The 55,928-nt window shown below is 69.4% G+C and carries 54 protein-coding genes, 1 pseudogene and 2 riboswitches (1 of these 57 running past the window's edge); of the genes and pseudogenes, 31 read left to right on the plus strand and 24 right to left on the minus strand.

Annotation, left to right across the window (positions count from 1 at the left end; translation table 11 throughout):
• Positions 1-995 (plus strand): annotated as a pseudogene (locus tag HMPREF1529_RS16320) (primosomal protein); the annotation flags it as partial.
• Positions 995-2,032 carry an HAD-IIA family hydrolase gene (locus HMPREF1529_RS09855; RefSeq protein WP_005053765.1) on the plus strand — a complete coding sequence of 346 codons (1,038 nt, stop codon included), beginning with the start codon at positions 995-997 and terminating at the stop codon, positions 2,030-2,032. The pseudogene HMPREF1529_RS16320 and the gene HMPREF1529_RS09855, both read left to right, overlap by 1 nt.
• Positions 2,033-2,146: 114 nt before the next feature.
• Here HMPREF1529_RS09855 and HMPREF1529_RS09860 read toward each other — a convergent pair whose 3' ends face one another.
• Positions 2,147-2,503, minus strand: coding sequence for a hypothetical protein (locus tag HMPREF1529_RS09860; protein ID WP_232212107.1), 357 nt, complete (start codon positions 2,501-2,503; stop codon positions 2,147-2,149).
• A 73-nt stretch (positions 2,504-2,576) separates the two neighbouring features.
• On the opposite strand from HMPREF1529_RS09860, the gene HMPREF1529_RS09865 reads away from it, so the two are divergent.
• Positions 2,577-3,263: an alpha/beta fold hydrolase gene (locus tag HMPREF1529_RS09865; RefSeq protein ID WP_016464699.1), complete on the plus strand. Its 687-nt coding sequence runs from the start codon at positions 2,577-2,579 to the stop codon at positions 3,261-3,263.
• Between the two features lie 199 nt (positions 3,264-3,462).
• Complete coding sequence (locus tag HMPREF1529_RS15865; RefSeq protein WP_157533899.1) at positions 3,463-3,606, plus strand: hypothetical protein; 144 nt, start codon at positions 3,463-3,465, stop codon at positions 3,604-3,606.
• Positions 3,607-3,655: 49 nt separating this feature from the next.
• Here the strand turns inward: HMPREF1529_RS15865 and HMPREF1529_RS09870 are convergent, their stop codons facing one another.
• Entirely contained in the window at positions 3,656-5,134 is a 1,479-nt protein-coding gene (locus HMPREF1529_RS09870) for a DHA2 family efflux MFS transporter permease subunit (RefSeq protein WP_016464700.1), read from the minus strand.
• Positions 5,135-5,241: 107 nt separating this feature from the next.
• On the opposite strand from HMPREF1529_RS09870, the gene HMPREF1529_RS09875 reads away from it, so the two are divergent.
• Both HMPREF1529_RS09875 and HMPREF1529_RS09880 read left to right on the plus strand, forming a co-directional pair.
• Positions 5,242-5,895 carry a DUF1345 domain-containing protein gene (locus tag HMPREF1529_RS09875; protein WP_005053753.1) on the plus strand — a complete coding sequence of 218 codons (654 nt, stop codon included), beginning with the start codon at positions 5,242-5,244 and terminating at the stop codon, positions 5,893-5,895.
• A gap of 49 nt (positions 5,896-5,944) precedes the next feature.
• Complete coding sequence (locus HMPREF1529_RS09880; RefSeq protein WP_016464701.1) at positions 5,945-7,849, plus strand: ABC transporter ATP-binding protein; 1,905 nt, start codon at positions 5,945-5,947, stop codon at positions 7,847-7,849.
• Between the two features lie 6 nt (positions 7,850-7,855).
• On the opposite strand, the gene HMPREF1529_RS09885 is transcribed toward HMPREF1529_RS09880, so the two are convergent.
• From HMPREF1529_RS09885 to HMPREF1529_RS09915, 7 genes are read right to left on the minus strand one after another with little or no spacing between them, the layout of a single operon-like run.
• A complete protein-coding gene (locus HMPREF1529_RS09885) occupies positions 7,856-8,056 on the minus strand; it encodes a hypothetical protein (RefSeq protein ID WP_016464702.1) in 201 nt (66 codons plus the stop codon).
• A gap of 25 nt (positions 8,057-8,081) precedes the next feature.
• Positions 8,082-9,044 (minus strand): glycosyltransferase family 2 protein, encoded by a 963-nt coding sequence (locus HMPREF1529_RS09890; protein WP_016464703.1) that lies wholly within the window; start codon positions 9,042-9,044, stop codon positions 8,082-8,084.
• On the minus strand, positions 9,041-10,219 hold the full coding sequence (locus tag HMPREF1529_RS09895; protein WP_016464704.1) for a cysteine desulfurase family protein: 1,179 nt from the start codon (positions 10,217-10,219) through the stop codon (positions 9,041-9,043). Before HMPREF1529_RS09895 ends, HMPREF1529_RS09890 begins: the two co-directional genes overlap by 4 nt.
• A gap of 14 nt (positions 10,220-10,233) precedes the next feature.
• On the minus strand, positions 10,234-11,118 hold the full coding sequence (gene nadC / locus HMPREF1529_RS09900) for a carboxylating nicotinate-nucleotide diphosphorylase (protein ID WP_016464705.1): 885 nt from the start codon (positions 11,116-11,118) through the stop codon (positions 10,234-10,236).
• Positions 11,112-12,701: an L-aspartate oxidase gene (gene nadB / locus HMPREF1529_RS09905; protein WP_016464706.1), complete on the minus strand. Its 1,590-nt coding sequence runs from the start codon at positions 12,699-12,701 to the stop codon at positions 11,112-11,114. Before nadB ends, nadC begins: the two co-directional genes overlap by 7 nt.
• An 8-nt stretch (positions 12,702-12,709) precedes the next feature.
• On the minus strand, positions 12,710-14,032 hold the full coding sequence (gene nadA / locus HMPREF1529_RS09910) for a quinolinate synthase NadA (protein WP_016464707.1): 1,323 nt from the start codon (positions 14,030-14,032) through the stop codon (positions 12,710-12,712).
• Positions 14,029-14,763, minus strand: a complete 735-nt coding sequence (locus HMPREF1529_RS09915) for an NUDIX hydrolase (protein ID WP_016464708.1) — start codon at positions 14,761-14,763, stop codon at positions 14,029-14,031. Before HMPREF1529_RS09915 ends, nadA begins: the two co-directional genes overlap by 4 nt.
• 150 nt (positions 14,764-14,913) lie before the next feature.
• Between HMPREF1529_RS09915 and HMPREF1529_RS09920 the strand changes: the two genes are divergently transcribed.
• From HMPREF1529_RS09920 to gcvP, 4 genes are all read left to right on the plus strand, one after another.
• Positions 14,914-16,098 (plus strand): MarP family serine protease, encoded by a 1,185-nt coding sequence (locus HMPREF1529_RS09920; RefSeq protein ID WP_016464709.1) that lies wholly within the window; start codon positions 14,914-14,916, stop codon positions 16,096-16,098.
• A 57-nt stretch (positions 16,099-16,155) separates the two neighbouring features.
• Positions 16,156-16,262, plus strand: a riboswitch (glycine riboswitch).
• Between the two features lies 1 nt (position 16,263).
• Positions 16,264-16,365: riboswitch (glycine riboswitch) on the plus strand.
• Positions 16,366-16,418: 53 nt separating this feature from the next.
• Positions 16,419-17,528: a glycine cleavage system aminomethyltransferase GcvT gene (gene gcvT / locus HMPREF1529_RS09925; protein ID WP_016464710.1), complete on the plus strand. Its 1,110-nt coding sequence runs from the start codon at positions 16,419-16,421 to the stop codon at positions 17,526-17,528.
• Complete coding sequence (gene gcvH / locus HMPREF1529_RS09930) at positions 17,525-17,908, plus strand: glycine cleavage system protein GcvH (protein WP_005053723.1); 384 nt, start codon at positions 17,525-17,527, stop codon at positions 17,906-17,908. The genes gcvT and gcvH overlap by 4 nt, the downstream gene beginning before the upstream one ends.
• Before the next feature lie 56 nt (positions 17,909-17,964).
• Complete coding sequence (gene gcvP, locus HMPREF1529_RS09935; RefSeq protein ID WP_232212140.1) at positions 17,965-20,778, plus strand: aminomethyl-transferring glycine dehydrogenase; 2,814 nt, start codon at positions 17,965-17,967, stop codon at positions 20,776-20,778.
• Positions 20,779-20,938: 160 nt separating this feature from the next.
• Here gcvP and HMPREF1529_RS09940 read toward each other — a convergent pair whose 3' ends face one another.
• Positions 20,939-21,919, minus strand: coding sequence for a hypothetical protein (locus HMPREF1529_RS09940; protein ID WP_232212108.1), 981 nt, complete (start codon positions 21,917-21,919; stop codon positions 20,939-20,941).
• A gap of 237 nt (positions 21,920-22,156) precedes the next feature.
• Entirely contained in the window at positions 22,157-22,945 is a 789-nt protein-coding gene (locus tag HMPREF1529_RS09945; protein ID WP_036283253.1) for a CPBP family intramembrane glutamic endopeptidase, read from the minus strand.
• A gap of 155 nt (positions 22,946-23,100) precedes the next feature.
• Here HMPREF1529_RS09945 and HMPREF1529_RS09950 point away from each other — a divergent pair, with 155 nt between their 5' ends.
• The 3 genes from HMPREF1529_RS09950 to HMPREF1529_RS09960 all read left to right on the plus strand — a co-directional run bounded on the left by HMPREF1529_RS09950 (position 23,101) and on the right by HMPREF1529_RS09960 (position 27,609).
• Complete coding sequence (locus tag HMPREF1529_RS09950) at positions 23,101-24,888, plus strand: ABC transporter family substrate-binding protein (protein ID WP_016464714.1); 1,788 nt, start codon at positions 23,101-23,103, stop codon at positions 24,886-24,888.
• A gap of 157 nt (positions 24,889-25,045) precedes the next feature.
• Positions 25,046-26,551 carry an ABC transporter permease gene (locus tag HMPREF1529_RS09955; protein WP_016464715.1) on the plus strand — a complete coding sequence of 502 codons (1,506 nt, stop codon included), beginning with the start codon at positions 25,046-25,048 and terminating at the stop codon, positions 26,549-26,551.
• Positions 26,551-27,609, plus strand: coding sequence for an ABC transporter permease (locus HMPREF1529_RS09960; protein WP_016464716.1), 1,059 nt, complete (start codon positions 26,551-26,553; stop codon positions 27,607-27,609). The genes HMPREF1529_RS09955 and HMPREF1529_RS09960 overlap by 1 nt, the downstream gene beginning before the upstream one ends.
• Before the next feature lie 12 nt (positions 27,610-27,621).
• Here the strand turns inward: HMPREF1529_RS09960 and HMPREF1529_RS09965 are convergent, their stop codons facing one another.
• Positions 27,622-28,230, minus strand: coding sequence for a PH domain-containing protein (locus HMPREF1529_RS09965; protein WP_016464717.1), 609 nt, complete (start codon positions 28,228-28,230; stop codon positions 27,622-27,624).
• A 62-nt stretch (positions 28,231-28,292) separates the two neighbouring features.
• On the opposite strand from HMPREF1529_RS09965, the gene HMPREF1529_RS09970 reads away from it, so the two are divergent.
• Together HMPREF1529_RS09970 and typA are read left to right on the plus strand one after the other, a co-directional pair.
• Positions 28,293-30,035: an ABC transporter ATP-binding protein gene (locus HMPREF1529_RS09970; protein ID WP_016464718.1), complete on the plus strand. Its 1,743-nt coding sequence runs from the start codon at positions 28,293-28,295 to the stop codon at positions 30,033-30,035.
• A 99-nt stretch (positions 30,036-30,134) separates the two neighbouring features.
• Entirely contained in the window at positions 30,135-32,045 is a 1,911-nt protein-coding gene (gene typA / locus HMPREF1529_RS09975; RefSeq protein WP_005053703.1) for a translational GTPase TypA, read from the plus strand.
• Between the two features lie 120 nt (positions 32,046-32,165).
• Here the strand turns inward: typA and HMPREF1529_RS09980 are convergent, their stop codons facing one another.
• Complete coding sequence (locus HMPREF1529_RS09980) at positions 32,166-32,714, minus strand: helix-turn-helix domain-containing protein (protein ID WP_016464719.1); 549 nt, start codon at positions 32,712-32,714, stop codon at positions 32,166-32,168.
• Between the two features lie 66 nt (positions 32,715-32,780).
• On the opposite strand from HMPREF1529_RS09980, the gene HMPREF1529_RS09985 reads away from it, so the two are divergent.
• The 7 genes from HMPREF1529_RS09985 to ddaH all read left to right on the plus strand — a co-directional run bounded on the left by HMPREF1529_RS09985 (position 32,781) and on the right by ddaH (position 37,873).
• Positions 32,781-33,479: an AzlC family ABC transporter permease gene (locus tag HMPREF1529_RS09985; protein WP_005053699.1), complete on the plus strand. Its 699-nt coding sequence runs from the start codon at positions 32,781-32,783 to the stop codon at positions 33,477-33,479.
• Positions 33,476-33,790 carry an AzlD domain-containing protein gene (locus HMPREF1529_RS09990; protein WP_016464720.1) on the plus strand — a complete coding sequence of 105 codons (315 nt, stop codon included), beginning with the start codon at positions 33,476-33,478 and terminating at the stop codon, positions 33,788-33,790. Before HMPREF1529_RS09985 ends, HMPREF1529_RS09990 begins: the two co-directional genes overlap by 4 nt.
• A 9-nt stretch (positions 33,791-33,799) precedes the next feature.
• On the plus strand, positions 33,800-34,216 hold the full coding sequence (locus HMPREF1529_RS09995) for a hypothetical protein (protein ID WP_005053695.1): 417 nt from the start codon (positions 33,800-33,802) through the stop codon (positions 34,214-34,216).
• Positions 34,217-34,225: 9 nt separating this feature from the next.
• Positions 34,226-34,546 (plus strand): ferredoxin, encoded by a 321-nt coding sequence (gene fdxA / locus HMPREF1529_RS10000; RefSeq protein ID WP_005053693.1) that lies wholly within the window; start codon positions 34,226-34,228, stop codon positions 34,544-34,546.
• Positions 34,546-35,655, plus strand: a complete 1,110-nt coding sequence (gene dapC, locus HMPREF1529_RS10005; protein WP_016464721.1) for a succinyldiaminopimelate transaminase — start codon at positions 34,546-34,548, stop codon at positions 35,653-35,655. The genes fdxA and dapC overlap by 1 nt, the downstream gene beginning before the upstream one ends.
• Before the next feature lie 98 nt (positions 35,656-35,753).
• On the plus strand, positions 35,754-37,049 hold the full coding sequence (locus HMPREF1529_RS10010; RefSeq protein WP_005053689.1) for a citrate synthase: 1,296 nt from the start codon (positions 35,754-35,756) through the stop codon (positions 37,047-37,049).
• Positions 37,050-37,111: 62 nt separating this feature from the next.
• On the plus strand, positions 37,112-37,873 hold the full coding sequence (ddaH, locus tag HMPREF1529_RS10015) for a dimethylargininase (RefSeq protein ID WP_016464722.1): 762 nt from the start codon (positions 37,112-37,114) through the stop codon (positions 37,871-37,873).
• A gap of 114 nt (positions 37,874-37,987) precedes the next feature.
• Here the strand turns inward: ddaH and ppk2 are convergent, their stop codons facing one another.
• Together ppk2 and dapD are read right to left on the minus strand one after the other, a co-directional pair.
• On the minus strand, positions 37,988-38,773 hold the full coding sequence (ppk2, locus tag HMPREF1529_RS10020) for a polyphosphate kinase 2 (RefSeq protein WP_005053685.1): 786 nt from the start codon (positions 38,771-38,773) through the stop codon (positions 37,988-37,990).
• 46 nt (positions 38,774-38,819) lie between these two features.
• On the minus strand, positions 38,820-39,773 hold the full coding sequence (dapD, locus tag HMPREF1529_RS10025; protein ID WP_016464723.1) for a 2,3,4,5-tetrahydropyridine-2,6-dicarboxylate N-succinyltransferase: 954 nt from the start codon (positions 39,771-39,773) through the stop codon (positions 38,820-38,822).
• A 44-nt stretch (positions 39,774-39,817) separates the two neighbouring features.
• Here dapD and dapE point away from each other — a divergent pair, with 44 nt between their 5' ends.
• From dapE to HMPREF1529_RS15655, 3 genes are all read left to right on the plus strand, one after another.
• Positions 39,818-40,894, plus strand: coding sequence for a succinyl-diaminopimelate desuccinylase (dapE, locus tag HMPREF1529_RS10030; RefSeq protein WP_005053680.1), 1,077 nt, complete (start codon positions 39,818-39,820; stop codon positions 40,892-40,894).
• Positions 40,876-42,120: a hypothetical protein gene (locus HMPREF1529_RS10035; RefSeq protein ID WP_016464724.1), complete on the plus strand. Its 1,245-nt coding sequence runs from the start codon at positions 40,876-40,878 to the stop codon at positions 42,118-42,120. Before dapE ends, HMPREF1529_RS10035 begins: the two co-directional genes overlap by 19 nt.
• A gap of 88 nt (positions 42,121-42,208) precedes the next feature.
• Complete coding sequence (locus tag HMPREF1529_RS15655) at positions 42,209-42,382, plus strand: DUF3117 domain-containing protein (protein WP_005053677.1); 174 nt, start codon at positions 42,209-42,211, stop codon at positions 42,380-42,382.
• An 85-nt stretch (positions 42,383-42,467) separates the two neighbouring features.
• On the opposite strand, the gene HMPREF1529_RS10040 is transcribed toward HMPREF1529_RS15655, so the two are convergent.
• Positions 42,468-43,109 carry an O-methyltransferase gene (locus tag HMPREF1529_RS10040; protein ID WP_016464725.1) on the minus strand — a complete coding sequence of 214 codons (642 nt, stop codon included), beginning with the start codon at positions 43,107-43,109 and terminating at the stop codon, positions 42,468-42,470.
• Between the two features lie 74 nt (positions 43,110-43,183).
• On the opposite strand from HMPREF1529_RS10040, the gene HMPREF1529_RS10045 reads away from it, so the two are divergent.
• A complete protein-coding gene (locus tag HMPREF1529_RS10045) occupies positions 43,184-43,561 on the plus strand; it encodes a hypothetical protein (protein ID WP_016464726.1) in 378 nt (125 codons plus the stop codon).
• 10 nt (positions 43,562-43,571) lie between these two features.
• Here the strand turns inward: HMPREF1529_RS10045 and HMPREF1529_RS10050 are convergent, their stop codons facing one another.
• The 3 genes from HMPREF1529_RS10050 to HMPREF1529_RS10060 are packed head-to-tail and all read right to left on the minus strand — an operon-like array spanning position 43,572 to position 46,587.
• Positions 43,572-44,762 carry a P-loop NTPase gene (locus HMPREF1529_RS10050; protein ID WP_005053669.1) on the minus strand — a complete coding sequence of 397 codons (1,191 nt, stop codon included), beginning with the start codon at positions 44,760-44,762 and terminating at the stop codon, positions 43,572-43,574.
• Positions 44,759-45,298 (minus strand): DUF1003 domain-containing protein, encoded by a 540-nt coding sequence (locus HMPREF1529_RS10055; protein WP_016464727.1) that lies wholly within the window; start codon positions 45,296-45,298, stop codon positions 44,759-44,761. The genes HMPREF1529_RS10050 and HMPREF1529_RS10055 overlap by 4 nt, the downstream gene beginning before the upstream one ends.
• Positions 45,298-46,587 carry a magnesium transporter MgtE N-terminal domain-containing protein gene (locus HMPREF1529_RS10060; RefSeq protein ID WP_036283619.1) on the minus strand — a complete coding sequence of 430 codons (1,290 nt, stop codon included), beginning with the start codon at positions 46,585-46,587 and terminating at the stop codon, positions 45,298-45,300. Before HMPREF1529_RS10060 ends, HMPREF1529_RS10055 begins: the two co-directional genes overlap by 1 nt.
• A gap of 98 nt (positions 46,588-46,685) precedes the next feature.
• On the opposite strand from HMPREF1529_RS10060, the gene HMPREF1529_RS10065 reads away from it, so the two are divergent.
• Positions 46,686-47,357, plus strand: a complete 672-nt coding sequence (locus HMPREF1529_RS10065; RefSeq protein ID WP_005053663.1) for a general stress protein — start codon at positions 46,686-46,688, stop codon at positions 47,355-47,357.
• Positions 47,357-48,010 carry an alpha/beta hydrolase family protein gene (locus HMPREF1529_RS10070; RefSeq protein ID WP_016464729.1) on the plus strand — a complete coding sequence of 218 codons (654 nt, stop codon included), beginning with the start codon at positions 47,357-47,359 and terminating at the stop codon, positions 48,008-48,010. Before HMPREF1529_RS10065 ends, HMPREF1529_RS10070 begins: the two co-directional genes overlap by 1 nt.
• Before the next feature lie 6 nt (positions 48,011-48,016).
• Here HMPREF1529_RS10070 and HMPREF1529_RS10075 read toward each other — a convergent pair whose 3' ends face one another.
• Positions 48,017-49,447, minus strand: a complete 1,431-nt coding sequence (locus HMPREF1529_RS10075) for an aminopeptidase P family protein (RefSeq protein WP_016464730.1) — start codon at positions 49,445-49,447, stop codon at positions 48,017-48,019.
• A 55-nt stretch (positions 49,448-49,502) separates the two neighbouring features.
• Positions 49,503-50,534: an endonuclease/exonuclease/phosphatase family protein gene (locus HMPREF1529_RS10080; protein WP_016464731.1), complete on the minus strand. Its 1,032-nt coding sequence runs from the start codon at positions 50,532-50,534 to the stop codon at positions 49,503-49,505.
• Positions 50,535-50,625: 91 nt separating this feature from the next.
• Here HMPREF1529_RS10080 and HMPREF1529_RS10085 point away from each other — a divergent pair, with 91 nt between their 5' ends.
• Positions 50,626-51,507: a PHP domain-containing protein gene (locus HMPREF1529_RS10085; protein WP_016464732.1), complete on the plus strand. Its 882-nt coding sequence runs from the start codon at positions 50,626-50,628 to the stop codon at positions 51,505-51,507.
• Positions 51,508-51,692: 185 nt separating this feature from the next.
• Here HMPREF1529_RS10085 and HMPREF1529_RS10090 read toward each other — a convergent pair whose 3' ends face one another.
• A complete protein-coding gene (locus tag HMPREF1529_RS10090; protein ID WP_016464733.1) occupies positions 51,693-53,216 on the minus strand; it encodes a DEAD/DEAH box helicase in 1,524 nt (507 codons plus the stop codon).
• Between the two features lie 161 nt (positions 53,217-53,377).
• Here HMPREF1529_RS10090 and HMPREF1529_RS10095 point away from each other — a divergent pair, with 161 nt between their 5' ends.
• Positions 53,378-54,094, plus strand: a complete 717-nt coding sequence (locus tag HMPREF1529_RS10095) for a ferritin-like fold-containing protein (protein WP_005053650.1) — start codon at positions 53,378-53,380, stop codon at positions 54,092-54,094.
• 30 nt (positions 54,095-54,124) lie between these two features.
• On the opposite strand, the gene HMPREF1529_RS10100 is transcribed toward HMPREF1529_RS10095, so the two are convergent.
• Both HMPREF1529_RS10100 and HMPREF1529_RS10105 read right to left on the minus strand, forming a co-directional pair.
• On the minus strand, positions 54,125-54,415 hold the full coding sequence (locus HMPREF1529_RS10100) for a GlsB/YeaQ/YmgE family stress response membrane protein (RefSeq protein ID WP_016464734.1): 291 nt from the start codon (positions 54,413-54,415) through the stop codon (positions 54,125-54,127).
• A 16-nt stretch (positions 54,416-54,431) separates the two neighbouring features.
• Positions 54,432-54,680, minus strand: coding sequence for a DUF3107 domain-containing protein (locus HMPREF1529_RS10105; protein ID WP_005053645.1), 249 nt, complete (start codon positions 54,678-54,680; stop codon positions 54,432-54,434).
• A 152-nt stretch (positions 54,681-54,832) separates the two neighbouring features.
• On the opposite strand from HMPREF1529_RS10105, the gene HMPREF1529_RS10110 reads away from it, so the two are divergent.
• Positions 54,833-55,928, plus strand: the start of a protein-coding gene (locus tag HMPREF1529_RS10110) for an ATP-dependent DNA helicase (protein WP_232212109.1). 2,090 nt of this gene lie beyond the right edge of the window; 1,096 of the gene's 3,186 nt are visible here — the first part of the coding sequence; it begins with the start codon at positions 54,833-54,835; the stop codon falls past the right edge of the window.

Genomic DNA, 55,928 nt, shown 5'->3' on the forward strand with positions numbered 1-55,928 from the left:
CTCGCGATGCTGAGCGTAAGCCCTACACGAAGCGTGACGGTGAGCGTAAGCCGTACGCTCCTCGCGATGGCGAGCGTAAGCCGTACGTGAAGCGCGATGGTGAGCGGAAGCCGTATGCTCCTCGTGATGGCGAGCGCAAGCCTTACGCACAGCGCGATGGGGATCGAACCTCCCGTGTGCCCGGTCGCAGTTCCCGGCCGCCGCAGGGCTCGGAGCGTCGCACGGGCCCCACGGGGCCGCAGCTGCCCGACGATGTCACTCCTCAGGACCTGCCGGCATCCGCGCGCAACGAGCTGAAGACGCTGTCGAAGGAGAACGCCGAACAGGTCGCGCGTCATCTCGCCATGGCAGCACGTCTCATCGACGAGGACGCCGTCCGTGCGCACGAGCATGCCCTCGCCGCGTCCCGCAGCGCTGGGCGCATCGCTATCGTGCGTGAGACCGTCGCCATCACCGCGTACGCGTTGGGCGACTTCGCCCTGGCGGTGCGTGAGTTGCGGACGTACCGGCGCATCTCCGGCCGTGATGACCAGATCGCCCTTCTCGTCGACAGCGAACGCGGCGTGGGCCGCGCTGATCGTGCACTCGAAGTGGGACGCGCGGTGGATCGTTCGACGTTGACCACCGAAGTGCGCGTGGAGCTGGCGATTGCCATGTCGGGGGCTCGACTCGACCTCGGTGAGACGGAGCGCGCACTCAGCGAACTGGACATCCCCGAGTTGGACCCCGATCGTGCCTTCTCGTGGAGCCCCGGGCTGTTCGCGGCGCGGGCTGCGGTGCTCGAGGAGCTTGGCCGCGTCGATGAGGCGCAGCAGTGGCAGCGACGCGCCGAGGTGGCCGCGGAGGCGCTCGGGGCCGTCGATGCGGATCTCGAGGTGATCGAGATCGACGAGATCGAGGAGATCGCGCTGCCGGCGGAGGAGGACATCGCCCCCACGGTCGAGAGCGACGGTTCCGGCGACGACGAGTCGGATGCAGAGGAAGCGGAGCGCTGATGGGCCTCTTCTCGAAGCGCGCGCCTCGCACTCCCCTCGACGGTGTCGACGCGGTGCTCGCGGACCTGGATGGGGTCGTCTACGCCGGCCCGGGGGCCCTCCCGTATGCCGTCGACAGCCTGAATGCGGCGGCTGTGTCGCGGCGCCTCGGGTACATCACCAACAACGCGTCCCGACGTGATGCCGTCGTGGCGGAACACTTGCGCGAGCTGGGGCTGGCCTCCACACGCGCCGAAGACGTCGTGACCAGTCCGCAGGCCGCGATGCGGTTGCTGCGCGATCGCGTCGCACCGGGATCCACGATCCTCGTCGTCGGTGGCGACGGCCTCGTCTTCGAAGTCGAGAAGGCCGGCTACGTCGTGACCCGCAGCGCCGAGGACGCCCCCGCGGCCGTCGTCCAGGGATTTGCTCCCCAGGTGGGCTGGGAGCAGCTGGCCGAAGCCGCGTACGCTCTGGCGACGCCGGAGGATGCCGGCGGCATCCCGTGGATCGCCACGAACACCGACTGGACGATTCCGCAGGCACGTGGCATCGCACCGGGAAACGGAACACTCGTGTCTGCCGTGCATACGGCCGTCGGTCGGCTCGCCGTCGTCGCGGGCAAGCCGGAGCGGCCGATCTTCGATGAGGCCGTCGCGCGTTTCGCGGCACACAAGGCGCTCTTCATCGGCGACCGGCTCGACACCGACATCGCGGGCGCCCAGGCTGCGGGGCTCGACTCGGTGCTGGTGCTGACCGGCATCGACCGACCCAAGCACGTGCTTGCCGCTCCGCCGACGGCGCGGCCCACCTTCATCCTCGGCGATCTGCGCGAGTTGCACGAGGAGTACCCGGAGACGGTCGTCCAGGGAGAGGTGACCTCCGTCCGTGATGCGGCCGTGCGGATCGACGGCGCCGACATCCACGTCGTGTCGGAGGGGTCCCGGCCGATCGATCTCGTACGCGCGGGCGCCGCAGCCATCTGGGCCACCGGGCGCGCCATCTACGGGTTCCGCGTGCCCGAGCGGCTGTACGCGGATCCCTTCCACCGCCCGTGAACTTCTGTTCTCACTGACCGCGCCGAGAAGGCCCGTGCACGCTCGCGGAAAGTCGTCGACAAGGCGGCCAAGAAGGCGGCGAAGAAGCTCGGCGTCTGAGACGCGGTGCCCGCCTCACTCCCAGCCGAAGGTGTTGAACCACTCGGCGCGAGCGGCGGATTCGGCGACATCCTCGGTGCCGCGAAATCGGTCATGGGCGCCCAGGCGGCCGTCGACCAACGGCACGAAGGCATCGCACCCGAGGCCCCGCGCCCGTCCATCGGGAAAGCCGGCGGCGGGGGAAGTGTCTGCCAGGCGTGGCGCGCTGATGGCCTCGGCACCGGAGGCCGGGCACGTCGGCGGGTCGGCGTCGACGTCCGACCACATCTGCGACGTGCCGACGCGGTTGTGCAGTCCCGCATGCCCGGACGCTCGCGTGCACAGGGCGCCCCCTCGCCGGCTGCGGCACCACCGTGTCGTGGGATACGTCACCATCCCAGCTTAGGCATCGCCGCGGGGACGGAGATGCTCCCTGCACACTCGCCGCCGCCTAGGATGGAGGATCGTGACCGAGAACCTTCGACAGATCTTCGATGCCGACGTTCGCGACATCAGCTACCTCGATGAGGGCACCGGCCCCGCCATCGTTCTGCTGCCTGAGGCGGGACTGGACTTCGCCTACTTCGGCGCGCTGGCCAGCATCCTCGTCGAAGAGGACTTCCGCGTGGTGCGCATCGCCACACGACGCTCCACGGCGCCGACGTTGCACGAACTCGCCCAGGACGTGGTGGACGTCCTCGACCACCTGCAGATCTCGGAAGCCTGGATCGGTGGACACGGATTCGGCGGTGCGGTCGCTCGAACCGTCGCGATCGACCATCACGACCATGTGAGCGGGGTGCTGTTGCTGGGCGTCGCCCGCCAAGCTCCGTACGGTGGTGACTTCGACGCGGAGGTGCGCGCAGTCTTCGGCGACTCGTTCTCGCCGCAGACCGATGTGCGTCAGATGCAAGCGGATGCGCTCGCGGCGACGGACGGCGCGGCCTGGCAGCCTGTCGCGGATGCCACGCCCGTGCTCATCGTCCAGGGATCCGCGGACCGCGTCACGCCGGTCGAGGCCGGAGAGTCGCTGCGCAAGGCCGCGCCGGGGCTGGTCAGCGTGAAAGCGGTCGACGGCGCCGGCCACTTCTTTCCCCTGACCCACCCCGGCGAGACGTCGTGGTTCATCGAGGACTACCTCGACTGGGACTGAGAGCCGTCCCGCTCAGGCTGTCGGGCCGTCGTGCTGCCCATCGCCGATCTCCTCGACGAGCTTTCCCGTGAAGGCGGCGAGGTCGTCCGGCGGGGGAGATCATCACCGCCGTGACCCGGCATCCGTCACCGCCTGCCAGGGTGCGGTCAGTTCGCCGTCCTCGAGGCCGCTCGTCGCGACAGCGACGTATGATCGACGGATGACCACCTCTCACCAGCCCCAGGTCGCTGTCGACGACGACGCTTCGAGCGCTCAGGGTGCCATCACGCTTCTCCCGCTCGTGGACGCGAGCGTCGACGCATCCGCATCGTGCTGCGGTGGCGGGTCCTGCAGTATCGGCTGAGCGTCCCGAGTTCTGCCGTCCGATTCGCGCAGGGTCGGCGCGCGTCAGCTCAGTGCGCGGGTGGCCCGTCCGGTACGTCATCCGGCTTTCTGATGAGGAAAGCACTGATCAACAGCGGCGTGCCGATGATCGCCGCGAGCAGGAACGCCGCCCGTGCGCCTGCAGCTCCGGCGGGCGCCTCGGCCACTCCGCTCCGAGCCGCACCCGCAGCCACTGACGACATCACCGAGATCAGGAGGGCGATGCCGGCTGCCCCCGCGACCTGCTGGATCGTCGAGACCATCGCGCTGCCGTACGAGTAGAACCGCGGCTCGAGCGAGCCCAAAGAGGCCGTGAACAACGGCGTGAAGGACATCGCCAGCCCGATCGACAGCAACGTCTGGGTTCCGATGAGGATCCACACCGGGGTCGACTCGGTGAGCATCGTGAAGCTCCACAGGATCGTCAGCACGATGATCGTCCCGGGAAGCAGCAGCACGCGGGTGCCCCAGCGATCGTAGACGCGTCCGATGACCGGGCCGAGTAGGCCCATCGCCAGCGCTCCCGGCAGCACGACGAGGCCGGAGGCGCTCGCCGACAGCCCCAGGGTGTTCTGCAGATACAGCGGGAGCGCAGTCAGCGTTCCGAAGAACGCCAGCGACATCACCGCGAAGTGCGCGACCGACAGGGAGAAGTTGCTCGAGCGGAAGATGCGCAGATCGAGGAGCGCCTCATCCCGCTTCTGCAGGATCACCTGACGCCAGACGAACAGTCCGAGGGCCACCAGTCCGATGCCCAGCGCGACGACGAGAGTCGTGGTCGCCGCCTCCGCGGCGGCGACATCCGTCCCGTGCCCACCGATCTGGCTGAGCCCGAAGACCACCCCGCCGAACCCGACGGCGGACAGGAGCACGGAGAGGATGTCGATCGGCGTGTGCGTGCTCTCTCCCAGGTTGTGGATCCAGCGCACCCCCACGACCAGGGCCACCAGCGCGATCGGAAGGACGATCGCGAAGATCCACCGCCACGTCAGATTGTCGAGCACGATGCCCGCCATCGTCGGTCCGATGGCGGGGGCCAGCGAGATCACCACGCTGACACGGCCCATCATCCGCCCCCGCAGGTGCGGCGGGACGACAGTCATGAGCGTCGTCATGAGCAGGGGCATCATGATGGCCGTGCCCGACGCCTGGACGACACGGGCCGCGACGAGCACTTCGAAGCCCGGGGCGATCAGCGCGATCAGCGTGCCCGCGGAGAACAGACCCATCGCCGTCGCGAACATCGCCCGCGTCGTGAATCGCCGCAGCAGAAAACCCGTGGTGGGGATCACGACCGCCATCGTCAGCATGAACGCGGTGGTCAGCCACTGCGCGGCCACCGCGGTGATGCCGAGGTCGCCGATCAGGTGCGGAATCGCGACGCCCATCGTCGTCTCGTTCAGGATGGCCACGAACGCGGCGGCCAGCAGCAACCAGATGACGCGGTTCTCCTTGGCTCCGACCTGCGTGGGCGCATCAGGCGTGGTGGCGGTGTCGGGAGAGGTCATCGGGCTCCTGGGTGTCGTCGGGACGCGTTCCCGGCGGGCGGGGCGACTGTCCACTGTAACGGGAGGGTCGGACACGGCATTCCCGGTCGCGGTGGGAGCATCGAGGCATGAGCTTTCGTCGTCATCCGTCGCGGGTGGCCGTCCGCGGCCCCCTCTCCCTCTCCGTCGGGGCCGTGGTCGCCGTCGTCGCGTCGGTCGGTGCCGGGCTCTCCGTCGGTCTTCTCGCCGGATGGGCCGTCGTGGCCGCGACCAACGTGGTGTGGCTGCTGAGCGTGGTCTGGCCGATGGATGCCGAGCAGACGCGCTCGCACACGACGAGCGTCGACCCGGGCCGGCCGGTCGCGCGCCTGATCGCACTCGCGGGCAGCGTCGCGAGCCTCGGCGGCGTGGTCGCGGTGCTGATCGGGAGTGGGAGCAGCGGGCACGCCCGCGCGTTCCTCGTCGCGGGGGTGGCGATCGCGGCCGTGGTGAGCTCGTGGGCGCTCATCCAGGTCGACTACATGCTGCGCTATGCGCGCGTCTACTACGGACGCGTCGCCGCGGGGATGGCGGGTGGCATCGACTTCAATCAGGACGATGCGCCGACGTACTCCGACTTCGGCTACTTCTCGGTCGGCCTGGGGATGACCTACCAGGTGTCCGACACGAATGTGTCCGCGAATGAGATCCGGCGCATCATCGTCGCGCAGACGCTGCTGGCCTACCTGTTCGGGGCCGTCATCCTGGCATCGGTGATCAATCTCGTCGCCGGCCTCGGCTGAGCCGCCGCCCCTTCCGGCACGGGGTTAGAGTGACCCGGTGAGTATGGGCATGGGGGGAATGGGGCCGGGTGGACGTCCGGCGGCCTTCCGCGGCGTTGACGAAGGCGCGCAACGGCGACTGAACGCACAGGCCCCGGCGATCCCGAACCTGGGTGCTCGGGTCGTGGGCCTGTTCCGCCCCTACCGCCTGCGCATCCTCGTGACCGCGGTGATGGTCGTCGTCGGCGCGGCGATCGGTGTCGTCCCGCCCCTCATCGTGCAGCGCATCTTCGACGACGCGCTGTTTCCCACGGACGGTGCGCCTCCCGATCTCGCGCTCCTGCTGCGGTTGGTGCTCACCATGATCGGGCTGTTCCTGTTCTCCGCGGTGCTCGGTGTCACCCAGACCTGGCTCACTTCGACGGTCGGCAATCGTGTGACGGGAGACCTCCGGGTCCGCCTGTTCGATCACCTGCAGGCGATGGAGCTGGGCTTCTTCACCCGGACGAAGACCGGGGTCATCCAGTCGCGGCTGCAGAACGACGTCGGCGGCGTCTCGGACGTCTTGACCAACACCATCACCAGCATCCTCGGCAACACGGTTACCGTGATCTCCGCCCTCGTCGCCATGATCCTGATCGACTGGCGGCTGACCATCATCGCCGTGATCATGATGCCCGCGCTCGTGCTCGTGCAGAGGCGGGTGGGGCAGGTGCGGGCCCGTATCGCGGGGCAGACGCAGGAGTCGCTGAGCGAACTGACCAGCATCACCCAGGAGACGCTGTCGGTCAGCGGCATCCTTCTGTCCAAGGCCTTCAACCGCCAACGGGCGGAGTCGGAGCGCTACCGCGCAGAGAACCTCAACCAGGTCCGTCTCCAGGTGCGCCGGGCCATGAGCGGACAGGGCTTCTTCGCCGTCGTGCAGGTCATCATGGCCTCGGTGCCCGCCGTCATCTATCTGGTGTCGGGCTACCTCATCGCGGGCGGTACCGGCGCGATCACGGCCGGCACCGTCGTCGCCTTCACCACGGTGCAGGCGCGCCTGCTCCAACCGCTCATGGGGCTGATGCGTGTGGCGCTGGATCTGCAGACCTCCCGGGCACTGTTCGCGCGCATCTTCGAGTACCTCGACTTGACGCCGGCCATCGTCGACGCTCCCGACGCGATCGACGTCGCGCGCGCTCCCGGGCCGATCGGACGCGTCGAGTTCCGCGACGTCGTCTTCCGCTATCCGGATGCCGCGGGCGACACCCGCCCGACGCTCGACGGAGTGTCCTTCGTCGCCGAGCCCGGCCAGCACATCGCTTTCGTGGGGCCGTCCGGCGCGGGCAAGACCACCATCGTCTACCTTGCTCCGCGTCTGTACGAAGCATCCGAGGGCGCCGTCGTCTTCGCCGGGCGGGATGTACGGGAGCTCACCCAGGACTCGATCGTGGAGAACGTCGGCATCGTCTCCCAGGAGACCTACCTGTTCCACGCCACCATCGCCGATAACCTCCGCTACGCGAAGCCCGATGCCACCGACGAGGAGCTCGTGGCGGCGTGCACGGCGGCGAACATCCACCACGCCATCGCGAGCTTCGAGCACGGCTACGACACCGTCGTCGGCGAGCGCGGCTATCGGCTCTCGGGCGGCGAGAAGCAGCGGATCGCGATCGCGCGCGTCCTGCTGAAGGATCCACCGGTGCTGCTGCTGGACGAGGCCACGTCGGCTTTGGACACGGTCTCGGAACGGGTCGTGCAGGAAGCGCTGGACAATGTGGCGCGCGGGCGCACCACCATCTCGATCGCGCACCGGCTGTCGACCGTCGTCGGCGCCGACGTCATCCACGTCGTCGAGGCGGGGCGCATCGTCGAGTCCGGGACCCACAGCGAACTTCTGGCCCAGGGTGGGCTCTACGCCGAGCTGGCGCTCGAGCAGATGGCGGCCGCGACGATCGCGGGCATGGAGGCGCAGGCGCGCGAACAGGCCTGAGGCCGCTCAGGCCGGCTTGCTCCAGTCCACGGACCCGATCGCGTCCGTGGGGTACGGGACCGGCTCGTTCTCGGCGATCGCCTTCGGCTTCGGGTTGACGAACTCCTCCGTGGAGAGGGCTGCGAGCTCGTCGATCTCGGCACGGATCGGGGCGAGATCGGGACCCGTAGGACGATCGGGGAGGTGAGCGGCGTCGGAATCGGTCATCCGCTCAGAATATCTCCGGCTCGTCTCACCACAGTTCAGCCGCGCTGCGCAACCGGGCCGCGGCGTCATCGAGACCGATGGACTCGGCATCCGCACGGTCGTGGAGGGCGCGGATGAACGTGCCGAGCGTGCGTCGGTAGGCCTCGTCGGGGCTGTCTTGCGCGATGCGAACGAGCGGAGGGACGTCCATCTCCAGAATGAGACGCACGCGGGCGCGGGCGGCGGCGCGCTGACCGGCGCCGTCGAGCACGGCGATACCGCCGCTGAGGGCGTCGAGGTAGTCCTCGAGCACGGGGAGCAGATTCTTGTTCTGCGTGATGGAGGAGCCATCGGCGCGCTCTCGCCAGTGCACGACGACGTCGGGGATGACATCGATGGCGCGCGCGGCGGTGTAGAGACGCTGCGCCACCAGCTGATCCTCGTAGAGCTTGCCCTCGGGAAAGCGCAGCCCCGTCCGCCGCCAGAGCTCCACCCGGCTGAGCTTCGACCAGGCCACGATGTTTCCGGAGACCTCGGGATGCGCGGCCAGCGTCGTCGCGAGCCGCGGCGGATCGGTGGCGGCGCGAACCCACGGTTGCACGGGACCGGGACGGTAGGTGCCTGCCTCATCGGCGCGCAGTCGCACGTAGGCGCCCACGACGACATCGCTGCCGGAGCGCGTGAGCGTGTCGACGAAGCGCTCCAGTGCGCGCGGGGTGAGCACGTCGTCGGCATCCAGGAATCCGACGAACGGTGTCTCGACGAGCTCCAGCCCGGTGTTGCGGGCAGCCGACAGCCCGCGCGCGACGGGATGGGTGACGACATGGAAACGTTCGTCGGATGCCGCCGCCGTCGCAAAGACCTCTCCGGTCGCATCGAGGGATCCGTCGTCGACCAAGATGGCGCGCCAGCTCGTGAGCGTTTGGGCGCGGAGGGAGTCCACGGCCTCTTGCGCGTAGGCGGCGACGTCGCGTCCGGGGACGATGACGGTGACGACGGGTGTGCTCACGGCCCCGATCGTACCGCCGTCACCGATGCGGCGACCGCGTCCGCGGCAGCATCCAGCAGCGCTGCGGCCCGCTGCTCGTCGCCGGCCCCGAAGTCATGGCCGAAACTGAAGCGCACGGCGGTCTGGGCGAGCTCCGGGGTGATGCCCAGCGCGAGCAGCACATGGGATGGTTCGTCGCTTCCGGCGGCGCACGCGGAGCCGCTGGAAGAGACGACGCCACGGCGTTCGAGCTCGAGCAGCACCGACTCGCCGCTGGTTCCCGCGAAGGTGAAACTGGCCAAGGAGGGCAGCCGACGCACGGGATGGCCGGTGAGCCGCGAGGAGGGGACGAGGGCCAGCACGCGGGCGATGAAGCGGTCGCGCAGCGCGCCGACGCGTGCCGCTGCGGCGAGGCGCTCGCGCTCCGCGATCTCCAGGGCGGTTGCAATCGCGACCGCGCCGGCGACGTTCTCGGTGCCGCTGCGCCGCTCGCGCTCCTGGCCGCCGCCGTGGAGCAACGGTTCCAGAGGCACGCGGCCTCGGATCGCGAGCACGCCGATGCCCGGGGGAGCCCCGATCTTGTGTCCGGCGACCGAGATCGCATCGGCTCCGGTGTCGGCCAGCGGCAGCCAACCCGCCGCCTGTACGGCGTCGACGTGCAGCGCGACGCCGGTCGCGCGCGTCACCGCGGCGATCGCGCCCAGATCCTGAACCGTGCCGACCTCGTTGTTCGCGTAGCCGATCGACACGAGCGCGGTCTCGGGGCGAAGCGCCGCGGCGATGTCCGCGGGCGCGACGAGGCCCGTCGCGTCCACGGGCAGCCGGGTGATGCTCGCGCCGTGCACACGCTCCAGGTACCCGCAGGAGGCGAGGACGGCTTCATGCTCGATGGGCGTGGTGATCACGTGCATCGGAGCGCTTCGTCCGCCGCCGCGATGCAGCGCCGTGCCGATCGTGATGCCCTTCACCGCCAGGTTGTCCGCTTCGGTGCCACCCGAGGTGAAGACGATGTCGGCGGGGCGCATGCCGAACACGGCGGCGACGCGCCGTCGCGCATCCGAGAGGACGGATGCCGCGGCCTCACCGACCGTGTGGTGGCTGGACGGATTACCGAACCGATCGCCGAGGTAGGGCAGCATCGCCTGGACCACGTCGGGACGTACCGGGGTGGTGGCAGCGTGATCGAGATAGAACATCGCTTCCTCGCGGGTCAGGCACCGCCGACGTTGCTCGCGACGCGGGCGTCCAGGCCCAGATCGAGGGCACGGGCGGAATGCGTCAGGGCTCCGACGGAGATCACGTCGACGCCCGTAGCCGCGATCTCGGACACGGTGTCCAGGCTCACTCCGCCCGACGCTTCGACCGTGGCGCGTCCGGCGATGAGTGCGACCCCGGCGCGCAGGTCGTCGAGCGCGAAGTTGTCGAGCATGATCGTGCCGATGCGCGCGGCGCCGCCGCCGGCGGCGAGGACGGGTTCGATCTGCTCCAGCCGGTCGACCTCCACCTCGACGTGGGTCGTGTGGGGCAGGGCGGACAATGCACGACGCAGTGCGGTCGTCAGATCGCCGCCGTCGGCGGTCAGCACTGCGAGGTGATTGTCCTTGGCCATCACGGCGTCCGACAGCGAGTAGCGGTGGTTGTGACCGCCGCCGCTGCGGACAGCGTGGCGTTCGAGCGCCCGCAGCCCCGGAGTCGTCTTGCGGGTATCGGCGATCCGCGCGCCGGTGCCGGCGACCGCGTCGACGTAGCGCGCGGTGAGGGTGGAGATGCCGCTCATGCGCTGCACGAGGTTGAGACCCACCCGTTCGGCAGTCAGGACGCCGCGTGCCGGCCCACTGACGGTCGCGAGCACATCTCCTGCGCCGAAGGCCGCGCCATCGGCAGTCGCCACGGTGACGGCGATGGCGGGGTCGGTGAGGGCGAACGCCGCCGCGAAGACGTCGCCGCCGCTGAACACGCCGGCCTCTCGTGCGACCAGGTCTGCCGTCGCGACGGCATCGGCCGGGATCAGATAGTCGCTGGTGACGTCACCCCACGGCGCGTCCTCCTCGAGAGCGGCGATGACGACGCGCTCGATCTGGCGTGCGGTCAGCATGCCGACCCCTGAAGCTCGCGTCGCGCCGGGGCGGATGGCGCGGACGCATCCTCGTCGCGGCGCGTGTGCGCGCCCACCGATGCGGTGCGGGCGAGCGCGGCATCCACCAGGCAGGCGGCCACCAGGAGCAGGTTGGCATCTTCGAACTCCGCCTCCGTCCGTGGCGTGCGCTGCCCGACCCGCCAGCTGCCGATCACGGCGGCGGCGTGGCGCAGACCCACCGCATCACGGACGAGCCCCGCGTGCGCCCACATCAGCTCCTGCAGCGCAGCTCGATGCCACGGCGCCGCCGCCGCTGCGGCGAAATCTCCCGCCGGGGCGGTCGCCGCAGCGGACGGCGCGGTGACGGGCCACGCACCGGACGCGGTGTCGCCGACGATCGCGTCACCGGCACGTGCGCCGAACACGGCTCCCTCCAGCAGCGAGTTCGAGGCGAGCCGGTTCGCGCCGTGCACGCCGGTGCGCGCGACCTCGCCCACCGCATACAGTCCCGCGACGCTCGTGCGCCCCTGGAGGTCGGTGACCACGCCCCCCATCAGATAGTGCGCGGCCGGCGTCACCGGAATCGGCTCCTGCGACCAGTCCAGCCCGCGCTCTCGCACGGCGGCGTCGATCGTGGGGAACCGGCGCCGAAGGAAGGCGCCGGCCCTCTTGCGCGCCGATCCTGTCGCGGCGGTGTCCAGGCCCAGGCCGGTCGCGTCGAGGAGCACCGGCTCGCCGCCCTGGCCCTCCATCACCGCGGCGATCGCGCGGGCGACCACGTCGCGGGGTGCGAGCTCGGCGTCGGGGTGGAGGTCGAGCATGAAACGCCGCCCCTCCTGGTCGCGCAGGACCGCCCCTTCGCCGCGCACGGCTTCCGAGACGAGGAAGGGTTCCGTGCCCTCGACGGACAGGACGGTGGGATGGAACTGCACGAACTCCAGGTCGCAGACGCTCGCGCCGGCACGCACGGCCGCGGCGATGCCGTCGCCGGTGGCGACGGCGGGGTTGGTGGTGTGGGCGTAGAGCTGACCGACACCCCCGGTCGCCAGCACGACGGCATCCGCCGGGATCCGATCGCGCCGCGTGTCGCCGACCAGGAGGTCGACGCCGCACGCGCGACCGTCGCTGTCGAGGATCAGATCGACGAGGAAGGCGTGCTCGATGACGCGGGCCCCGCTGGCGCGCACGCGTGCAACGAGAGCCTTCTCGATCACGCTCCCGGTCGCGTCGCCCCCTGCGTGGAGCACCCGCGGGTAGGAGTGCGCGGCCTCCAGTCCCTTCACGAGAGCGCCATCGCTGCCGCGGTCGAACGCGACGCCGAGCTCGATGAGTTCACGGATGCGCTCGGGCCCTTCGCTCACCAGGACGCGCACGGCGGCGGGATCACTGAGCCCGGCCCCCGCGACGAGAGTGTCGTGCTCGTGCGCGGCGGCACTGTCGTCGTCGAACATGACGCCGGCGATGCCGCCTTGGGCGTAGCGCGTGTTGGCGTGTTCGAGCACGTCCTTCGTGACGAGGGTCACCCGGCATCCGGATGCCGCGGCGTGCAGCGCCGCGGTGAGCCCCGCGATCCCCGAGCCGACCACGACGACGTCAGGCACGTCGACGCTCACGGCTTGGCCACCAGCATCCGCTCGAGGGCGACGCGTGCGGGGTCGGCGACGTCGGCGGGCACCGTGATGCGGTTCACGACGTCGCCGGCGACGAGGCGCTCGAGCACCCAGGCGAGGTAGCCGGGGTGGATGCGGTACATCGTGGAGCAGGGGCACACCACCGGGTCGAGGCAGAAGATCTCGTGCTGGGGGAACTGCGCCGCGAGACGCTGCACGAGGTTGATCTCGGTGCCGATCGCGAACGTCGTCGGCTCGGTGGCGGCGGCGATGGCCTTGCGGATGTAGTCGGTCGATCCCGCCTCGTCGGCCGCGTCGACGACGGCCATGGGGCACTCCGGGTGGACGATCACGCGCACGCCGGGGTGCTCGGCGCGGGCCTTGTCGATCTGGTCGACCGTGAACCGGCGGTGCACCGAGCAGAACCCGTGCCAGAGGATCACCCGGGCGCTGTCCAGCTCGTCGGCGCTCGAGCCGCCGAGAGGCTTGCGGGGATTCCACATGGGCATCTGCGCCAGGGGCACGCCCATCGCCTTCGCCGTGTTGCGACCGAGGTGCTGATCGGGGAAGAACAGCACCCGGCGCCCGCGGGCGAACGCCCATTCCAGCACGGTGCGCGCGTTCGACGAGGTGCAGACGATGCCGCCGTGCCGCCCGACGAAGCCCTTGATCGCCGCCGAGGAGTTCATGTATGTGACCGGGATCACCGGGACACGCCCGTCGGCATCAGCGGCGGTCAGATCGCCGTAGACGTCTTCGAGCTGCTCCCAGCACTCCTCGACCTCGTCGATGGAGGCCATATCGGCCATCGAGCAGCCGGCGGCGAGGTTGGGGAGGATCACGGCCTGCTCGGGGCGGGAGAGCAGATCCGCCGTCTCAGCCATGAAGTGCACGCCGCAGAACACGATGGCGTCCGCGTCGGGGTGCTCCAGCGCCGCGTTCGCGAGCTGGAACGAGTCCCCGACATAGTCGGCGTGCGTGACCACCTCCTCGCGCTGATAGAAGTGGCCGAGCACGACGACGCGTTCGCCGAGGGTCGCCTTCGCGGCGCGGATACGGGCGTGCAGCTCGTCTTCGGATGCCGTGCGGTACTCCGCCGGAAGTTCGCCCTGACGGGGCGCCCCGGTGGGGATCACGTCGCCCATCGACGAGCCGGGTCCGTATCCGGGGCGCGCGTCGAAGGCCCACGGTCCCGCCGCGAGATCGGTGTTGCAGGTCTCGGCCGTCGACGCGCCGGCGACGATGGCCTGGACGGCGTGGTCGACGCTGGGGTCGACCTCGCCGTCGGGGCGCGGTTGGAGGGTGAGGAAGGTGGCGCTCATATCGTGACCTCTTCGGGAAGGACGGATGGTGCGGCGTCGGCGACCGCGCCGGGTGGCAGGGGCCCGCGTTCGGCGAGCTCCACGTCGTGGTTGTAGCGGTAGAGACGCGCCGGCCGGTGGCTGCCGGTGCGAAACGCGTCGGTGGGGATCAGCGTCCCCGAGTTCTCCACCTGCCGGCGGAAGTTCGCGGGGTCCAGGTCGCGTTCGAGGATCGCCTCGTACACCTCGCGCAGATCAGACAGGGTGAACAGTTCGGGCAGCAGCCCGTGGGCGATGCGGCTGTAGCCGACTTTGTTGCGCAGACGCCACAGCGCGTAGTCGACGATGTGGTTGTGGTCGAAGGCCAGGGCCGGCAGATGCGCCGCGTCGAACCACCTCACGTTGTGGGCGTCCGCGGGAAGCTGGGCGCCTTCGCGCAGCAGCGCCCAGTAGACGATGGACACGACGCGACCCGGGGCGCGGCCGACGTCGCCGAACGCGTAGAGCTGTTCGAGGTAGCTCGGGGCGAGGCCGGTCGTCTCGGCCAGGGTTCGTGAGGCCGCAGCTTCGAGGTTCTCGGCGGCATCCAGCCAGCCTCCCGGAAGGGCCCAGAGTCCCTCGTGCGGATCGCGCGTGCGACGAACCAGCGGCAGCACGACGGCGAGGCGTCCCGACTGGTCGCTGCGCAGGCTGAAGATGACCGTCGAGACGGCGACACGGATCGTGTCGGTCGGGGCGCTTGTTCTTGTCATGATGACCATAACCTCGCAGACGATCTTAGAGTCATCTGGACTTGAAGGGCAAACCCGCGCCGCCGCCGAAAACCCCGATCGCGCTCGACCGGCAGCATTCGTGCAGGAATCGCGGAGCCGTACGCGTTACGGTGTGCGCGGAGGTTCCCCGTGCTGATCGTCGACATCATCGCCGTCGTGGCGCTGCTCCTCGCCCTCGCGTCGGGTCTGGCGCGCGGATTCTTCGCCAGCCTCGGCAGCGTCATCGGGATGATCGCCGGCGCCGCCGCGGCTCTGTGGATGTTGCCGCTGGTGACGCCGTGGCTGTCCACGGTCGTCCCTTCCGGGGGTTGGCGCACCGCGGCGCTCGCCGTCGCCGCGATCGTGCTCGTCGTCGTCGGTACCGCGTCCGGTACCGCGATCGGGATGGCGATTCGTCGCGGCGTCGACCGTGCGCGGCTGCGTGGACTGGAGCGCTTCCTCGGCGGCGTGCTGACCACGGTGGCCACCGCGTTGGTTCTCGTGCTCGTCTCCTCGGGGCTTGCGACCGCGGGCATTCCGTACGTGTCCTCGGCGGTCGCCTCCTCGCGCGTCATCGGTGCGCTCCAGGCGATCACGCCGCCGCCGGTCCAGGACGCGCTGACCCAGGCGCGCGGCGCTCTGCTCTCGGACGGGCTGCCACGGCTGGAGGCGGCGATCGGTGCGGTGGTCACGCCCACCGACCCGCCGATCACGCTCGACGATCCCGCACTGCAGAACGCCGCCGCCTCCGTCGCCCGCGTGAGCGGCACGGCCTATGCCTGCGGGGTCTCGATGACCGGGTCGGGTTTCGTGGCAGCGCCAGGACTTGTCGTGACGAACGCTCATGTCGTCGCAGGGGTGGACACGCCCGTGGTGGAACTGCCCGGCGGTCGCGCAGGGGAGGGGCGCATCGTGTTGTTCGACCCGGTGACCGACCTCGCGGTGATCTCCATCGGCGGCCTGCCGGCGACGCCCCTCACCGTCGCCGATCCGGCCCCGGCCGGAACGCAGGCCGCCGTGCAGGGCTACCCGCACGGCGGTCCGTTCACGAACGTGTCGGCGGGGATTCTGTCGGTGTCGTCGGTACCCGTGCCCGATATCTACGACTCGTCGGTGAGTCCGAGGGAGATCTACGCCTTGCAGGCGGACGTGCAGCCGGGCAACTCCGGTGGCCCGCTGCTGGATGCCGCTGGCGACGTCGTCGGCGTGGTCTTCGCCCGCGGCGCCGACGGCGAGGGGCGTGGCTACGCGACCACGACGAACGTGCTGCGCCCGGAGCTCGAACGGGTCACGACCGACTCGCCGACCGTCGCGTCGGGGCGCTGCACCCGATAGTCGCTCGTGCCCGTCGAGCCAGGCGCTATGCTGACAGGGCAACTGAAGACAGGCCGCATGACGTGTGCGGGAGAGCCCCGGCATCCAGTGTTTTTCGAGGATCCGGGCACCGAAGGAGCAAGCCTCCCCGCCAATCTCTCAGGTCCGCGTACCGCTCGCGTCCGGCCGCTCTGGAAAGTGATCCCGCAGTGGGGGATCCGCCGACGGTGAAAGCCGGTTCCGCGCATGCGGGTCCGGCGAAACTCTCAGGCCGATGACAGAGGGGGAGTTCCCGGCTGCCGGTCCCGGCATCCGCCCGCCCGATGTCCCGGGGAGAACTCATGCCAGATCTTCGCACCACCGCCCTCGCCGATCGCCATGCTGCCCTCGGCGCCTCGTTCACCGACTTCGGCGGCTGGAACATGCCGGTGCGCTACACCTCGGATCTCGCCGAGCATCACGCTGTGCGCACCACCGCCGGCCTGTTCGACATCTCGCACATGGCGGAGTTTCTTGTGACGGGTTCGGGAGCCGCGGCCTTCCTCGACTATGCGCTCGCCGGACGGATCTCGACCATGAAGATCGGCAAGGCGAAGTACTCGCTGCTGCTGGATGAGAAGGGCGGGGTGATCGACGACGTCATCGTCTACCGCACCGGCGACGATGACTTCCTGGTGATCTCCAACGCCGGCAACCGTGCGCTCGTCGCGGAGGCGTTCGTTGCCCGGACCGCACACATTTCCGCTGTCGTCGAGGACATCTCCGACCAGATGTCCCTCATCGCCGTGCAGGGTCCGCGCGCGCGAGAGATCGTGGAGGCGACGGTCGATGTCACGGACGTGGCGCCCGCCCTCGCCGACCTCGGCTACTACGCCTGGTCGCAGGGCCGGTTCCAAGGCGAGAAGCTCTTCATCGCCCGCACCGGGTACACGGGTGAGGACGGCTTCGAACTGATGGTGCCGAACGCGCTCGCCCCCGCACTCTGGGATGCTCTGCTCGCGGCGGGGGAGCCGCTCGGGCTCGTCCCCGCGGGACTCGCCGCCCGCGACACGCTCCGGTTGGAGGCGGGCATGCCGCTGCACGGCCACGAACTGTCGACCGCGATCCGACCCGCTCAGGCGGGGCTCGGACGCGTCGTCTCCGCCGACAAGGGCGAGTTCGTTGGCAAGGAGGCCGTCGTCACGGCATCCACCGACCTGCCCGTGCTCGTCGGTCTCGTCGCCGAGGGGCGTCGCGCCGGCCGCGCGGGGTACGCCGTCGTGGATGCCGACGGCACCTCGGTCGGTGAGATCACGAGCGGGGCACTGAGCCCGACGCTCGGACACCCCATCGCCATGGCCTTTGTCCCGCCGGCTCTCGCCGAGCCCGGCACCTCGCTCTTCATCGACGTGCGGGGCACTCTCATCCCCGCGACAGTGACCGCCCTGCCTTTCTACCGGAGGACCGCATGACCGACCTGACCGCCCTCAAGTACACCGAAGAACACGAGTGGGTCGCCCTCGCGGGCGACGTCGCCACCGTCGGGATCACGGACTACGCCGCCGAAAAGCTCGGCGACGTCGTCTATGTCGACCTGCCCGCGGTGGGCTCCACCGTCACCGCGAACACGGTGTGCGGCGAGATCGAGTCCACGAAGTCGGTCGGTGAGCTCTACGCGCCGCTGTCCGGCGAGATCGTCGCCGTCAACGACGCCGTCGTGGACGACCCGTCTCTCGTCAACAGCGGCGCGTTCGAGGGAGGATGGCTCGTGAAGATCCAGGTCGACCCGGCCGATGTCGACGGCCTCCTGGATCGGACCGCCTACGTCGCACTCACGGGCGGCGAGGAGTGAACACGGCCCCCTTCCGCGATCGGCACATCGGCACGGACGCCTCCGCTCAGGCGCAGATGCTCAACGTGCTCGGCTACGAGAGCGTGAATGCCCTCGTCGAGCGGGCGGTCCCGGCATCCATCCACGCCGCGCCCGTCGCCGACAGCGCGATCCCGCTCGCCGCCACCGAGGCCGAGGCGCTCGCCGAGCTGCGTGAGCTTGCGTCGCAGAACCGCCCGGCGCGCGCCATGATCGGGCTCGGCTACTACGACACGCTCACCCCGTCCGTCATCGCGCGCAACGTCTTCGAGAACCCCTCCTGGTACACGGCCTACACCCCCTACCAGCCGGAGATTTCGCAGGGCCGGCTCGAGGCCCTCATCAACTTCCAGACGATGGTCGCCGACCTCACCGGTCTCGCCACGGCCAACGCCTCGATGCTCGACGAGGCGACCGCCGTCGTCGAGGGGATGCTCGTCGCCCGTCGGGCCTCGAAGTCGCAGAGCCCCGTGTTCCTCGTGGATGCCGACGCCTTGCCCCAGACGAAGGCCCTGCTCGTTCATCGTGCGGCGGCGCTCGGCATCGAGATCGTCGAGGCCGACCTTGCCGCCGATGGTGTGCCCCTCGACGCGGCGGGCGTGTTCGGCGCCTTCGTGCAGTACCCCGGAGCCTCAGGACGCGTGTGGGACCCGTCCGCCGTGATCGCCGCCGTGCAGGAGCAGGGCGGCCTGGTCGTCGTCGCGGCCGATCTGCTGGCGCTGACGCTGCTGCGCTCGCCGGGCTCGCTCGGCGCCGACATCGCCGTGGGCACGACGCAGCGCTTCGGCGTGCCGATGGGCTTCGGCGGCCCGCACGCCGGGTACATGGCGGTCCGCTCCGGACTCGAACGCCAGCTGCCGGGCCGCCTCGTCGGCGTCTCGGTGGATGCCGAGGGCCGCCCGGCCTACCGCCTCTCGCTGCAGACGCGCGAACAGCACATCCGTCGCGAGAAGGCGACCTCCAACATCTGCACGGCGCAGGTGCTGCTGGCTGTCATGGCCTCGATGTACGCCGTCTATCACGGTCCGCACGGACTGCGTCGCATCGCCGACGAGGTCACCGGCAAGGCGCACCTGCTGCGCGACTGGCTCGTGGAGGCCGGCAACGAGGTGCTGCACGAGGACTTCTTCGACACGCTCGTGGTGGCGGTTCCGGGCCGGGCCGGTGAGGTCGTGGGTGCGGCGCGCGAGCGCGGGTTCCAGCTGTGGTTCCGCGACAGCGACACGGTCGGCATCTCGGTCGACGAGGCCACAACGGTCAGCGAGCTCCATGCGCTGGCCCAGGTCTTCGGAGGACGCGCACAGCGCGTCTTCGGGTGGGCCACCGGCGGCGGTGCCGCGTCGCTGCCGGGGTCGCTGCGGCGCACCGACGAGTTCCTGACGCATCCCGTCTTCCACGCTCACCACTCCGAGACCGCCATGATGCGCTACCTCAAGCAGCTGGCCGACCGGGACTATGCGCTCGATCGCGGCATGATCCCGCTGGGGTCCTGCACGATGAAGCTCAACGCGGCGACCGAGATGGCGGCGGTGTCATGGCCCGAGTTCTCCCGTGTGCACCCGTTCGCTCCCACCGACGATGTCGCGGGATACCTGGTGCTCATCGAGCAGCTGGAGTCGTGGCTGGCCGAGATCACCGGGTACGACGCGGTGTCGCTGCAGCCCAACGCGGGTTCGCAGGGCGAGCTGGCGGGACTGCTCGCGATCCGCGGCTATCACCACTCCCGCGGTGACGAGCAGCGCGATGTGTGCCTCATCCCGTCGTCGGCCCACGGCACCAACGCGGCCTCCGCCGTGCTCGCCGGCATGCGGGTCGTCGTCGTCGCGTGCGACGAGGCCGGCAACGTCGACCTCGCCGACCTGCGGGCCAAGATCGACGCGCACGCCGACGCGCTCGCCGCACTGATGATCACCTACCCGTCGACGCACGGCGTGTACGAGCAGGACGTCGTCGACATCACCGCCGCCGTGCACGACGCCGGCGGTCAGGTGTACGTCGACGGTGCCAACATGAACGCGCTGGTCGGCTTCGCCCGGTTCGGCGACCTGGGCGGAGACGTCTCTCACCTGAACCTGCACAAGACGTTCGCGATCCCGCACGGCGGCGGCGGACCCGGCATCGGCCCGGTGGCCGCGAAGGCGCATCTCGCACCGTTCCTGCCGTCGCACCCGCTGGCGCAGCGCGCCGAGCACGCGGGCGGATTCGTCTTCGACGGCGGGCCGATCTCGGCGGCGCCGTATGGCTCGGCATCCATCCTGCCGATCTCGTGGGCGTACATCCGCATGATGGGCGCCGAGGGGCTGCGGGAGGCGACCGGGGCGGCGGTGCTCGCTGCGAACTACATCGCCGTGCGCCTGCGCGACCACTACCCGGTGCTGTACGCGGGGGAGGGCGGGCTCGTCGCGCACGAGTGCATCCTCGATCTGCGGCCGCTGAAGGAAGCGACCGGTGTGAGCGTGGACGACGTCGCGAAGCGCTTGATCGACTACGGCTTCCATGCGCCGACGATGTCGTTCCCGGTGGCGGGAACGCTGATGGTCGAGCCGACCGAATCCGAGGACATCGGAGAGCTCGAGCGGTTCATCGAGGCCATGATCGCCATCCGGGCCGAGGCCGCCCGGGTCGAGGCCGGCGAGTGGCCGGCATCCGACAACCCGCTCGCGAACGCGCCCCACACGGCCGAGGCCGCGGTAGCGTCGGAGTGGCCGCACCCGTACCCGCGCGAGCTGGCCGTGTACCCGGTGCACAGCCTGGTGCGCACGAAGTACTGGCCGCCCGTCCGTCGCATCGACAACGCCTACGGCGACCGCAACCTCGTCTGCGCCTGCCCGCCCGTGGAGTCCTTCGCCTGACGCCGTCCGCCGCGCCGCGCCGCCGTCATGACCGCGAGACACGCGCTGCGCACCGAGACACTGTACGTACCCCGGTGTCTCGGTGCGCAGGCGGTGTCTCGCGGCGGCAGGAGGGGCAGGCGGCGGCCGGAGGCTACGGCGGTGGCCGGGGGAGGCGGGCTCAGTGCAGCCCACGCAGTGCGCCGCCGAGCGAACCGAGAAGTGGCAGATTCGGCTGACGGAGGATCTGCACGCCCGCGGAGAGCAAGATGGCGCGGAGCCGGCTCGGTTCGGCCACATCTGCCCATGCCCAGTGATGGACCGTGTGAACGCCGCGTCGCATCAGCCGCGCGTCGCGCGCATGTCGTTCACGCAGCGCCGCGCGGGCGTCACCCAGCGTCCCGCTGTACTTGATGTCACCGTCGGCCTCGCCCCCGATGAGGCGCCCTTCCCGCGACCAGGCGAAGTCGACGCGATCGTCTTCTCCCGGCTCCGGACCGCGGACCCAAAGCTGCATCTCGGGCAGAGGGAACCCGAGCGCTTCGATCACGGTCGCACTGACAGACTCGAGCGGCGACTCCGGTACCGCCGATGCGCGGTCGAAGACATCGCGCGCGCGACGGCGGCCCCGCGAGGAGGGGTGGGTCTCGCTCAGCGCCCGCATGTGCCCGGTGGTGAGACGGGGGTCTGCGCGAAGGGCCGCGTCCGCCACGGCGCGAGCGACGGCGGGATGCCGCAGGCGTGCGGCATCCACGGCGATCTCGAGCCCCGTCGCCACGAGCATGCCGTCGAGGTTCTCGAACTGCGGGGGACGCTCCGCCGCGTGAAGTCGGATCGCGCCCACGGCGTGCGTTGCGGAGGAGCCCAGCGCAACCGCATGGACGTGCGGCGGCTCGCCGAACACCGGCAGACCGCGCAGCGCCGCGGCGGACTCCCGCACGAAAACCGCGTCGGGATAGCAGCGTGCGGCTGCATGGACGCGCGTGAGGTAGCGGTCCCACGGCTTCAGCTCACGCCATAGAGCCTCGGGCGCGTAGACCCCGCGCATGACACGGACGAGATGCCCGCTGCGGACTGCGCGGTCGATATGCGGTTCGGCGGCGCGCGAGATGAGCGGCACCGGGCACTGTCGCACATCGGCGAAGGTCTTCAACGGCGGCATGTTCTCAGTGCACAGCGCGCCGCGCCGCGGCATCCCTCCCGAGCCGCCATCTGTGGACATCTGCGTCGCAGCGGCACCGGGGGAGGAGTGAGCGCCGCCTCCGCGAGACACGGCGCGGGCACCGAAACACCGGTACACGGCGCGTGCGTCGGTGCGCAGCGCGTGTCTCGCGGACAGGGGAGGGGGAGGAGGTGAGGGAGGGTGGGGGATGCAGGGAGGTGGTGAAGGTCGGCCGGGTCAGGCGAAGACGCCGGGCCACCAGGCGGCGGCCAGGGGATAGCCCACGAAGGCGATGACATCGATGAGGGTGTGGGCGATCACCAGGGGCATGACGCGTCCCCAACGCTGGTAGACCCAGCCGAACACGACGCCCATCGCGATGTTGCCGGCAATGGGTCCCCAGCCTTGATAGGCGTGATAGGCGCCTCGCAGCGCCGCCGTCGACAGGATGATCGTCCACGTCCCCCATCCGAGCCGCCGCAGACGGTCGAACAGGTAGCCGATGAAGATGACCTCTTCGGTCAGGCCGGCACGCACGGCTGCCAGCAGCAGGAGCGGAATCGTCCACCACGAGGAGTCGAGCGGCGCGGCATCGACCTGCACGGTGATCCCCAGTGCACGCCCGGCGACGTAGAGGCCGAGCCCCGGGATGCCGATGACGGCGACGAGCAGTGCGCCTGCACCGAGGTCCCGTCCGAAGAGGCGAAAGTCCAAGCCGATCCGACGGAACGCCGAGAGGCCGGGCTCCCAGAGCAGGTAGATCGCCAGGGCGACGGGGGCGAACGCGAAGAACTGGGCCAGGAACTGGTTGAGGACGTCCCAGAACTGGGCCGCGTTCGCGCCCGGGTTCAGGGAGGTCGACTGGTCTGCCAGGGCCTGGTCGCGCGTCAGCGCCTGGACGAGTGCGAGCACCGAGGAGACCGCCGAGCGCCCCACCGAAAGAGCGAGCACAATGCTGATCTCCCACCACAACCGGGCGCGCGTGCCCCTCAGCCTTGGCAGTTCGGCGGCCCCGGAATCACTCACCTTGTCAGATTGCCATATCCGCCCTGAACTGAGTTAAGGGTCTGTAACGTTTTCCCTAACGGTTTTGATCAACGCTGATCAGAACTTATGGTTTCGGTATCCGCGCCGTGGGTGTTTCACCCGCCTGCGCATCCATCCCTTACCCAGGAGGAAAATTGAAGAAGTCACGCTGGGGAGCACTTGCCGCGGTCACCGCGGCCGGCGCCCTCGCCCTGACGGGCTGCACGGCCAGCGGCGGCGGCAACGCCACCAACGCTGCGCCGACCGGTGGCACCGTCACGATGGCCATCGTGAACGACCTGACGTCGCTGAACAGCAACACGCCGCAGGGCAACCTGGACACCAACGGTCAGTACGTCTACCTGACCACGGGCGGGTTCTTCTACCCGGACAACAGCTTCAACCTCGTCAAGGACGAGTCGTTCGGCACGTACGAGAAGACCTCGGACGACCCGCTGACCGTGAAGTACACGCTCAAGAAGGACCTCAAGTGGTCCGACGGCGAGCCGATCACGGCTGACGACATGGTGCTCGCGTGGGCGATCGCCTCGGGTCACTACGATGACGCGACCACCGACGCCGACGGCAACGTCACGGGCGGCACGCAGTACTTCCAGATCGCGGGTTCGACGGCGGGTATCAACTCGACCGACTTCCCCGAGGTGGGCGACGACAACACGTCGATCACGCTGAAGTACTCCCAGCCGTACGTGGACTGGGACATCTTCAACCCGATCGCGCAGCCTGCGCACGTCGTCGCGAAGAAGGCGGGCCTCTCGACGGCCGCCGACCTGACGAAGCTCCTCCAGGGCCTGCCCAAGGGTGACCCGAAGGCGCCCGTCGCCCCCAACGACACCCTGAAGAAGGCCGCGGACTTCGTCAACACGGGCTACGACATCACGTCGTTCCCGACCGACAAGGACCTCCTGGTCACCTCGGGTCCGTGGGTGCTCTCGGCGTGGACGCCGGGTCAGTCGCTGACGTTCGAGCACAACCCGAACTACAAGGGCAACCTCGCCCCGAAGATCGACAAGCTCGTCATGCGCATCATCGGCGACGCCGCCGCGCAGGTCACCGCTCTGCAGAACGGCGAGGTCGACCTCGTCTACCCGCAGGCATCCGCCGACACGAAGAAGTCGCTCGAGGCCGTCTCCGGCGCCCAGGTCATGACCGGTGACCAGGTCTCCTACGACCACCTCGACCTGAACTTCGGCTCCCAGGTCTTCAGCGACCCGACGGTTCGCGAGGCCTTCCTCCTGACCGTCCCGCGCCAGCAGATCCTCGACGCGATCGTCACGCCGGTCAACCCCGACGCCAAGGTCCTCGACTCGCAGCTGTGGCTGCCGAGCCAGTCGGAGTACGCGACGACCGTCGCCCAGAACGGCTCGGACAAGTACGACCCGTCCAAGCTCGACGCGAACATCGCCAAGGCCAAGGAGCTCCTCGCCGGCAAGACGCCGACCGTGAAGATCCTCTACAACACCAAGAACCCGAACCGCGTGGACGAGTTCCAGGCGATCCAGTCCTCGGCGGCCAAGGCCGGCTTCCAGGTCGTCGACGGCGGAGACCCCAAGTGGTCGACGCTCCTCGCCGGCGGCAACTACGACGCATCGCTGTTCGGCTGGATCTCGGCCGGCATCGGCACGGCGCAGATCCCGCAGCTGTTCGCTTCGGACGGTGGCGGTAACTACAACCGCTTCACCGCTGCCAACGACGACGCCGTGGCCACGCAGACCACCGTCGACAAGGACAAGCTGACCCAGCTCATGCTGAACATCGACAAGACCGCCTTCACCGAGGGCTACGGTCTGCCGCTGTTCCAGGCACCCGGTATCTACGGCGTCTCCAGCAAGCTGGACGGCGTGAAGTACATGGGCAACCAGACCGGTCCGATCTGGAACAACTGGGAGTGGTCCGTCAAGCAGAGCACCAACACCAAGTAGTACCCACGCCAGGGTGGCGTCTACGGTAGATCCCGAAGGCGCCACCCTGGCCCCTGTCTGTCAACCGATGAAACAGACGATCGCAACCCGATGCCGTCGTTTTGTCGCACGTCGAAGTGAGTGACCTTTGGTCGGTTTCATTCTCCGTAGGGTCGGTGTGTCGATCCTCATCCTTCTCGCGGCATCGTTCGTGATGTTCAACCTCGTCGCGATATCCACGGACCCGCTCGAGGATCTGCGCGCCTCGAACAATCCGAACAAGCAGCAGCTGATCGAAGCGCGTATCCAGCTCGCCAACCTCGACGTCGCACCGCCGCTGCGCTGGGCGATGTGGGTCGGGGGAGCCGCCAAGTGTCTCATCCCCTTCGCGAACGCGTGTGACCTCGGCACCACCTTCCAGGGTGCGCCGGTCACCGATGTGTTGCCCATCGCCATGGTGTCGACGGTCCAGATGGTCACCGCGGCACTGCTGCTGGCCATCCTCTTCGGTATCTCCACCGGAATCCTGTCGGCTTTGCGCGAGAACAGCGGCTTCGACGTGTCGTTCACCGTCCTCAGCCTGTTCCTCTACTCGCTGCCCTCGTTCCTCGCCGCCGCGCTCCTCAAGAACTTCGTCGCCATCGGCTTCAACGACTTCCTGCAAGACCCGGTGATCCCGATCGTCGTCGCGGTGATCGTCGGTATCGTCGTGGCATTGATCGTGCAGGCGGTCGTCGGCGGCGATGCCCGCCGTCGCATCACCTCCGGCGGGACGAGCTTCGTGCTCACCACGGGTCTTCTGCTCTACATGAGCGTCACCGGCTGGTTCCTGACGCCCGGGTTCGGCCCCGTCGGGATCATCGTGCTGAGCGCCGGCGCTGCTCTGGGCGTCACCGTGCTGATCGCCGGCATCCATCAGCGCCGTGCGCTGCTGACCGCCGGCATCGTTGCCGTCGCCGGCATCATCAGCTACTTCGCGCTGCAGGGCCTGTTCGACGTCTCGACGTTCGCCACCATCGGCATCCTCTTCGTCGTGGCACTGGCCGTCGGCTTCGCGGCCGGCTTCTTCGTCGGCGGCGACGACCGCGCGCAGAACATGCGCATCGGCGTGCTCGTCGCTGTCATCATCAGCGTCATCATCCTCATCGACCGGTTCATGCAGTCCTTCCCCGGCTACATGGAGGACATGAACGGACGCCCGATCGCCACGGTCGGCTCCTCGACGCCGGGATACGCTCCCGACAACATGTGGCGCGTCGGTCTGGACGTCTTCTTCCACCTGCTGCTTCCGACGATCTCGCTGCTGACGATCTCCTTCGCGGGGTACACGCGCTACGCCCGCGCCGGCATGATCGAGGTGCTCAGCCAGGACTACGTCCGCACCGCCCGCGCCAAGGGCATGCCCGAGCGCGTCGTCGTCGTGCGCCACGCCTTCCGCAACGTCCTCATCCCGATCACGACGCTCGTCGCGACCGACCTCGGTGGCCTGCTGGGTGGAGCGATCATCACGGAGTTCATCTTCGCGATCCCCGGCATGGGTGCCCTCTTCCAGCGCTCGCTCGGTCCCGGTGACCTGTACCCGGTGATGGGCTACTTCATCGTCATCGCCTTCATGGCCATTCTGTTCAACTTCCTTGCCGATCTCGCGTACGCGGCACTCGACCCGAGAGTGAGGGTCCGCTGATGTCCAGCACCATCTCCGAAACCCCCGGCGACGTCGAAGAGCGCTCGATCAGCCAGAGCCGGATCATCTGGCGCCGTTTCCTCTCGCAGAAGGTCGGCCTGATCGCGGCCATCGTCCTTCTGGCAGTCGTTGCTTTCGCCACCAGTGCGGTCGGACTCGGCCCGATCCCCGGTTGGTGGAAGTACAACTGGTACGACCTGTCGAACAGCGTGAACGGCGGAGAGCCGACCCTGAGTCTGTTCCCGTTCTCCCTCGGCGATCACCCCTTCGGTCAGGACCGCATCGGGCGCGACTACTTCGCGATGACCATGCGCGGCATCCAGAACTCGTTCGTCGCGATGGTGCTGATCACCGGCATCGCGCTGATCGTCGGCGTCACCGTCGGCGCGATCGCAGGTTACTTCCGCGGATGGGTCGACGCCGTGCTCATGCGTCTGACCGACGTGTTCATCGTGATCCCCGCCATCGTCATCGCCGCTGTCGTCGGTAACTGGGCCGGCGCGGTCGGGGTGTGGGTTCTGGGCTCGATGCTCGGTTTCTTCAGCTGGATGGTGATCGCGCGTCTCGTCCGCGGTGAGTTCCTCTCGCTGCGCGAACGCGAGTTCGTGGAGGCGGCACGCGTGGCCGGTGCCTCGGATGCCCGCATCATCTTCCGGCACATCCTGCCGAACGCGACCGGTGTCATCATCGTGTCGGGATCGCTTCTGGCCGCCGGCGCCATCCTGCTCGAGGCTGCGATCTCGCTGCTCGGCTACGGCATCCGCTCTCCTGACGTGTCGCTGGGTCTGCTCATCGGTGTCAACCAGTCGGCGTTCACGGTGCGCCCGTGGCTGTTCTGGTGGCCTGCGCTGTTCATCGTCACGCTGGCGCTCTCGGCGAACATCTTCGGCGATGCCCTTCGCGAGGCGTTCGACCCGCGCAGTCGCCGGTTCTCGCGTCGGCGCACCAAGGAGCGTGCCGACGGCGTGGAGCCCGATGTCGCGGCTCCGACGACGCTGATGGATGCCGCGGCGCAGAACCCGCGCACCGGCACACCGACTCTGCAGGATCCGGAGTAAGACCGGATGCTGTCAGAGGTTCAGCAGCGCCGGAAAGGTCGCCGCGGCCAGCAGCAGGCTCAGCGCCAGGGCGGCGACGTGCACGCGGACGCGTGCACGGTCGCTGCCGGCACGGCCGAGCGGGATGCGTTCGCTCTCCACGAGCTGGTGCCATACGCCGCGGATGATGTACGCCGCGTCACCGGAATCGGTGCCGAGCGCGTCGGACTTCCGCAGGATCCCACCCTTCTGGTCGGGTCCGAGGCTGTCGCGCCCCCCGCGCGGCATGGTGAGTGCGCCCGCCGCGGGAGCCGCGGACGATCGGTACCGGCGCGAGGGCGTCACCACGGTCAGCGCGAAGCGGGTGTCGATGTCCACGACCATCGTCCACGGGACGGTCGTGGTCGCATAGGGGTTCACGAGCGTGATGGCTTGCTCGTCCCAGACGATTCGCGGACGCCAGAACAGCTCGCCCACCAGCAGTGCGATCAGCGCCAGCGGCAGCAGAGCCCACAGCTGGTGCGTCGACCGGGCCTCGCCGAGCAGAACCACCAGCGTCGCGCCGACCGCCACGGCCACCCACGCGCCGATCGCGATCACGGTGTTCGTGGTCGATCGGTACAGGCCCACGTCATCTGTCATTACCCCATCGTCGCATTCCGGACCACGAGTCCGTTCGCACGCACAACAGAAGGAAACCGCCGATGAGAACCTCCCGCGGCATGCTGCCCACGACCGAGGCGCACCAGCCGGACAGTGGTCCGGTGCTCGAGGTCACCGACCTCAACGTCGACTTCGGCGTCGACGGCTACTGGGTGCCCGCCGCCCGGCACGTCTCGTATTCGATCGCCGCGGGCGAGGTGCTCGCCATCGTGGGTGAGTCCGGGTCGGGCAAGAGTGTCTCGTCGATGTCGCTGCTGGGCCTGCTCCCCAAGAACTCGCGGGTGAGCGGTAGCGCGAAGCTGGCGGGCCGCGAGCTCATCGGGATGAAGCCGCGCGAGATGCAGGAGATCCGCGGCAACCAGATCTCGATGATCTTCCAGGAGCCGATGACGGCGCTGAACCCCGTGCTCACCGTGGGGTTCCAGATCGTGGAGACGCTGCGCCAGCACTTCGGCGTCTCGCCGGCGGAGGCCAAGGCCCGGGCCGTCGAGCTGCTGACACTGGTCGAGCTTCCCGACCCGCAGAAGGCGTTCGACTCCTACCCGCACCAGCTGTCCGGTGGTCAGCGCCAGCGTGCGATGATCGCGCAGTCGCTGTCGTGTGACCCTCTGCTGCTCGTCGCGGACGAGCCGACCACCGCGCTGGACGTGACCGTTCAGGCCGAGATCCTCGAGCTCATGCGCAAGCTGCAGGACCGGCTGGGCTCAGCAATTCTGCTGATCACCCACGACATGGGCGTCGTTGCAGACATGGCCGATCGCATCGTCGTGATGCGCCAGGGCGACATCGTCGAGACCGGCACCGTCGCGGGCGTGTTCGCCGACCCGCAGCATCCCTACACGAAGGCGCTGCTGTCGGCCGTGCCGCGGATCACGACGGAGGACCTGCAGGCGCCCGATGCGGCGACGCCGTCGACTCCCGTCGTGGTCTCGTTCGACGACGTCGCGATCGAGTACCCGAAGCGCGGCCGCGTGCCGGCGTTCCGCGCCGCCGACCACATCGACCTGAAGATCTACCAGGGCGAGGTGCTGGGTCTCGTGGGCGAGTCCGGCTCGGGCAAGACGACGATCGGACGTGCCACGATCGGTCTGCTGCCGATCCACTCCGGCGGGCTGACCGTGGCGGGCATGGACATCTCCCACGCGAACCGCGAGCAGCTGCACGCCCTCCACCATGAGGTCGGCATCGTGTTCCAGGACCCGTCCAGCTCGTTGAACCCGCGCATGACCATCGGCGACTCGATCGCCGAGCCGATCAAGCTGTCGGAGAAGATCAAGGGCGCGCCCCTCGACAAGCGCGTGCGGGCGCTGCTGGACTCGGTGCGTCTGCCGCGCGAGTATGCGTCGCGTTACCCGCACGAGCTGTCGGGCGGGCAGAAGCAGCGGGTCGGCATCGCCCGCGCGCTCGCGCTGAACCCGAAGGTGCTCGTCGCCGATGAGCCCACGAGCGCGCTCGACGTCTCCGTGCAGGCGACGGTGCTGGAGCTTCTGAAGGACCTGCAGCGCGAGCGCGGGTTCGCGTGCCTGTTCATCAGCCACGACCTCGCGGTCATCGACGAACTCGCCGATCGGATCGCGGTCATGCGCCACGGGGCCCTCGTCGAGGTCGGCAGTCGCGATCAGATCATGCGTCGCCCGCAACAGGCCTACACCAAGCGCCTGCTGGCGGCGGTGCCGGTGCCCGATCCTGACATCCAGCGTGAGCGTCGCGACAAGCGTCTGGCCGATCTCGCCGCCGGCGTGGACGCCGATGAGACGCCGGGGGATGCCGCCGCGCACGCCTGAGAGAGGTGCGCGGAGCGCGGAGGAGGACGCCGCGGCATCCGGCTTGTAGAATGGGAGGCGCTCTGCTCGGAGCGTCTCCCTTTCTCGTTAGGTCATTTCATGGCGCACGCCCTCCGTCCGGATCTCCGTAACGTCGCGATCGTCGCGCACGTCGACCACGGCAAGACCACGCTCGTGGACGCGATGCTCCGTCAGACCGGCTCCTTCGGCTCCCACGAGCACATGGAGGAGCGGGCGATGGACTCGAACGATCTTGAGCGCGAGAAGGGCATCACGATCCTCGCGAAGAACACGGCGATCACCTACAACGGCCTGCACACCGAGGTGCCGGTCACGATCAACGTCATCGACACCCCCGGTCACGCCGACTTCGGCGGCGAGGTCGAGCGCGGGCTTTCGATGGTCGACGGCGTCGTCCTGCTGGTGGATGCCTCGGAGGGCCCCCTGCCGCAGACGCGCTTCGTGCTCCGCAAGGCGCTCGAGGCGAAGCTTCCGGTCATCCTGCTGGTCAACAAGACCGACCGCCCCGACGCGCGCATCGCGGAGGTCGAGGAGGAGGCCCACGACCTGCTGCTGGGGCTCGCTGGCGACCTCGTTGACGACGTGCCCGACCTCGACATCGATGCGCTGCTGGACGTCCCGGTCGTGTACGCGTCCGGTCGTGCCGGCGCCGCCTCGCGCAACCGGCCCGCGAACGGCGAGCTGCCGGACAACGACGACCTCGAGCCGCTGTTCGAGGCCATCCTCGAGCACGTCCCGGCTCCGGCCTACGACGACGACGCGCCCTTGCAGGCGTGGGTCACCAACCTCGACTCGAGCCCCTTCCTGGGACGTCTCGCGCTCCTGCGCGTGTTCAACGGGACGCTGAAGAAGGGTCAGACCGTCGCCTGGGTGCGCTCCGACGGCACCACCAGCAACGCCCGGGTCACCGAGCTGCTGAAGACCCGCGCGCTGGAGCGCTACCCCGCCGAGGACGCCGGTCCCGGAGACATCGTGGCAATCGCCGGCTTCCCCGACATCACGATTGGGGAGACGATCGCCGATCCCGAGGATGTGCGTCCACTGCCGGCCATCACCGTCGACGACCCGGCCATCTCGATGACGATCGGCACGAACACGTCGCCGCTGATGGGCAAGGTCAAGGGTCACAAGCTGACCGCGCGCATGGTCAAGGATCGCCTCGACCGCGAGCTCATCGGCAATGTCTCGCTCAAGGTCGTCGACATCGGTCGCCCCGATGCGTGGGAGGTGCAGGGTCGCGGTGAGCTGGCTCTCGCGATCCTCGTCGAGAACATGCGCCGTGAGGGCTTCGAGCTGACCGTCGGCAAGCCCCAGGTCGTCACCAAGCGCGGTGAGGACGGCAAGCTGAAGGAGCCCTTCGAGCACCTCACGATCGACGCCCCGGAGGAGCACCTCGGCGCGATCACGCAGCTCATGGCGGCGCGCAAGGGCCGCATGGACAACATGACGAACCACGGCACCGGTTGGGTGCGCATGGAGTTCGTGGTGCCCTCGCGCGGCCTGATCGGCTTCCGCAGCGAGTTCCTCACGATCACCCGCGGCACCGGCATCGCCAACGCGATCTCGCACGGCTACGACGACTGGGCGGGCCAGATCACGACGCGCCAGAACGGCTCGATCGTCGCCGACCGGATGGGTGTCGTGACCCCGTTCGCGATGATCGCGCTCCAGGAGCGCATGAGCTTCTTCGTGCAGCCGACCGAAGAGGTCTACGAGGGCATGGTCATCGGCGAGAACTCGCGCGCCGATGACATGGACGTGAACATCACGAAGGAGAAGAAGCTCACGAACATGCGTTCGTCGACCTCCGACTCCTTCGAATCGATGACGCCGCCGCGCGTGCTCACGCTCGAGGAGTCGCTGGAGTTCGCCCGCGACGACGAATGCGTCGAGGTCACGCCCGAGAAGGTGCGCATCCGCAAGGTGGTGCTCGACGCGACCGAGCGCGGCCGCGCGGCGTCCCGGGCAAAGCGCCAGGACGGCAACTGACCGACACGCTCCCACGGTTCGTCGAGCCGCCACGCTTAGCCCAAGCCGCATCCGCGCGCAGGGCGGGGCCGTGGCGGTTCGTCGTCTGCGGGCTCGGGTTCGAGATAGTGGTAGGCGCGATCAGCGCACCTCGGAGACGAGGACGGCGCGAGTGCCGGCGCTGAGCGCGGCGAAGACGTGCGGCGCGTCCCCGCGGTACCGCAGGTAGTCGCCCGGCGCCAGCTCGATCGGCGCATCGGCGGGCCCCACCAGCGCCGACCCACTGATCAGTACGACGTGCTCGACCGTGCCCACCGTGTGCGGCAGCGAGGATCGGGGCTCATCCGGCTCGACGCGCAGGATGTAGAGGTCGCTGCGTGCGTGCGGAGCTCCGGCGGCGAGGAGCACCGCCTCGTAGGTCGCATCGGCCGCACGGATGCCGTCGGCAGCTCCGCTGCGGATCAGCGTTGGCGTGTCGTCGGGCTCGTCGACGAAGACGGAGAACGGCACGCCGAGCGCCGTCGCAACGGCCCACAGCGTTTCGACGCTGGGATTGGCCGTGCCCGACTCGAGCTGTGACACCGTCGCCTTGCTCACGCCCGCCCGCCGCGCGAGCTCAGCGGCGGTGAGTCCGGCGCGTTCACGCTCACGGCGCAGCACGCGGGAAATGCGTCGTCCCAGTTCGTCCATGGCGTTCAGTATGACAAACGTTCGTTCGGTTTGACGAACAGGTGGACGGTCGGGAGGATGGTGAGCATGGATGCCGCCGCTGAGCCCGCTGACGCGGTGCGTCGCGCGCGGCGCGAGGCTGTGGGCGTCGCCGTCGCGACGAGCGCCTACGGTGTCTCGTTCGGCGCTCTGGCCGTCGCCTCCGGTCTTGACGTGTGGCAGACGTGCGTGCTGAGCCTGCTGATGTTCACCGGGGGATCGCAGTTCGCGTTCGCGGGCGTTCTCGGCGCGGGAGGGCTCGCCGCCGCGCCCGCGGCGATCGCTTCGGCCGCGCTGCTCGGCGTGCGCAACGTCGCCTATGGACTGCGCATGGCCCCGGTGGTCGGGCACGGCTGGCGCCGCCTCGTGGCGCCCCAGGTCACGATCGACGAGTCCACGGCGGTCGCTCTGGCTCACGGAGACCCCGCGGCGCGCCGAACGGGCTTCTGGATCACGGGCGTCGGCATCTACGTCGGGTGGAACATCTCGACACTCGGCGGTGCGCTGCTCGGCGACGTCCTCGGTGATCCTCGCACCTACGGGCTGGACGCGGCTGCGGCTGCGGCCTTCCTGGCGCTGCTGTGGCCACGTCTGCGTCGCCGCCAAGCGGTCGCGGTCGGCGTCGCCGCAGCGGTTGTGGCCACCGCGCTCACACCCGTGCTCATGCCCGGCCTTCCCGTGCTGGTCGCCGCCGTGGTCGCCATCGCCGTCGGCTGGACCAATGCGTTCGCGGGTCGCGCATCATGACGACGTGGACGGCAGTGCTCGCGGCATCCTTCGCCTGCCTGGCGCTGAAGGTGTTGGGGTACGCGATTCCTGCGCGATGGTTCGGCTCGGCCCGCGCCGAGCGTTCGATCGACCTGCTGACGGTGGCGCTGCTGGCTGCGCTCGTCGCCGTGCAGACCCTGGGGGCCGGCCCGCAGATCGTCGCTGATGCGCGGGTGCCGGCGATCGTCGTCGCCGCGGGGCTGCTCATGCTGCGCGCCCCCTTCCTGATCGTCGTCATCGCGGCGGCGCTCGTGGCTGCGGTGCTCCGGGCGCTGGGGTGGGCCACGTAGAATCGCGGCGTGAGAATCGCACGGATCGGGAGCTGGGCCGTCGCCGCGGTGATCGGCCTCTTCTACGGGGCCGCCGGGACCATCGGTCAGTCCGCGCTGTGGGGCCCGGTGCCTCTGGGGCTCATCGTCGCCGTGATCGGCACCGGCGCACTGCTGCTGGCGGTCCGGGTGCTGACCGGTGACCGCTGGGCGGCATTGGCAACTGGTCTGGGCGTCATGCTGACGACGCTCGTGCTGTCCGGGCGCGGCCCGGGCGGATCGGTCGTGGTTCCGGCGCCCGCCGACGGCGAACTCTCCACGGGAGTGATCTGGACCGTGGCCGTGCCCGTGATGGTGGCCGTCGTCGTGGCCTGGCCGCGCCTGTCCCCCCGCGCAACGACCCCGTCGGGGCCGGCTCTTCACGACCACGGTGCGAGCACGAACTAGACTCGACACGTGACATATGTGATCGCGTTGCCCTGCGTGGATGTGAAGGATCGTGCCTGCATCGACGAATGCCCCGTCGACTGCATCTACGAGGGCGAGCGCTCGCTCTACATCCACCCGGACGAGTGCGTGGACTGCGGCGCGTGTGAGCCGGTGTGCCCCGTCGAGGCGATCTACTACGAAGACGACCTGCCGGCCGAGTGGCAGGACTACTACACGGCCAACGTCGAGTTCTTCGACGACATCGGCTCGCCCGGCGGTGCCGCCAAAGTCGGTGTGATCGCCAAGGATCACCCGGTCATCTCGGCCCTCCCGCCGCAGACGCACTGATGGCCGTCCGCGACCTCGACGATTACCCCTGGGATGCCGTCGCTCCCTTCGCCGCGCGGGCGCGCGTGCACCCGGGCGGCATCGTGGATCTTTCCATCGGTTCTCCCGTCGACCCCACGCCGGAGGTCGTCGCGGCGGCGTTGCGTGATGCCACGGACGCCCACGCCTATCCGCAGACCGTCGGCACCGCGGCCCTGCGCTCCGCCATCACGGCCTGGTATGGCCGGCGGCGCGCCGTGCCTGGCCTCAGCGTCGACGAGGTCCTCCCGACGGTCGGCTCGAAGGAACTCGTCGCGCTTCTGCCGTTGCTGATGGACCTCGGCCCCGGCGACATCGTCGTCCACCCCCGCGCCGCGTACCCCACCTACGAGGTCGGGGCGAAGCTGGTGGGGGCGACGCCCCTCGCCGCCGACGATCCCGCACAGTGGCCCGCGGGCACGCGCCTGGTGTGGCTCAACACCCCCGGAAATCCGGACGGACGTGTGCTCGGCGTCGACGAGTTGCGTGCCGCCGTCACGCGTGCGCGGGATCTGGGCGCCGTCATCGTCAGTGACGAGTGCTACGCGGAGCTCGGGTGGGACGGGCCCTGGGCAGACGCTCCGATCCCCAGCATCCTCGATCCGCGCGTCGTCGGACAAGACCGACGCGACGTGCTGTCGGTGTACTCGCTCAGCAAGCAGTCCAATCTCGCCGGATACCGTGCCGCCTTCCTCGCCGGCGACGCCGACCTCGTGTCGCGGCTGCTGACAGCACGCAAACACCTCGGTCTCATGCTCCCCGGGCCCGTTCAGAGCGCGATGACGGCTGCGCTGGCCGACGACACCCACGTGGCCGCGCAGCGCGAGCGCTATCGCGCGCGTCGGGAAGTGCTCCGCCCGGCTCTCGTGGCGGCGGGATTCCGCATCGATCATTCCGAGGGCGGCCTGTATCTCTGGGCCACCGAGGGCGTCGACGCATGGAAGACCATGGACCGCCTCGCCGATCTCGGCATCCTGGCCGGGCCGGGCCACTTCTACGGCGCACATTTCCCCGAGCACGTCCGCTTCTCGCTGACGGCGACCGACGAGCGGATCCGGGCAGCGGCGCAACGGCTGGCGCCGACGTCGTAGGTTTCCTCCTACGAACTGGCTGTTCCTTTGCGTGCGATCTGCGTTGGAGCGCGCGCCCAGTAGGCTGTAAAAGACCCCACCCACCGCAAGGAGGCTTCGTGAGCGACGCGGGACACCCCCAGAAGGCCACCGTCACCGTCGGTGACCGCACCGCCGAACTGCCGATTCTCTCCGGCACCGCCGGCGCACCCAGTGTCGACTTCTCGACCTTCACGAAGCAGACCGGCTACACGAGCTTGGACTATGGCTTCGTGAACACGGCGGCCACCAAGTCGGCGATCACGTTCATCGACGGCGACCAGGGCATCCTGCGATATCGCGGCTACCCGATCGAGCAGCTCGCGAAGAACAGCACGTACCTCGAGGTCGCCTGGCTGCTGCTGTACGGCGAGCTTCCGACGGCGGATGAGCTGGGGGAGTGGGACGACAAGATCCGTCACCACACGCTGCTGCACGAGGACCTCAAGCGCTTCTTCTCCTCCCTCCCGCACACCGCCCACCCGATGTCGGTGCTATCGGCGGCGACGGCGGCGCTGTCCACCTACTACGAGGGCCAGTCCGACCCCAACAATCCCGAGCACGTCGAGCTCAACACCATCCGCTTGCTGGCGAAGCTGCCGGTCATCGCGGCGTACGCCCACAAGAAGAGCATCGGTCAGGCGTTCCTCTACCCGGACAACTCACTGAGCTTCGTCGACAACTTCCTGCGGCTGAACTTCGGCAACCTCGCGGAGACGTACCAGGTGAACCCGGTGACCTCCCGGGCGCTCGAGCGTCTGCTGATCCTGCACGAGGACCACGAGCAGAACGCGTCGACCTCGACGGTGCGTTTGGTCGGATCGACCGGCGCCAACCAGTTCTCCTCGATCTCCGCGGGCATCAACGCTCTCTACGGCCCGTTGCACGGTGGCGCGAACGAAGCCGTGCTCGACATGCTCGCGCGCATTCAGGACTCCGGCGAAAGCGTCCAGCGCTTCGTCGAGCGCGTGAAGAACAAGGAGGACGGGGTCAAGCTGATGGGCTTCGGTCACCGCGTCTACAAGAACTACGACCCGCGCGCGAAGCTCGTCAAGGAGTCCGCCGACGAGATCCTCGCCGAGCTGGGCGTTCACGATCCGCTGCTGGATCTCGCCCAGGAGCTGGAGCAGGTCGCCCTCGAGGACGACTACTTCAAGGAGCGTCGCCTCTACCCCAATGTCGACTTCTACACGGGGGTCATCTACAAGGCGATGGGCTTTCCCACGCGCATGTTCACGCCGCTGTTCGCGATTGGTCGCCTGCCCGGCTGGCTGGCCCACTGGCGTGAGATGCAGTACGACCCGCAGACGAAGATCGGGCGTCCCCAGCAGCTCTACGTGGGCGCGGGCGAACGCAACTATCCCGGGGCTGTCTGACCGACGCGGCATCCGCGCGCCACGTGCGAAGCGTGCACCGGGCGATCCGCTAGGGTCGAGCCATGTCGCGTCTGCTCGTTCGTCGTCCGTCTCCGCGCCTCGCCGACGGCGAGGTGACGCATATCGGGCGGACCTCGGTCGACCCCGCGTTGGCGCAGCGCCAATGGGAGGCGTACGTCGACGTCTTCCGCTCGCGCGGATGGGAAGTCATCGAGATCGACCCGGCCGATGAGCAGCCCGACGGGGTGTTCGTCGAGGATGCCGTCGTCGTCTTCGGTGATCTCATCGTCCTCTGCCGCGCCGGCGCCGAGTCGCGGCGCGGCGAGGCCCCCACGGTGCGCGATGCCGTGGCCGCCACCGGACTGGAGACGGCGGAGATCGTCGCGCCCGGCACCCTCGACGGCGGTGACGTCCTGAAGATCGGCTCGACCGTGTACGTCGGTGCATCTTCGCGCACCAACGCCGACGGCATCGCGCAGCTGACCGCGCTGCTGGCGCCGCGGGGATGGCAGATCGTCGCCGTTCCCGTCGAACGGGTCCTCCACCTCAAGAGCGGCGTGACCGCGCTGCCCGACGGGACCGTGGTCGGCTTCGAGCCCCTCGTCGACGACCCGGCCGCCTTCGCGACGTTCGAAGCCGTGCCCGAGGAGCACGGTACGGCTGTCGTCGTCCTCGGCCCCGACGAGGTGCTGATGTCCTCCGATGCTCCCGAGACCGCGGCCCGCTACGAGGCGCGTGGACTGCTGGTCGTTGCGACACCCATCACCGAGTTCGAGAAGCTCGAGGGCTGCGTCACGTGCCTGTCGGTGCGTATCCGCGACTGAGCGGCGCGTCCGGCTCTCGGGCCGTCGCAGTGGCTTCGGATCTGCGCAACAGAATCGGATCGCGCGGGGCGCGGCATCCGATTCTGTCGCCGATCTCCGATTCTGTGCGCGTGATCAGCCGATGAGCGTCGCGGCGTAATCGGGGACGTAGTTCTGCAGCTCGCGCGGAGGGCGTTCGTATCCGCCGGATGCCGGGCGAGCCGGGATCGCGATCGGCGCGCGCTCGACCTCCTCGTAGGGGATCTGCGACAGCAGGTGATGGATCATGTTGATGCGGCCGCGACGCTTGTCCTCGTTGTCGACCTCGAACCACGGCGACTCCGGGATGTCGGTGTGCACGAACATGGTGTCCTTCGCGCGCGAATAGTCCTCCCACTTGGTGATCGACAGGACATCGTTGGGGGAGAGCTTCCAGCGTCTCATCGGGTCGTCGTTGCGGGAGCGGAATCGCTTCTCCTGTTCGACGTCCGAGACGCTGAACCAGTACTTCTTCAGCAGGATGCCGTCTTCCACAAGCATCCGCTCGAAGATCGGCACCTGGTGCAGAAACCGGTGGTACTCCGCGTTCGTGCAGTACCCCATCACGTGCTCGACACCGGCGCGGTTGTACCAGGACCGGTCCATCAGCACGATCTCGCCGGCCGCGGGGAGGTGGGCGATGTAGCGCTGAAAGTACCACTCGCTCTTCTCACGCTCGGTCGGCGTCGGAAGCGCCACGACGCGCGTGACCCGAGGATTGAGGTACTGCGAGACCCGGCTGATCGTCGATCCTTTGCCGGCGGCGTCGCGTCCTTCGAAGATCACCACGATGCGTGCTCCGGTGCTCTGCACCCACGCCTGCATGTCGACCAGCTGCGCCTGCAGTCGTTTCAGTTCGCGTTCATACGTCGCCTTCGGCATCCGGTCGCTCATGACCAGATGCTATCCGTCCCCGCCGCCGGCGTCCTCAGGCGTGCAGAGCCTCGTTCAGCGTCACGCCGACGCCCTCGCGGCGGACGGCCTCGACCGCACCCGTGAGCGAGTTGCGGCGGAAGAGCAGGCTGTTCTGGCCCGACAGCTGAGCGCCCTTGACGATCGGGCGCGATCCATCGTGCAGCGGGGGTTCGTTGGGGAGCACGATCTTGGATCCGGCGGTGACATAGAGTCCGGCCTCGACGATGCAGTCGTCGCCGAGCGAGATGCCGATGCCCGCGTTCGCGCCGAGGAGCGTGCGGGCGCCGATCGATACGCGGTGCGTGCCGCCGCCCGACAGCGTGCCCATGATCGACGCGCCGCCGCCGATGTCCGAGCCGTCGCCGACGACGACGCCCTGGGAGATGCGCCCTTCGACCATCGAGGAGCCCAGCGTGCCGGCGTTGAAGTTCACGAAGCCCTCGTGCATGACCGTCGTGCCGGGGGACAGGTAGGCGCCCAGCCGCACCCGCGAGGCGTCGGCGATGCGCACGCCCGGAGGGGTCACGAAATCGAGCAGGCGGGGAAACTTGTCGAGGCTGTGCACCTGGATGCCGGCGCGCTGCAGTGCCGGGCGGAGGCGTTCGGCGTCGTCGGGGTGCATCGCGCCCGCCGTGGTCCACGCGACGATGGGAAGGTGCGCGAAGATGCCGTCGAGGTTCACGTCGTTGGGGCGGACGACGCGGTGCGACAGCGCGTGCAGACGGAGATAGGCGTCGGGAGTGGACGCCGGTGCGGCGTCGAGGTCGATCGAGACCGTGACGATCTCGACACGCGCCGCGCGACGCGCGTCGGGTCCCGCATACTCGGCCCATGCCGCCGTGGCGGACGCCGTGTCGGCGTCGTCGCCGGTGCCGGTGTGGACCTCCGGGAACCAGGTGTCCAGGATCGTGCCGTTCTCGCTCGTCGTCGCGAGGCCGATGCCCCATACCGTCCGCTGTTCGCTCATGCCCTCCAGGCTATCGAAGCCGAACCCCTCGATAGACTCGCCCCATGCCCGTGCTCGACCTCACCGCCTCCTCCGTCGACCTGACCCGAGCGATCTGCGACATTCCGAGCGTGTCGGGCGACGAGGCGACCCTCGCCGACGCGATCTTCGCTGTGATCTCGCCGCTGGAACACCTCGACGTCTATCGCGACGGCGACACGATCGTCGCGCGCACCCACCTCGGGCGCGCGCAGCGCGTGGCGATCGCGGGCCACATCGACACGGTGCCGATCAACGCGAACCTGCCCACGCGCGACATCGAGATCGACGGCGAGCCCTATCTCTGGGGTCGCGGGACCGTGGACATGAAGGGGGGCACGGCGGTGCAGTTGAAGCTCGCCGCCGAGCTCGTCGATCCCCGGGTCGACATCACCTGGCTCTGGTACGACAACGAGGAGGTCGCCTCGGACCTCAACGGTCTCACGCGTCTGGCGCGCACGCGCCCCGACCTGTTCGCCGCCGACTTCGCGATTCTGGGGGAGCCGTCCAACGGGCAGGTGGAGGGCGGGTGCAACGGCACCCTGCGCGCCGTCGCCCGCACCCGTGGCGTCCGCGCCCACAGTGCGCGCTCGTGGATGGGGGAGAACGCCATCCACGGAGCGGCGCCGATCCTGGCACGCCTGGCCGAGTATCGCCCGCGCGAGATCGACGTCGACGGGCTCGTCTATCGCGAAGGGCTGAACGCCGTGCGCATCTCGGGCGGCGTCGCGGGCAACGTCATCCCCGACCTGTGCGAGGTGGAGGTCAACTTCCGCTTCGCGCCCAGCCGCAGCGTCGCGGACGCCGAGGCTCACGTGCGCCGCGTGCTGGACGGGTTCGATGTCGAGATCGTGGATGCCGCGGCGGGCGCACGCCCGGGACTGGACGCACCGCTCGCACAGGAGTTCCTCGCCGCCGTGGGGGCTGAGGCGCGCCCGAAGTACGGCTGGACGGACGTCGCGCGGTTCTCCGCTCTGGGGGTGCCCGCAGTCAACTACGGACCTGGCGACCCGCTCTTGGCCCACCATGACGAAGAGCGGGTGCCGTTCGCCCAGATCGAGGGCGTCGAGCGGAGCCTGCGGGCATGGCTGAACGGGCGCTGACGGCCGAGGCGGCGCCCCTCGGAGGTGCCGGATCGCTCGGCCGGCTCCTCGCCCTGCGCCCCGCCGTCGCGGTCGCCATCGTCTACACCGCAGCTCGCCTGATCACCACGGCGTTCCTGCTCATCGCGGCCGAACTGTCCGGCCCGACGTCGCGTTTCGGGGCAGACGCCACGATCGGAACCCTGTCGATGGGCTGGGACGCGCAGTGGTATTGGGTCGTCGGCAGTGCGGGCTACCCCGCACACCTTCCCGTCGATGCGACTGGAGCGGTCACGCAGAACGCGTGGGCCTTCATGCCCGTCTATCCGGCGCTCACGCGGGTTCTGTCGGTCGCGTTCGCGGAAAACTACCCCCTCGCCGCCGTTGTCCTCGCCATCGTCGCCGGGTACGGGGCCTGCCTCGTGTTCTTCCACCTCCTCCGTGAGAAGCTCACGGCGGACACGGCGCTGTGGGCGGTCGCGCTGCTCGCGGCATCCGCTCTGGCGGCGCTGTTCCAAATGGGCTATGCGGAGTCGCTGTTCCTGCTGTGGCTGTTCCTGGCCCTGTGGCTTCTCGTGCGGCGCCGGTTCGTGTGGCTGTACCCGTTGATCGTCGCCATGGGGTACACGAGACCCGGCGTGCTCGCATTCGCGCTCCTGCTCGGCGCCTACGGTGTCGTGCGGTGGCTGCGCCGGCGCGACGACCCGCTGCCGACCGTGCAGGTGGTGCACATCGTCGCGCTCGGCGTTCTCGCGGTGGCGGTGGGCTTCTCGTGGCAGGTGATCGCCGGCGCCGTGACGGGCGATCCGGCTGCGTACATGGAAACCGAGCTGTCGTGGCGGCGCGGGTGGATCGGCGAGGGCGGTTTCGTGCCCTTCGACGGGTTCGTTCAGGGAGCTGCGCTCTGGTTCCGCCTCTGGGGGCTCCCCGAGAGCGTCGCGTACGTCGCACTTGCGGCGGCCGTCGTTGCGGTCGCCGCGGTGATCGCCTTCGAGCCGCACGTGCGGCGCCTCGGGCCCGAGATGCGGCTCTGGTCAGCCAGCTACGTGCTGTACCTGCTGGTGGTGTTCTTTCCGCAGTCGAGCATCTTCCGCCTGCTCCTGCCTCTCGCGCCGCTCTACGGAGCCATCGCCGCTCCGCGGCATCCCGTCTGGCGCTGGGGGGTGCTCCTGGTAGGACTCATCGGCCAATGGTGGTGGATCTACCAGATGCTGGCGATCGGGAACTCGTACACCCAGATCCCCTGATCGCGACCCTCCGGCACGCCGCGTGCGGCCGGTGTCTCGGCATACCGATAAACTTGACAGGTAGTCCGACGACGAAAAGGAGCCCGCGATGGCAGCCATGAAGCCGCGAACCGGTGACGGACCGATGGAGGCCGTGAAGGAGGGGCGCCTCATCATCGTCCGTGTCCCCCTCGAGGGCGGCGGACGACTCGTCGTCTCGGTCAATGACGAAGAGGCCAAGGAACTTCACGGCGTGCTCGGCGACGTGGTCGGCGCAGCCTGACGATCTCCCACGGTGAAAAGGGTCGGTCTTCGGACCGACCCTTTTCCGTGTCCGGGGTGCGCCGATGGGCCCTCCCCGCGGAGGATCAGCGCAGTTCGGAGGCGACGGTCGTCAGCTGCAGGAGACCCTCGCCCACGATGGAGAGCGCACCGAGCACCGCCGGCGAGGCCTGGGTCTCCTTGATCAGCGTGCGAAAAGCCGTCGTCACGGGATCGCGCCGCACCGGGTCGGCGATCGCGCCGCCGGCGAGCACCCGAGGAATGAGCACGGTTCCGCCGGCGCGCACGAGGCGCAGGCCGTGTTCGACGTGGTCGATGACGCTCTCCGGATCGGCATCCACGAGGACGATGTCGTAAGACGCCTCGTTCATCCGGGGCAGCACGTCGCTGGCGAGGCCCGTGATGAAACGGGCGCGAGCGGGCAGTACTTTCGCGTCGGCGAATGCCGTGCGCGCCGCAGCCAGGTGCTCGGGCTCCTTGTCGATGGTGGTGAGAGTCGCGCGGGGTGCGCCGTGCAGCAGCCAGAGGCCGGACACCCCCGCACCCGTGCCGATCTCCACGACGTTCAAGGCCGCCGTCGCTGCGGCGATCACCGCGATCTGGGCTCCCACCGCCGGGCTGATCGGGGCCGCGCCGAGTTCGAGCGCATGCGCGCGGGCACGCTCGATCGCCTCGGGTTCGACGGTGACGTCGTCGACATACCTGCGGATCGCGTCCTGATCGGCCATGTGTTGTTCCTCCACTGCCCAGCGTACGGGGCGGTCGGCGTCGTATCCGACAGGCGCACGGGTAACCTGGAGGCATGATCTTCGGCCTCGACTGGGACAAGCTCGTCCTGCTCCTGATCGTGGCCGCCCTCCTGGTCGGACCCGAGCGCCTCCCGCAGTACGCGGAGACCCTGGCGAAGTTCACGGTGCGCGCACGCGAGTGGCTGAGTGGTGCGAAGACGCGCGTGAAGGAGGAGCTCGGCGACGATTTCGACGACGTGGAGTGGCGTCGCCTCGACCCGCGTCAGTACGACCCGCGTCGCATCATCCGCGACGCCCTCCTCGATGACGCGCCGGTTCCCACGGTTCGTGCCGCAGCGGTCGGAACAGCGATCGCCGCCACAGCCACGGCGTCGCCGCTGTCGACGTTCGATCCGGACGGTGTGGTCCCGTTCGACGACGAGGCCACCTAAGCGCGGAGCGTCAGCGCGGCGTGACCGGCAGCGACCTGCCGGCAAGGCCGCGGGGTGTCGCCGCGATCCGCTCGGCCAGCGCGGCGATCGCCCGTGCGGCGGCATCCTCGGGTCGTGAAACGACCACCGGAGCTCCCTCGTCGCCGCCGCGCCGCAGATCGACGCTGAGCGGAACGGAGGCGAGCAGCGGAACGACATGATCTGCCGAGGACAGGGACGCCGCCACCGCGTCACCACCACCGGCCCCGAATAGATCCAGGGTGCTGCCGTCGGGAAGCGTCATCGCCCCCATGTTCTCGACGACGCCGATCACCCGCTGACCGGTCTGCGCCGCCACGAGCCCGCTGCGCACGGCGACGTCGGATGCCGCGGTCTGCGGTGTCGTGACGACGAGCACGTCGGCGTGCGGCAGGAGCTGCCCAACGGAGATCGCCACGTCGCCCGTTCCGGGGGGCATGTCGATGAGGAGCACGTCGAGGTCGCCGAAGAATACATCGGTCAGAAACTGCTGCACCGTGCGGTGCAGCATCGGGCCGCGCCAAGCCACGGCTGCGGAGACGGGCTGGTCTCGCGGGAGGAACATCCCGATCGAGATCGCCTTCACCCCGAACGCGACGGGCGGCAGCATGAGGTCGTCGATGCGGGTGGGTGCGGGTGGGCGGCCCTCGGCATCCACGAGACCGAGCAGTCCAGGGATCGAGAAGCCGTGCACGTCGGCGTCGATCAGCCCGACGGCGAGCCCACGCTGGGCCAGGGCGACGGCGAGGTTCGCGGTGATGCTGGACTTGCCGACACCGCCCTTGCCGCTCGTGACCGCGATGACGCGCGTCAGGGCATCGGGACCGAACGGCATGGTGCGCGCGGCACGGCCTCCGCGCAGCCGAGCGGTCAGCGCCTGGCGCTCCGGCGGCGACATCACCCCGACGACGACCTCGACATCGGAGATGCCCGGCGCGGTGGATGCCGCCGCGCGCACGTCCCGCTCAATGCGGTCGGCGGCGGGACATCCCACGATCGTCAGGGCGATCTCCACACGGGCGCGCGCGCCGCTCACACCGACGCTGCGGATCATGTCGAGTTCGGCGAGCGGACGGCGAAGCTCCGGGTCGATGACCGCGCCGACGGCCCGCCGGACGGCATCCGTCCGCGCATCGCCCTCGGCACCGGTGGCGTCGCCGGCGCCTGCGAGAGCAGACGTCACGGCTGGTCGGCCTTTTCGCCGCGGTGGTCACGGTCCCGGGAGTCCTCCAGTGACTCGAGCAGAGCCTTCAACTCCTGGCGCAGCACGTCGCGGGTGACGACGTGCTCGGAGACGTCCGTCATCGCCATGCGCAGTGCGACGACCTCGCGGGCGAGGTACTCGGTGTCGGCGAGATTGCGCTCTGCGCGCTGACGATCCTGCTCGATCTGCACCCGGTCGCGGTCGTCCTGCCGGTTCTGGGCGAGAAGGATGAGGGGAGCGGCGTAGGACGCCTGCAGCGAGAGGATCAAGGTGAGCAGCGTGAAGTTGTTCTCCGCCGCGTCGAACTGCATCTCGCGCGGCATCGCGGTGTTCCACCAGAGCCATACCGCGACGAACACCGTCATGCCGATGAGGAACCCGGAGGTTCCCATGGCGCGGGCGAAGGATTCGGAGAAGCGCCCGAACCGGTCGCGAGAGGGTTGCGGGCTGCGGCTCAGCATGCCCGCGCGCCCGCGCGGCGCGTCCAGCGAGAACGTGCGGCGCTCCTTCGCCATCAGAGCCTCCTCGGAAGCGTCGCGGTGGTCGCGGGAGTGGTCAGCGCATCATCGTCGCCGTCGTGAGAGCGCCAGTCCTCGGGCAGCAGGTAGTCCAGCACGTCGTCGACGCTGACCGCCCCGACGAGGCGGTGCGCCGCGTCGACGACGGGGAGGGACACGAGGTTGTAGCTCGCGAGCAGGCGTGCCACTTCGGCGGCGGATGCCGTCACGGGCACCGGGTCGAGAGTGTCATCGATGATCGCGCCGAGTCGCTCGTGCGGTGGATATCGCAGCATCCGTTGGAAGTGCACGGTTCCCAGCAGACGCCCCGTCGGAGTCTCATACGGCGGGAGCGTCACGAAGACCGCCGCGGCCAGGGCGGGGTGCAGCTCGTGGCGGCGGATCAGCGCGAGCGCTTCGGCGACGGTCGCGTCGGCCGACAGGACGATCGGCTCGCTCGTCATCAGACCGCCCGCGGTGTCGGGGCCGTACTTGAGGAGAGCACGGACGTCTTCCGCCTCCTCGGGCTCCATCAGCTCGAGGAGCTCTTCACGCTGCTCCTCCGGCAACTGCGCCAGAACGTCGGCGGCGTCGTCGGGCTCCATCTGATCGAGGATGTCGGCGGCGCGCTCATCGCCGAGGGCTTCGAGGATATGCACCTGGTCGTCTTCGGGCATCTCCTCCAGTGCGTCGGCGAGACGGTCGTCGGAGAGCTCCTCCGCGACTTCGAGGAGGCGTTCGTCGGGCAGGTCGAGCAGGGTGTTGGCGAGGTCAGCCGGCTTGAGCTCGGAGAAGGTCGCCACCAGCTGCTCGGCCGACTGCGCCTGCCCGGGTACAGCCTGTTCGCGCACATCGCCCCAGCTCGCGAACGTCGTCGGTCCCTTCGCGAACGGGGAGGCGCTCGTCTTGGGCTTGCGGAGGAAGAGCTGACCGATGTCCCACTCGCCGAGACGGTTGCGCTCGATCGCGACGTCCTCGATCACGGCGTGTCCCGACGCGTCGGTGAAGTACACGCGACGACCGAGAAGCTCGCTCATGACGCGCACCTCGCCGCCGCGCTGCTGGAAGCGTCGAACGTTGATGAGTCCGGTCGTGATGACCTGGCCGGACTGGATCGAGGTGACGCGCCCGATCGACAGGAAGACGTGGCGACGTCCCGGGATCTCGACGACCAGGCCCACCACACGCGGCGGGTCGTCTTTTCGGTAGATGACGACCACGTCACGGACCTTGCCGAGCCGGTCGCCCGCGGGGTCGAAGACGGTGCAGCCCACCAGGCGCGCCACGAAAACCCTCTGCGTACTCACCTGACCAGCGTAGTCCGCGCCCATGGGGAACCGGGGCCACACGCACGATGCGCCGCGGCGGATGCACAGGGTGCGCATGCCAAGATGGTCGGGTGAGCATGTTGGGCGGAATACCCCAGGAACACGGCGAGAAGATCGCCGACTTCGCGACGTACCCGGCGGCGCAGAAGGCGGTGTCTCAGCTCGTGGAGGCGGATATCCCCGCCCGCGACATCGCGATCGTCGGCCATGGCCTGCGCTCCGTGGAGACCGTCACGGGGCGACTCGGGTACGCGGCGGCCGCGCGCTCGGGAGCAGTGAACGGCATCCTTCTGGGTCTGCTCTTCTCTGCCATCTTCGTCTTGGGTACGCCGAACGCGGCGATCCAGCTCTTCATCGGCGTCATGCTGGTGGGTATCGCACTGGGCATGCTGATGAGCATCATCACCTACTCGATCGTCCGCCGCCGGCGCGACTACACGTCGATCACGCAGGTGCTGGCCGACCGCTACGAGGTGACGGTTCTCCCGCGCAGCATCCACCGCGCCCGCGAAGTCGTCGGCAAGACGGTGACGCCTGCCGCCGCGCACCGCCCACCCGCGGCGCCGGTCCCCGCACCCACGCCCGACACGAGCACGCCGCCGCAGTACGGTGAGCGCGTCGATCCGCCGCAGTACGGCGAACGCCTGGCACCGCCCACGACCACTCCGGCCGAACCGGCGACCCCTCCGACGGACGATGCCGCTGTCGGAGACGGCGGCGAACAGGGACCGACGCCGCCGGAGCGGTGATGGAGGTCGCGCTGCCGACAGGCGCCGTCGAGGTCTCGACGTCGCTGGACAAGGCGCTCGACCCGTGGGCCGTGATGGCGCTCGCTCACGGCGCGGGGGCCGGAATGGACCACCCGTTCTTGCTCGGCCTGGCCGCAGCCTGCGCACGCCAGGGCGTGAGCGTGATGCGCTTCGCGTTCCCGTACGCGCAAGCGAGCCGGAAGATGCCGGGCCCCGCCTCGCACGCGATCGCGACCTGGACCGCCGTCGAGGCGGCAGCGCGCCAGGCGGTTGACGGTGTGCCGTTCGTCGCGGCGGGCAAGTCCTACGGCGGACGCATGGCGTCGATGGCTGCCGCCGACGGAGCGATCGCGCCCGCGGCGCTGGTGTACCTCGGCTATCCGCTGCATCCGCCCGGCGCACCGGAGAAGCTCCGCGCCGACCACCTTCCGCAGATCACCGTGGCCCAGCTGTTCGTCGAAGGCACGAACGACCCGTTCATCCAGCCCCGTGCGCAGTACGATCAGGCCCTCAGCGGATGCCGAGACGCCAGCACCGTGTGGATCGACGGCGGCACCCACTCCTTCGAGGTCAAGGGCCGCCGCCGACCCGCCGACCAGATCGGTGCCGAGCTTGCGGACCTGATCGTCCCGTGGCTCCGTCAGCGCTTCTGAACGCCCTCAGCTGGTGACGGTACGCCCCGCGACCCAGGCCTCGACCTCGTCGGCGGTGCGCGGAATGCCCGCAGACAGGTTCACCGGGCCGTCGGCAGTCATGAGGATGTCGTCCTCGATGCGCACGCCGATACCGCGGAACTCTTCCGGAACGGTCAGATCGTCGATCTGGAAGTAGAGCCCCGGCTCGATCGTGAAGACCATTCCCGGCTCCAGAATCCCGTCGTAGTACATCTCGCGGCGCGCCTGGGCGCAATCGTGCACGTCGAGCCCCAGGTGATGACTCGTGCCGTGGACCATGTAGCGGCGGTGCTGACCGCCGTTGTCGGCATCGAGCGCTTCCTCTGCGGTGACCGGCAGCAGGCCCCACGCGGCCACGCGCTCCGCGATGACACGCATGGCCGCTTCGTGAACCGAACGGAACGTCACCCCGGGCCGTGCCGCCGCGAAAGCGGCGTCGGCCGCCTCCCGAACGGTCTCGTAGATCATGCGCTGGACGGGGGAGAAGGTGCCGCTGACCGGAATCGTGCGGGTGATATCGGCGGTGTAGAGGCTGTCGACCTCGGCGCCGGCGTCGATGAGAATGAGGTCGCCAGGAAGGACGGCGCCGTCGTTGCGCGTCCAGTGCAGGTAGCAGGCGTGCGGACCGGATGCCGCGATCGTGTCGTACCCCTCGCCGTTGCCCTCGATACGGGCGCGATGGTGGAAGATGCCCTCCACCGCACGCTCGCCGCGCGGGGTCTGGATGATCCGCGGGAGATCGGCGACGATGTCGTCGAAGCCGCGAGCGGTGACCTCGACGGCGAGGCGCAGCTGGGCGATCTCGTAGTCGTCTTTGACGAGCCGCAGCTCGGAGACGACGCGCGTCAGTTCCGGGTCCTCGTCCAGAACGAGGTCGCTCTCTGCCGCCGCGAAGTCTTCGATCGGGGCGGTGGTCAGTCCCAGCTCGCCGGCGACGCCCGCCAGGGCGGGGCGCGGCCCGATCCAGAACTCGCCGATGGTCGCGTCGCTGTAGAACTCGGCCGTGGTCCGGTCGGCGCGCTCGCGCAGGTAGAGCGTCACGTCGTGGCCGTCGCCGCTCTCACGCGGATCGAAGACGAGGACCGAGTCGGGCACGCTGTCGCTCGCCCAGCCGGTGAGGTGGGCGAACGCCGAGTGCGCGCGGAACGGGTAGTCGGTGTCGTTGGATCGCTGCTTGTATGTTCCTGCCGGCAGCACGAGGCGCTGCCCGGGGAAGGCTGCCGAGACGGCCGCGCGCCGCGCCGCCGTGTACGGGACCTGCGGTCGCGGCGAGGGTGTGAGTTCGGGCCGTTCGGCCCAGCCGGTCGAGATGGCGTCGAGGAAGCCGCGCGGGAACGGCTGCTTGCGGTTGGCGTTCTCAACGGGTGCGCCGGCGGTGTCGGTCGTGGCGATCGTGTCGCTCTCGCTCGTGCTCATGGGACAAGTCTCGCACCTCCTCCCTTCGTCGGAGGGCGGCCGACGGCCCCGGGGCCTACCCTTCGGCCTCGTACTGCACGACGAGCGGACGGTGGTCGCTGCCGCTCCCGTCGAGCGAGCCGAGAACGACCGATCCCGTCGGCGTCCAGTTCGCCGTCGCCATGATGTGATCGATCGGGGTGCCGATCAGCGGCGGCAGCGACGTGGACCACGTGCCCACCGCACCCGATCCGGTGCGGGCCGCGGCATCCGTGCATCGGCCCAGGTCGCCGCCGTCGACGCCCAGACGAGCCATGTTGTCGACAGTGGCATTGAAGTCCCCGGCCATGATCACGTCGTCGCTCGCGCACTGATTCGCGATCCACGTCAGATCGCTGCGCCAATCGTCCATGCGGTCCTGGCGGGGCGCGACCGCGTGGACGGCGACGATCGTGGGGCCGCTTCCGTCCACGGGCATCGCGACGACGCTGGGGACGGCGGAGGTGTTGCTCGCTCCGTCGGAGGTGGACGCCACGACGGCGTAGTCGCCGAGGGCGGGGGAGATGAGCAGGGTCGTGGAGTTCGCGGCCCAGTCCGGGTATCCGGGACGCTCACCGTAGTTCTCGTGATGGGCCCACATCGGCGCACCCATCTCGCGCATGGCGATCGCCACGGCTTCGCCGGTCTCGATCGTCGTCTCGGGCAGAGCGACGACGTCGGCTTTCATCGCCACGGCGGTGCGGGCGATGAGTTCGGCGTCGGTGGCCGCACCGGCGGTGTTCCAGGTCATGACGCGGATGCTCGAGTCCGTCGCCGGCGGAAGGCTGCCGGTTCCCACACCGCGCGCGAGCAGGATGCCGCCGTTCGCGAGTGCTCCGAGCAGGGCGATGACCGCGATCGCGCCCGCGAACGCTCGCAGCGGGCGGGCGAGGGCCAGAAGCAGACCGAGCACGAAGAGAGCCCCGAGCACCAGGACGACGACAGGGCGCAGGGACACGATCTGGGCGAACGGGAATGTCTGCTCGAGGCGGAAGAACTGTGGCCACGTGACGACCGCCGTGGCGATCGCGGCGGCCACCGTCACGAGGATTCCGAGCAGGCGCAGCACGTGTGGGACTCTACGGCAGTGCTCCTGGGAGTTCCCGGACCGCGAATGCCGCAGGCGGGAGCCCCGCACGAGCCGGCGGTACGCTCGGGGGATGGTCGTGTCGTCGGTTCAGGAGCGGATGCCGCGGTTTCGCGGGCCCAGCGACCTGCACCTGCACTCCGACCATTCGGACGGTACTGAGCCGCCGGCGCGGGTGATGGCCGCGGCGCATGCGGTGGGTCTGCACACCGCCGCCCTGACCGACCACGACACCACGTCGGGCTGGTCCGAGGCCGCAGAGGCGGCCGCCTCGCTGGGCATGACGTTGATTCCGGGCATGGAGCTGTCGGCTCGTCACGAGTGGCGCAGCATCCACGTGCTCGCCTACCTGTTCGAACCGGAGCATGCGGGGTTGCGTGCGCTGACCGACCGGATCCGCCACTCGCGTCTGACCCGCGCCCAGACGATGGCCGAGCGGATCGGTCGTGACTACGACCTCACCTGGGACGACATCCTCGCGCAGACGACGGTCGGGGCGACCGTGGGGCGGCCGCACCTGGCCGACGCGCTCATCGCGCGCGGTTACGTCCGCGATCGGGGGGAGGCCTTCGCCGGCATCCTGCACCCCGGCAGCGACTACTACGTCGACCTGTATGCGCCGGATCCGGTGACCGCGGTGTCCGCGGTTGTGGATGCCGGAGGTGTGCCGATCATCGCTCATCCGGCCGGCCGCGGTGGTCTGCTCCCCGCCCAGCTGCTGGGTCGCATGCTCGACGCCGGGCTCGCGGGATTCGAACTCGGTCATCGGGAAAATCGCGAGCCGGCTCTCGGGGCGCTGCGCGCGCTCGCGGCGGAGCGGGATCTCATCGTGACCGGCTCCAGCGACTATCACGGGTTGGGAAAGCCGAACCAGCCGGGCGAGTTCACGACCGCCGACGAGATGGTGCAGCGCATCATCGGGAGGGCGACGGGCAGCGCGCCCGTCTTCGCCTGACGGCGCGATGCATCAATCCGCCCTGCTCGAGAGGCTGTGGTGGCGGCGCCGGGCCGGGACGCGCGAACTCCGCAGATGGTGACGAACTCCGCATCGGATCGCCGATGTGGATGCGGAGGACGTGCGATTCTGCGGAGTTCGTGCGGCGTGAGCGTCCGGCGCGGTGGCCACCGCGGGTCTTGGCGTCAGGCGCCGGCGACGGGGGGAGCGGCCGGCGCGCCGCCAGCCGCGCCGCGGCGGCGCCGACGGCGACGCGCGGGGGCGGGCTTGCCGTCGTGGTGCTCGCTGCCGGTGCCGTCGTGCGTACCGGCGCCGTCGGCGGAGCGGGAAGCGTCGTCGGACGTGGATGCGGCGGCATCGGCGCCCGCCGATGCACCCTCGGCGAACGTCGATCCGACCGCTGACGATCCGGAGCGACGGCGACGGCGACGACGCGTGCCGGCCTCACCGGTCCCGTCGGCCGCGGCATCCACCGCCCGCTCGGGTGCCGGGCGCTGCGTGCGCACCGACTCCGTCTTGGGTGCCTTGGCGATACGGCCCTTGGTGCCCGCCGGGATGTCCAGGTCGGTGAACAGGTGCGGGCTGGAGGAGTACGTCTCGACGGGTTCGGGCTGCCCGAACTCGAGGGCGCGGTTGATGAGCGCCCACTTGTGCAGGTCGTCCCAGTCGACGAACGTGACGGCGATACCCGTCTTGCCGGCACGGCCGGTGCGCCCGGCGCGGTGCAGGTAGGTCTTCTCGTCGTCCGGGATCGTGTGATTGATGACGTGGGTCACATCGTCGACGTCGATTCCGCGCGCCGCGACGTCCGTCGCGATGAGCACGTCCTTCTTGCCGGCCTTGAACGCGGCCATCGACCGCTCGCGCGCCTCCTGGCTCATGTCGCCGTGCACCGCGCCCGCGTTGAACCCGCGATCGTTCAGCTCGTCCACCAGCTTCTGAGCGGCGCGCTTGGTGCGGGTGAAGACGACCGTCTTGCCGCGACCCTCTGCCTGCAGGATGCGGGCGATCACCTCATCCTTGTCGAGCGAGTGCGCCCGGTAGACCAGGTGCTTGATGTTCGCCTGCGTCAGACCCTCGTCGGGATCGGTCGCCCGGATGTGGATCGGGTTGCTCATGAACCGGCGTGCGAGAGCGACGATCGGGCCGGGCATCGTCGCGGAGAACAGCTGAGTGTGTCGCACCGGTGCGACCTTCTGGAAGATCTTCTCGATGTCGGCGAGGAAGCCGAGATCGAGCATCTTGTCGGCCTCATCGAGCACGACCTCCACCGCGCCGCTCAGATCGAGCAGGCGCTGGTTGTTGAGGTCGATGAGGCGACCGGGGGTGCCGACGACGATCTGCGCGCCGGCCTTCAGCTGGTCGATCTGACCCTCGTACGCCTTGCCGCCGTAGATGGCGACCACGCTCGTCGAGCGGTTCTGGGTGAGCATGTCCATGTCTTCGTAGACCTGGACGGCCAGCTCACGGGTGGGCACGACGATGAGCGCCTTCACCCCGGGTGCTGGGTCGAGGCCGAGACGCTGGACCACGGGAATGCCGAAACCGAAGGTCTTGCCCGTGCCCGTCTTGGCCTGACCGATGATGTCCTGGCCGGGCAGCCCCAGAGGAATCGTCTGCTCCTGAATGGGGAAGGCGTCCACGATGCCCTTGGAGGCGAGGGCCTCCACGATGTCGGGATCGATTCCGAGTTCAGCGAATGTCGTCACAGTACGTGCCTGTCTGGCGGTGAGAAGCCGCCGGTGAGGAAGTCCACGCCTTCTACTCATCCGCAGGCGCGGGGGTCTCGATCCATCGCCGAGACCTGACCAGCCTACCGGAGGGTGTCGTGACTACCTCGGAAGCGGCGGGTCGCATCTAGGCTGGGGGCGTGGTGACCTGGCCCTGGCAGCGCGATCGCACCGTCGCACGTACGCTGCGCGTGCGCTCTCGCGGCGACTTCGGCGACGTCCGGCGCGTCGACTTCGAAGAGCTGGCTCCCGACATCGACACCTTCCTCGGGCAAGCTGCGTACCTGCAGCTCGGCTACTTCGAGACGCTCAGCGAGCTGATCGCACCGACCCCCGAGCTGACGCAGAAGGAGTCGATCTCGGTGGCGGCCGGGGCGGCGCTGCACAAGCACCGCGCGATCCTCGCGCTGATCCGCGAACGCGGCGACGATCCCCTCGACCTCATGCTGCCCTTCCGTGAGCCCCTCGACGCGTTTCGTCGGTCGACGCACGGTGCACGCTCGCTCGAGACGATGCTCTCGGTGCACATCACGGCGGGCATGCTCGACGACTTCTACCTCGCGCTGTCTTCCAGCTACGGCGTGACCGGGCGCCGGGTCGCGGACATCCTGCGCGGCGACGACGACCGGCAAGCCCTCGTCGACATCATCACCGACGCGATCGCCGCCGACGAGCAGTGGAAGTCGCTGCTCGCGCTGTGGGGTCGTCGCCTCGTGGGCGACACGCTCCTCATCGCGCGCGCCGCCCTTCGTCCTCAGACCCTGGATGCCGCGGAGGAGCGCAAGGTCGAGCCGGTGTTCACCGACCTGCTCGGCGCCCATTCACGCCGCATGTCGGCGATGGGCCTGGACGCCTGACGGTCAGCCGCGCGCGGCGCAGCAGCGAGCTCAGGAGATCTTCAGTCGTAGCCGCTCTCGCGCATCGTGGTTCGCACGCGTGCGCGTGAGGACGGCCAGAACGGCGGGTACGACGATCGCGGGGACGGCGATCGAGAGGATCCACAGCCACGGGTCGAGTGTCGTCTGACCGGCCCAGGTGAGGGGCATCCAGACCAGGCCACCCAGGACAGCACCGATCACCGGTGCCACGGCGCTACCGCGCGCGGTGCGTCCGGGCATCAGATAGTGCATCACTGCGCCGTAGGCGCCGCCGAAGATGAAGGCGAGGAGGATGTCCACGGTCGTCCTCCGAGGCTCAGGCGACGAAGCCGACGCGGCGGGACTCCTCCGTGCCGACCTCGATGAACGTGATGCCGGTCGTCGGGACGATGTAGGTGTTGCCCTTGACGTCGGTGAAGGTGACGAAGGACTCCGAGGCCTCGAGAGCCTTCTGGATCGTGCTCGTCACGGCATCCGCCGACTGGGCCGACTCGAAGCTGAGCTCTCGAGCGGTGTTCGCGATGCCGATGCGGATCTCCACGGTGACTGCCTCACTTCTGTTCATGACCCCGCCGCCGTCGGCGTGCGGAGCGGACCGGTGCGCCGGCCGCACCTCGACTCTACGACACCGGATCGGGAGCGGGATCGCGCCGGAGGCGCTGCGCCGCTCGCTGTGCGCGAACGCTCGTGTCGGCGCCTCCGGCTAGCGTGAGAGGCATGGATCGTGTGACGTGGGATGCCGCTCAGCGTGCCGTCATCGACCTTCCCGCCGACGCGTCGGGCGTCGTGGTCGGCGCGCCGGGATCGGGCAAGACCACGACCGCGATCGCACGGGTCGGCGCGCTCGTTCGGCCGTCGGCGGACGAAGCACACGGCATCCTGCAGCCGGACGAGGTGCTCGTGCTGACGCCATCGCGCGCCTCCGCGACTGCGCTGCGAGACCGCCTCGCCCTCGCCGTCGGCGTCGCCACACCCGGCGCGTTGGCGCGCTCGATCGTGGCGTTCGGCTACCAGATCGTCCGCGCCGAGGTCGTCCACCGCGGCGAGCCGGTGCCCCAGTTGCTGACCGGTCCGGACGAGGACCAGGTGATCGCCGATCTGCTGGCCGGAGACGCCGAGGATGAGATCGACGGGATCGTGCGGTGGCCGCTCTCGCTGCCGGCGGCCGTGCGCTCCACGCGCACGTTCCGCGCCGAGCTGCGCGCTCTGCTCGCCGAGTGCGCGCAGCTCGGAGTCTCCGCCGATCACCTGGCGGATCTTGCGGCGCGGCACGGCGTCGCGGAGTGGGCGGCGGCGGCATCCTTCTCGCGGGAGTACCTGTATGCGCGCGACCGCATGCGCGGAGCCCATCGCGACGCCGCGGGCCTCGTCCGTGAGGCGCTGGGCCTCGTCCGCACGCTTCCGGCCGGCGCGCCGGGGCTCGCCGCGGTTGAGCGACTGCGGGCGATCGTCGTGGACGACGCCCAGGAGCTGACTCTCGGCGGTGTGGAACTGCTGGAGGCTTGCCGTGCGCGGGGCGTGGCGGTGCTCGCCTTCGGTGATCCGGATGTCGGTTCGGGAAGCTTCCGCGGCGCCAGCCCGGAGAACTTCTCGCGCCTGGCAGCCGCCGGGCCCGTGTACGTCCTCGACCACATGCACCGCGGCTCCGAGGCCCAGCGACGTCTGATCGCCGCGGTCACGGCCCGGATCGGTGCCGCCGGGGTCGTCGCGCACCGCCTGCGCCCTCTCGCCTCCGGTGATGCTCCGGAGGACGGTGGAGACGGCAGCGTCCGCGCCGTCACGGCTCGCTCCGCGTCGGAAGAGCACGACGTCA

Source organism: Microbacterium sp. oral taxon 186 str. F0373, from assembly GCF_000411455.1.
Lineage (GTDB): Bacteria > Actinomycetota > Actinomycetes > Actinomycetales > Microbacteriaceae > Microbacterium.

What these genes read in the sequence shown, in the direction of transcription:
- HMPREF1529_RS09855 (WP_005053765.1), top strand. Translation starts at nt 995, where the DNA reads ATGGGCCTCTTCTCGAAGCGCGCGCCTCGCACTCCCCTCGACGGTGTC.
- HMPREF1529_RS15865 (WP_157533899.1), top strand. Translation starts at nt 3,463, where the DNA reads ATGACCACCTCTCACCAGCCCCAGGTCGCTGTCGACGACGACGCTTCG.
- HMPREF1529_RS09870 (WP_016464700.1), bottom strand. Translation starts at nt 5,134, where the DNA reads ATGACCTCTCCCGACACCGCCACCACGCCTGATGCGCCCACGCAGGTC.
- HMPREF1529_RS09875 (WP_005053753.1), top strand. Translation starts at nt 5,242, where the DNA reads ATGAGCTTTCGTCGTCATCCGTCGCGGGTGGCCGTCCGCGGCCCCCTC.
- HMPREF1529_RS09880 (WP_016464701.1), top strand. Translation starts at nt 5,945, where the DNA reads ATGGGGGGAATGGGGCCGGGTGGACGTCCGGCGGCCTTCCGCGGCGTT.
- HMPREF1529_RS09885 (WP_016464702.1), bottom strand. Translation starts at nt 8,056, where the DNA reads ATGACCGATTCCGACGCCGCTCACCTCCCCGATCGTCCTACGGGTCCC.
- HMPREF1529_RS09895 (WP_016464704.1), bottom strand. Translation starts at nt 10,219, where the DNA reads ATGTTCTATCTCGATCACGCTGCCACCACCCCGGTACGTCCCGACGTG.
- nadC (WP_016464705.1), bottom strand. Translation starts at nt 11,118, where the DNA reads ATGCTGACCGCACGCCAGATCGAGCGCGTCGTCATCGCCGCTCTCGAG.
- nadA (WP_016464707.1), bottom strand. Translation starts at nt 14,032, where the DNA reads ATGAGCGCCACCTTCCTCACCCTCCAACCGCGCCCCGACGGCGAGGTC.
- HMPREF1529_RS09915 (WP_016464708.1), bottom strand. Translation starts at nt 14,763, where the DNA reads ATGACAAGAACAAGCGCCCCGACCGACACGATCCGTGTCGCCGTCTCG.
- gcvT (WP_016464710.1), top strand. Translation starts at nt 16,419, where the DNA reads ATGCCAGATCTTCGCACCACCGCCCTCGCCGATCGCCATGCTGCCCTC.
- gcvH (WP_005053723.1), top strand. Translation starts at nt 17,525, where the DNA reads ATGACCGACCTGACCGCCCTCAAGTACACCGAAGAACACGAGTGGGTC.
- gcvP (WP_232212140.1), top strand. Translation starts at nt 17,965, where the DNA reads ATGCTCAACGTGCTCGGCTACGAGAGCGTGAATGCCCTCGTCGAGCGG.
- HMPREF1529_RS09940 (WP_232212108.1), bottom strand. Translation starts at nt 21,919, where the DNA reads ATGCCGCCGTTGAAGACCTTCGCCGATGTGCGACAGTGCCCGGTGCCG.
- HMPREF1529_RS09960 (WP_016464716.1), top strand. Translation starts at nt 26,551, where the DNA reads ATGTCCAGCACCATCTCCGAAACCCCCGGCGACGTCGAAGAGCGCTCG.
- HMPREF1529_RS09965 (WP_016464717.1), bottom strand. Translation starts at nt 28,230, where the DNA reads ATGACAGATGACGTGGGCCTGTACCGATCGACCACGAACACCGTGATC.
- HMPREF1529_RS09970 (WP_016464718.1), top strand. Translation starts at nt 28,293, where the DNA reads ATGAGAACCTCCCGCGGCATGCTGCCCACGACCGAGGCGCACCAGCCG.
- typA (WP_005053703.1), top strand. Translation starts at nt 30,135, where the DNA reads ATGGCGCACGCCCTCCGTCCGGATCTCCGTAACGTCGCGATCGTCGCG.
- HMPREF1529_RS09980 (WP_016464719.1), bottom strand. Translation starts at nt 32,714, where the DNA reads ATGGACGAACTGGGACGACGCATTTCCCGCGTGCTGCGCCGTGAGCGT.
- HMPREF1529_RS09985 (WP_005053699.1), top strand. Translation starts at nt 32,781, where the DNA reads ATGGATGCCGCCGCTGAGCCCGCTGACGCGGTGCGTCGCGCGCGGCGC.
- HMPREF1529_RS09990 (WP_016464720.1), top strand. Translation starts at nt 33,476, where the DNA reads ATGACGACGTGGACGGCAGTGCTCGCGGCATCCTTCGCCTGCCTGGCG.
- dapC (WP_016464721.1), top strand. Translation starts at nt 34,546, where the DNA reads ATGGCCGTCCGCGACCTCGACGATTACCCCTGGGATGCCGTCGCTCCC.
- ddaH (WP_016464722.1), top strand. Translation starts at nt 37,112, where the DNA reads ATGTCGCGTCTGCTCGTTCGTCGTCCGTCTCCGCGCCTCGCCGACGGC.
- ppk2 (WP_005053685.1), bottom strand. Translation starts at nt 38,773, where the DNA reads ATGCCGAAGGCGACGTATGAACGCGAACTGAAACGACTGCAGGCGCAG.
- dapD (WP_016464723.1), bottom strand. Translation starts at nt 39,773, where the DNA reads ATGAGCGAACAGCGGACGGTATGGGGCATCGGCCTCGCGACGACGAGC.
- dapE (WP_005053680.1), top strand. Translation starts at nt 39,818, where the DNA reads ATGCCCGTGCTCGACCTCACCGCCTCCTCCGTCGACCTGACCCGAGCG.
- HMPREF1529_RS10035 (WP_016464724.1), top strand. Translation starts at nt 40,876, where the DNA reads ATGGCTGAACGGGCGCTGACGGCCGAGGCGGCGCCCCTCGGAGGTGCC.
- HMPREF1529_RS15655 (WP_005053677.1), top strand. Translation starts at nt 42,209, where the DNA reads ATGGCAGCCATGAAGCCGCGAACCGGTGACGGACCGATGGAGGCCGTG.
- HMPREF1529_RS10040 (WP_016464725.1), bottom strand. Translation starts at nt 43,109, where the DNA reads ATGGCCGATCAGGACGCGATCCGCAGGTATGTCGACGACGTCACCGTC.
- HMPREF1529_RS10045 (WP_016464726.1), top strand. Translation starts at nt 43,184, where the DNA reads ATGATCTTCGGCCTCGACTGGGACAAGCTCGTCCTGCTCCTGATCGTG.
- HMPREF1529_RS10055 (WP_016464727.1), bottom strand. Translation starts at nt 45,298, where the DNA reads ATGGCGAAGGAGCGCCGCACGTTCTCGCTGGACGCGCCGCGCGGGCGC.
- HMPREF1529_RS10065 (WP_005053663.1), top strand. Translation starts at nt 46,686, where the DNA reads ATGTTGGGCGGAATACCCCAGGAACACGGCGAGAAGATCGCCGACTTC.
- HMPREF1529_RS10070 (WP_016464729.1), top strand. Translation starts at nt 47,357, where the DNA reads ATGGAGGTCGCGCTGCCGACAGGCGCCGTCGAGGTCTCGACGTCGCTG.
- HMPREF1529_RS10075 (WP_016464730.1), bottom strand. Translation starts at nt 49,447, where the DNA reads ATGAGCACGAGCGAGAGCGACACGATCGCCACGACCGACACCGCCGGC.
- HMPREF1529_RS10085 (WP_016464732.1), top strand. Translation starts at nt 50,626, where the DNA reads ATGGTCGTGTCGTCGGTTCAGGAGCGGATGCCGCGGTTTCGCGGGCCC.
- HMPREF1529_RS10105 (WP_005053645.1), bottom strand. Translation starts at nt 54,680, where the DNA reads ATGAACAGAAGTGAGGCAGTCACCGTGGAGATCCGCATCGGCATCGCG.